Annotated in this window: 46 protein-coding genes, 1 tRNA gene and 1 riboswitch; of the genes, 40 read left to right on the forward strand and 7 right to left on the reverse strand. The window is 52.8% G+C overall.

Annotated elements, in window-relative coordinates; translation table 11 throughout:
• The first annotated feature begins 225 nt into the window (after positions 1-225).
• From GX364_02785 to GX364_02880, 20 genes are all read left to right on the forward strand, one after another.
• On the forward strand, positions 226-2,904 hold the full coding sequence (locus GX364_02785) for a valine--tRNA ligase (GenBank protein NLI69777.1): 2,679 nt from the start codon (positions 226-228) through the stop codon (positions 2,902-2,904).
• Between the two features lie 43 nt (positions 2,905-2,947).
• Positions 2,948-4,321 (forward strand): bifunctional folylpolyglutamate synthase/dihydrofolate synthase, encoded by a 1,374-nt coding sequence (locus GX364_02790; GenBank protein NLI69778.1) that lies wholly within the window; start codon positions 2,948-2,950, stop codon positions 4,319-4,321.
• Between the two features lie 128 nt (positions 4,322-4,449).
• Entirely contained in the window at positions 4,450-4,671 is a 222-nt protein-coding gene (locus tag GX364_02795) for a hypothetical protein (GenBank protein NLI69779.1), read from the forward strand.
• A 374-nt stretch (positions 4,672-5,045) separates the two neighbouring features.
• Complete coding sequence (gene rsxC, locus GX364_02800; protein NLI69780.1) at positions 5,046-6,380, forward strand: electron transport complex subunit RsxC; 1,335 nt, start codon at positions 5,046-5,048, stop codon at positions 6,378-6,380.
• Positions 6,381-6,414: 34 nt separating this feature from the next.
• Entirely contained in the window at positions 6,415-7,377 is a 963-nt protein-coding gene (locus tag GX364_02805; protein NLI69781.1) for an RnfABCDGE type electron transport complex subunit D, read from the forward strand.
• The gene (locus tag GX364_02810; GenBank protein NLI69782.1) at positions 7,370-7,921 is read left to right on the forward strand and encodes an FMN-binding protein; all 552 of its coding nucleotides are present in this window, start codon (positions 7,370-7,372) and stop codon (positions 7,919-7,921) included. Before GX364_02805 ends, GX364_02810 begins: the two co-directional genes overlap by 8 nt.
• A gap of 31 nt (positions 7,922-7,952) precedes the next feature.
• A complete protein-coding gene (locus GX364_02815) occupies positions 7,953-8,555 on the forward strand; it encodes an electron transport complex subunit E (protein ID NLI69783.1) in 603 nt (200 codons plus the stop codon).
• A gap of 50 nt (positions 8,556-8,605) precedes the next feature.
• The gene (locus GX364_02820; protein ID NLI69784.1) at positions 8,606-9,175 is read left to right on the forward strand and encodes an RnfABCDGE type electron transport complex subunit A; all 570 of its coding nucleotides are present in this window, start codon (positions 8,606-8,608) and stop codon (positions 9,173-9,175) included.
• 54 nt (positions 9,176-9,229) lie between these two features.
• Positions 9,230-10,015 carry an RnfABCDGE type electron transport complex subunit B gene (locus tag GX364_02825; protein NLI69785.1) on the forward strand — a complete coding sequence of 262 codons (786 nt, stop codon included), beginning with the start codon at positions 9,230-9,232 and terminating at the stop codon, positions 10,013-10,015.
• Positions 10,016-10,238: 223 nt separating this feature from the next.
• Positions 10,239-11,351, forward strand: coding sequence for an FAD:protein FMN transferase (locus tag GX364_02830; protein NLI69786.1), 1,113 nt, complete (start codon positions 10,239-10,241; stop codon positions 11,349-11,351).
• 136 nt (positions 11,352-11,487) lie between these two features.
• Positions 11,488-12,015 (forward strand): Gx transporter family protein, encoded by a 528-nt coding sequence (locus GX364_02835; GenBank protein NLI69787.1) that lies wholly within the window; start codon positions 11,488-11,490, stop codon positions 12,013-12,015.
• A gap of 18 nt (positions 12,016-12,033) precedes the next feature.
• Entirely contained in the window at positions 12,034-12,609 is a 576-nt protein-coding gene (maf, locus tag GX364_02840) for a septum formation protein Maf (GenBank protein ID NLI69788.1), read from the forward strand.
• A gap of 237 nt (positions 12,610-12,846) precedes the next feature.
• A complete protein-coding gene (radC, locus tag GX364_02845; GenBank protein NLI69789.1) occupies positions 12,847-13,518 on the forward strand; it encodes a DNA repair protein RadC in 672 nt (223 codons plus the stop codon).
• A 182-nt stretch (positions 13,519-13,700) separates the two neighbouring features.
• Complete coding sequence (locus GX364_02850) at positions 13,701-14,729, forward strand: rod shape-determining protein (GenBank protein ID NLI69790.1); 1,029 nt, start codon at positions 13,701-13,703, stop codon at positions 14,727-14,729.
• A gap of 100 nt (positions 14,730-14,829) precedes the next feature.
• Positions 14,830-15,645 carry a rod shape-determining protein MreC gene (gene mreC, locus GX364_02855; GenBank protein ID NLI69791.1) on the forward strand — a complete coding sequence of 272 codons (816 nt, stop codon included), beginning with the start codon at positions 14,830-14,832 and terminating at the stop codon, positions 15,643-15,645.
• Positions 15,646-15,665: 20 nt separating this feature from the next.
• Positions 15,666-16,169, forward strand: a complete 504-nt coding sequence (gene mreD / locus GX364_02860) for a rod shape-determining protein MreD (protein NLI69792.1) — start codon at positions 15,666-15,668, stop codon at positions 16,167-16,169.
• A gap of 9 nt (positions 16,170-16,178) precedes the next feature.
• Positions 16,179-17,999, forward strand: a complete 1,821-nt coding sequence (mrdA, locus tag GX364_02865) for a penicillin-binding protein 2 (protein NLI69793.1) — start codon at positions 16,179-16,181, stop codon at positions 17,997-17,999.
• Entirely contained in the window at positions 17,992-19,095 is a 1,104-nt protein-coding gene (gene rodA / locus GX364_02870) for a rod shape-determining protein RodA (protein ID NLI69794.1), read from the forward strand. Before mrdA ends, rodA begins: the two co-directional genes overlap by 8 nt.
• Positions 19,096-19,180: 85 nt before the next feature.
• The gene (locus tag GX364_02875; GenBank protein ID NLI69795.1) at positions 19,181-19,987 is read left to right on the forward strand and encodes a M23 family metallopeptidase; all 807 of its coding nucleotides are present in this window, start codon (positions 19,181-19,183) and stop codon (positions 19,985-19,987) included.
• A gap of 31 nt (positions 19,988-20,018) precedes the next feature.
• A complete protein-coding gene (locus tag GX364_02880; protein ID NLI69796.1) occupies positions 20,019-20,906 on the forward strand; it encodes a hypothetical protein in 888 nt (295 codons plus the stop codon).
• Positions 20,907-20,937: 31 nt separating this feature from the next.
• Here the strand turns inward: GX364_02880 and GX364_02885 are convergent, their stop codons facing one another.
• Entirely contained in the window at positions 20,938-21,621 is a 684-nt protein-coding gene (locus tag GX364_02885) for a sortase (GenBank protein ID NLI69797.1), read from the reverse strand.
• Positions 21,622-23,608: 1,987 nt separating this feature from the next.
• Here GX364_02885 and GX364_02890 point away from each other — a divergent pair.
• From GX364_02890 to GX364_02970, 17 genes are all read left to right on the forward strand, one after another.
• Complete coding sequence (locus GX364_02890) at positions 23,609-25,378, forward strand: TIGR03960 family B12-binding radical SAM protein (protein NLI69798.1); 1,770 nt, start codon at positions 23,609-23,611, stop codon at positions 25,376-25,378.
• A 183-nt stretch (positions 25,379-25,561) separates the two neighbouring features.
• A complete protein-coding gene (locus GX364_02895; GenBank protein ID NLI69799.1) occupies positions 25,562-26,260 on the forward strand; it encodes a DUF2344 domain-containing protein in 699 nt (232 codons plus the stop codon).
• Positions 26,261-26,359: 99 nt separating this feature from the next.
• Positions 26,360-28,051, forward strand: a complete 1,692-nt coding sequence (locus GX364_02900) for an Rne/Rng family ribonuclease (GenBank protein ID NLI69800.1) — start codon at positions 26,360-26,362, stop codon at positions 28,049-28,051.
• Positions 28,052-28,159: 108 nt separating this feature from the next.
• A complete protein-coding gene (locus GX364_02905) occupies positions 28,160-29,308 on the forward strand; it encodes a hypothetical protein (protein NLI69801.1) in 1,149 nt (382 codons plus the stop codon).
• Positions 29,309-29,558: 250 nt separating this feature from the next.
• Complete coding sequence (locus GX364_02910; protein ID NLI69802.1) at positions 29,559-30,281, forward strand: hypothetical protein; 723 nt, start codon at positions 29,559-29,561, stop codon at positions 30,279-30,281.
• 371 nt (positions 30,282-30,652) lie between these two features.
• Positions 30,653-30,982 (forward strand): 50S ribosomal protein L21, encoded by a 330-nt coding sequence (rplU, locus tag GX364_02915; GenBank protein NLI69803.1) that lies wholly within the window; start codon positions 30,653-30,655, stop codon positions 30,980-30,982.
• Entirely contained in the window at positions 30,979-31,308 is a 330-nt protein-coding gene (locus GX364_02920; protein ID NLI69804.1) for a ribosomal-processing cysteine protease Prp, read from the forward strand. Before rplU ends, GX364_02920 begins: the two co-directional genes overlap by 4 nt.
• Positions 31,309-31,339: 31 nt before the next feature.
• A complete protein-coding gene (gene rpmA / locus GX364_02925) occupies positions 31,340-31,633 on the forward strand; it encodes a 50S ribosomal protein L27 (GenBank protein ID NLI69805.1) in 294 nt (97 codons plus the stop codon).
• An 83-nt stretch (positions 31,634-31,716) separates the two neighbouring features.
• Positions 31,717-33,069 (forward strand): GTPase ObgE, encoded by a 1,353-nt coding sequence (gene obgE, locus GX364_02930; GenBank protein ID NLI69806.1) that lies wholly within the window; start codon positions 31,717-31,719, stop codon positions 33,067-33,069.
• Positions 33,070-33,108: 39 nt separating this feature from the next.
• The gene (locus tag GX364_02935) at positions 33,109-33,768 is read left to right on the forward strand and encodes a nicotinate-nucleotide adenylyltransferase (GenBank protein NLI69807.1); all 660 of its coding nucleotides are present in this window, start codon (positions 33,109-33,111) and stop codon (positions 33,766-33,768) included.
• Between the two features lie 112 nt (positions 33,769-33,880).
• On the forward strand, positions 33,881-34,135 hold the full coding sequence (locus GX364_02940) for an RNA-binding protein (GenBank protein ID NLI69808.1): 255 nt from the start codon (positions 33,881-33,883) through the stop codon (positions 34,133-34,135).
• 130 nt (positions 34,136-34,265) lie between these two features.
• Positions 34,266-34,838, forward strand: coding sequence for an HD domain-containing protein (locus GX364_02945; GenBank protein NLI69809.1), 573 nt, complete (start codon positions 34,266-34,268; stop codon positions 34,836-34,838).
• Positions 34,831-35,226 (forward strand): ribosome silencing factor, encoded by a 396-nt coding sequence (rsfS, locus tag GX364_02950; protein ID NLI69810.1) that lies wholly within the window; start codon positions 34,831-34,833, stop codon positions 35,224-35,226. The genes GX364_02945 and rsfS overlap by 8 nt, the downstream gene beginning before the upstream one ends.
• Before the next feature lie 20 nt (positions 35,227-35,246).
• Positions 35,247-36,125, forward strand: coding sequence for a HesA/MoeB/ThiF family protein (locus GX364_02955; protein ID NLI69811.1), 879 nt, complete (start codon positions 35,247-35,249; stop codon positions 36,123-36,125).
• 431 nt (positions 36,126-36,556) lie between these two features.
• A tRNA-Ala gene (locus tag GX364_02960) sits at positions 36,557-36,631 on the forward strand.
• Positions 36,632-36,724: 93 nt separating this feature from the next.
• Positions 36,725-39,211, forward strand: a complete 2,487-nt coding sequence (locus tag GX364_02965) for a leucine--tRNA ligase (protein NLI69812.1) — start codon at positions 36,725-36,727, stop codon at positions 39,209-39,211.
• Between the two features lie 232 nt (positions 39,212-39,443).
• Entirely contained in the window at positions 39,444-40,097 is a 654-nt protein-coding gene (locus tag GX364_02970) for a transporter (protein ID NLI69813.1), read from the forward strand.
• Here GX364_02970 and GX364_02975 read toward each other — a convergent pair.
• A complete protein-coding gene (locus GX364_02975; GenBank protein ID NLI69814.1) occupies positions 40,091-41,347 on the reverse strand; it encodes an adenosylhomocysteinase in 1,257 nt (418 codons plus the stop codon). The two genes, GX364_02970 and GX364_02975, sit on opposite strands and share 7 nt — an antisense overlap.
• A gap of 301 nt (positions 41,348-41,648) precedes the next feature.
• Here GX364_02975 and GX364_02980 point away from each other — a divergent pair, with 301 nt between their 5' ends.
• The 3 genes from GX364_02980 to GX364_02990 are packed head-to-tail and all read left to right on the forward strand — an operon-like array spanning position 41,649 to position 45,538.
• Complete coding sequence (locus GX364_02980; GenBank protein ID NLI69815.1) at positions 41,649-44,369, forward strand: UPF0182 family protein; 2,721 nt, start codon at positions 41,649-41,651, stop codon at positions 44,367-44,369.
• 60 nt (positions 44,370-44,429) lie between these two features.
• A complete protein-coding gene (rnhA, locus tag GX364_02985; GenBank protein ID NLI69816.1) occupies positions 44,430-44,906 on the forward strand; it encodes a ribonuclease HI in 477 nt (158 codons plus the stop codon).
• 56 nt (positions 44,907-44,962) lie between these two features.
• A complete protein-coding gene (locus GX364_02990) occupies positions 44,963-45,538 on the forward strand; it encodes a TetR/AcrR family transcriptional regulator (protein NLI69817.1) in 576 nt (191 codons plus the stop codon).
• 308 nt (positions 45,539-45,846) lie between these two features.
• Here GX364_02990 and GX364_02995 read toward each other — a convergent pair whose 3' ends face one another.
• From GX364_02995 to GX364_03015, 5 genes are all read right to left on the reverse strand, one after another.
• Complete coding sequence (locus tag GX364_02995) at positions 45,847-46,761, reverse strand: molybdenum cofactor biosynthesis protein (protein ID NLI69818.1); 915 nt, start codon at positions 46,759-46,761, stop codon at positions 45,847-45,849.
• On the reverse strand, positions 46,762-47,406 hold the full coding sequence (gene moaC / locus GX364_03000; GenBank protein NLI69819.1) for a cyclic pyranopterin monophosphate synthase MoaC: 645 nt from the start codon (positions 47,404-47,406) through the stop codon (positions 46,762-46,764).
• Positions 47,407-47,826: 420 nt separating this feature from the next.
• Complete coding sequence (gene moaA, locus GX364_03005; GenBank protein NLI69820.1) at positions 47,827-48,858, reverse strand: GTP 3',8-cyclase MoaA; 1,032 nt, start codon at positions 48,856-48,858, stop codon at positions 47,827-47,829.
• Complete coding sequence (locus GX364_03010; GenBank protein NLI69821.1) at positions 48,839-50,794, reverse strand: molybdopterin biosynthesis protein; 1,956 nt, start codon at positions 50,792-50,794, stop codon at positions 48,839-48,841. Before GX364_03010 ends, moaA begins: the two co-directional genes overlap by 20 nt.
• 206 nt (positions 50,795-51,000) lie before the next feature.
• Entirely contained in the window at positions 51,001-52,230 is a 1,230-nt protein-coding gene (locus GX364_03015; protein ID NLI69822.1) for a molybdopterin molybdotransferase MoeA, read from the reverse strand.
• Positions 52,231-52,287: 57 nt separating this feature from the next.
• A riboswitch (molybdenum cofactor riboswitch) is annotated at positions 52,288-52,407 on the reverse strand.
• Positions 52,408-52,972 lie beyond the last annotated feature (565 nt).

Raw genomic sequence — 52,972 nt, forward strand, 5'->3', positions numbered from 1 at the left:
AAACATGCCGTTACTGCAGGGAGGCTTCAGTTTCACCAGGGAAGCTATTAAAAGTTTGATAGATAAAAAAGTGTGTTAAAAATTACGGGGTTCTCTCTTTTTTCCTAAAGTAGGTTGACACCGTCCCGGAACGGTCTGCAAGTTGACTTTTAATTGCGGAAATAATATATTGAGAAGTTGAAAACCGATGTTAAAATGTTCCTGTCAGGGTGAGGTGACTGTAAGATGGAAAACAATCTGAAATCGGTGTACGATCCGCATGAGGTGGAAGATGAAATATACCGTTTCTGGCTGGACAGGGATTGTTTCCGCGCCGGGAAAAATCAGGATGAAAAACCGTTCACAATCGTCATCCCTCCTCCCAATGTCACCGGATCGCTGCACATGGGGCATGCGCTGGACAATACCATCCAGGATGTGCTTGTCAGATGGAGAAGAATGCAAGGTTTCGATGCTCTCTGGTTGCCAGGGACCGATCATGCGGGGATCGCCACGCAGATAAGAGTCGAGGAACACCTGCAGGCAGAAGGGATTACAAGGCACGATCTCGGTCGGGAAGCTTTCCTGGAGAGAGTATGGGAATGGAAGGACAGGTATCATTCCCGCATACTGAAACAGCTACAGAAACTCGGCGTTTCCTGTGACTGGTCCCGGGAACGTTTTACCCTTGATGAAGGATGTTCACGGGCAGTGCGGGAAGTATTCGTGAGCCTCTATCGCCGGGGGCTGATATACCGCGGGGATTATATGACCAACTGGTGCCCCCGGTGCCACACCGCTCTCTCCGATATAGAGGTTGAGCACGAGGAGGAAGAATCCACCCTTACCTATATTCGCTATCCATTTTCTGGCACGGAAAATTTTTTGATCATTGCCACTACCCGCCCGGAGACGATGCTCGGGGACACCGCCGTTGCCGTCCATCCGGAAGATGAACGCTACCGAAAATTTGTGGGTAAAAAGGTCCTTCTGCCCCTGGTGGAGCGGGAAATACCGATTATCGCCGATGAATATGTTGACCCATCCTTTGGCAGCGGGGCGGTAAAAATAACCCCCGGTCATGACCCCAATGACTGGGAGATTGGCCGGCGCCATGGATTGGAGATCGTCAATGTGATCGGCAGTGATGCGCGGATGACATCTGCGGCGGGCAAGTACCGTGGCCAGGATCGCCTGGAGTGCCGTCGGCAGGTGGTTGAAGATTTGAAACAGCTGGGATTGATCGAGAAAATAGATGATTACCAACATGCCCCCGGCCGTTGCCAACGTTGCAATACTATCGTCGAGCCACTGGTTTCCCGGCAGTGGTTTGTCCGGATGAAGCCGCTGGCCGTGGAGGCGGCCAGGGTCGTGCGTGACGGAAAAGTGGCGTTTGTTCCCGGGCGGTTTGCCGGGGTCTATCTTCACTGGATGGAAAATGTGCGCGACTGGTGTATTTCGAGACAGATCTGGTGGGGGCACCGCATCCCTGCCTGGTACTGTTCGTGCGGGGAAACGATTGTAGCCCATGAGGACCCTGTTGTCTGCCCGCGATGTGGCGGAGAAGATCTGACCCGGGATCCCGACGTTCTGGACACATGGTTCAGCTCGGCCCTGTGGCCATTTTCCACGATGGGATGGCCGGATGAAACCGAGGATTTGCAGAGGTATTTTCCCACCGATGTGCTGGTTACCGGTTACGATATCATTTATTTCTGGGTTGCGCGCATGATCGTCATGTCACTGGCCTTCATGGAAAACATTCCATTTCATACGGTTTATATCCATGGTCTGGTCCGTGATGCCCTGGGACGGAAGATGAGCAAATCTCTGGGGAACGGTATCGATCCCATCGAGATGATCGAGCAGTACGGTGCCGATACCCTGCGCTTCACACTCATTACCGGTCAGGCACCGGGGGGTGACCAGCGCTTCCGCCAGGAAAATGTTGAAGCGGGCCGCAATTTTGCAAACAAGATATGGAATGTCTCCCGCTTTGTACTGATGAATCTGGGTGCGGGTGAACCCCGCACGCCGATAAACCCTGCTGCGTTACCCCGGGGATTGAACCGCAATGATCGTTGGATACTGGATCGTTACAATGATGCTGTCAAGGAGGTTACGGACCTTCTGGAAGAATATGAACTTGGCGAGGCGGCCCGGGCACTTTATGATTTCATCTGGAATGATTTCTGTGACTGGTATGTGGAATTCAGCAAGGCTGACCTGTACGCGAAGGGCGATGACTCCCGGAAGATAGAAACAAGGGCGGCGCTGACACGTGGAGTTCTGTTTCACATTCTGAAGGGAATGCTATGTCTGCTTCATCCCTTCATGCCTTTCATCAGCGAACAGATATGGCATTCATTGCCCGGGGAGGAGAAAGAGCCCCTCATCGTTTCAGCCTGGCCCCGCTATTGCCGTGAACTGGAGTTTGGCCAGGAGGTGGAAGAGGTGGAGCTCGTTCAGGAAATAATACGTCACATCCGCAATCTGCGCAGCCAGGTCAATTTCCCGCCGGCACGCAAGACCCCGGTTGTACTGCGTGTGCCTTCTTCCAGGAAAGAACTTCTGGCGGAGGAGGCCGACAACATCAAGGCCCTCGGGTCTGTTTCTGAACTAACCATCGGTGTGGAGGTCGGCAAGCCCCGCCAGGCCCTGACAGCTATCATCGGTGACGAGGTGGAGATCTACCTGCCCCTGGCGGGGTTGGTGAATTTGCAAGATGAGATTGGCAGGCTGGAGAAAGAATTGTCCGTTACCTTGAAAGATATGAATCAAAATAAAAGCAAGCTGGAGAATCGCGGGTTCATGCGGAAAGCCCCCCCGGATGTGGTCGCCAGGGTGGAAAACCGTTACCATGATCTTGCTGCCATCTACGAAAAACTGCAAGGCCGCCTGGAAGAATTGAAAGATATGATCTAGGTTTGATACAGCAATCATTGTAGAAAAGGGCCTTCCTCTGAAATTGATGAAGGCATGGAAGAAGGGTGCCGGGTTGACTTACGAAGAAGTGTTGCAGTGGATTCACAGTATCGGGCGGTTTGGAATCCGGCCGGGCCTGGAGCGGATGAACGCTCTCATGGAACGCCTGGGAAATCCGCATCATCAATTCAGATGCATACATATTGCCGGAACGAATGGTAAAGGATCCACCGCTGTTTTTATCACATCCGTCCTTCAGTCTGCGGGGTACCGTGTGGGTCTCTACACCTCCCCGTACCTGGAAACCTTCAGTAACCGCATAAGCATGGACGATCGGGATATCCCCCCGGAAACACTCGTTGCCAATGTCAATAAAGTTCGCCCCCTTGTCGAGGAATTTTCCCGGACTCCGGGGCTTGGTCCGCTGACCCAGTTCGAGGTGGTCACCTCGATAGCTTTCAATTACTATGCCGGAGCTGCCCCCGATCTGGTGGTCATCGAGGCCGGACTGGGGGGGCGGCTGGATGCAACCAATATCGTCTCCCCCTTGCTCACGGTCATCACCAATGTAAGCCGTGACCATGTCAATATCCTTGGTTCCACCCTGGAGGAAGTTGCTTGCGAGAAGGCCGGGGTAATCAAGGAAAGGGTCCCTCTGTTTACCGCTGCTCACGATCCCATCGCACTGCGGATCCTGCGGGAAAGGGCCGCGGAGAAAAAAGCACCGTTGTATTGCGTTGTCCCGGCGGGGGAAACATCCTCGCCCGATGCTTGCCGGGGGGTAGTTGAATACGGTCGGCGGCAAATAATCCCCGAGGGGCAGATGTTTGACTGCCACGGCCTGAAAAATGATTACCGCGAAGTTTTTATTCCCCTTCGGGGGGAATACCAGGTCGAGAACGCCACCCTCGCCATCGGCGTTGTTGAATATTTGAGGGACCATGGTTTTGCCACGGATGAGAAGGCAATAAAGGCAGGATTGAAGATAGCCAGATGGCCCGGGCGCCTGGAAGTGTTGCAGGAAAAACCACGGGTGGTCATCGATGCAGCACATAACACTGCCGCTGTCAAAGCGATGATCAAGGCCATTCACGAACATTTTTCTTGCAGGCGTCTCATCGTGGTTGTTGGCATCATGGAGGACAAGGATGCACGGGAAATGTTATCTCTCCTGATGGAGGCGGCGGATGACATCGTTCTGACCCGGCCGGCGATAGAACGAGCTGCCACCCCGCAGAGATTGAAGGCCATCGTGGAGGATCTGGGTGTGGAAGGAGTTTCCCCCCTCATTGAGCCGGATCTGAACGGGGCCATACGCCGGGTGCTGAGCCTGGCCGGCCCCGATGACATGGTGCTGGTAACCGGTTCAATTTATACGATCAGCGAGGCGCGGGCCCTATTTATTAAGAAGAATTAACCGGGCAAGTGAGGTATAAAAAGGAGGAAATTTCTATATAATGTTGTAATATAGTATGGAAGGGGTTTACAAAGAGATAAAAGTAAAGCCCTTTATTATACCTGAGGAAAGGAGGGGAGAGTTCAACAATGAAGAAATATACAAAGTGGGGGGTTCTGTTGCTGGTTCTGGCTCTGGTGTTGAGTTTTGCACTGGGTTGCGAACAGGAAGCACAGGATGGCGATGATGACGTCGAAGGCGATGAGCTGGTAGAGGATAACGACCTCGATGATGATGATGCCGAAGACGAAGAGCTGGAAGAAGACGACGATGATGTCGAGGAAGAAGAGCTCGAAGACGAAGAGGAGTAATTTGGATAGATAAACAACGCAAATGAAGGATGGGGTTTTTGGAAGCCCCATCCTTTTTTTATGGATGGCGTAACCAACCAAAAACCTTCAAATACAGTCATTTTTGATTGTTATCGGAGCATGTTCCTCTTTATCTTTTCTTTATTTATAAAACCTCTTGATTTTTCCCTGATTGTAGCAAACGCCATCTCTTTATTCAATTATGCAGAAGATTCCCAAATATTAATAAATTTAAAGAATGCTATTCGTGAGAAGGTATTTCTATTTTTGATCAAGAACATATAAACGTCGAATTTGTGGAGATTATTTCGCTTTTGTATTTCAACTGGCCCTGGTAATAAAAATTGATCATGTTTTCAGCTTGAAGGAGTAGAATGCGGATGAGTGGAAAGTCGTTCAAGGGAGGTATCCACCCCGGGTACAACAAGGGAAAGACGGAATCCTTCCCCATCACCTCCATCCCGTTTCCCGGGAAGGTGGTAATTCCCCTTCTGCAGCATATCGGTGCGCCTTGCGAACCCCTGGTCGAGGTGGGGGATGAGGTCAAAAAGGGGCAGAAGATCGCGGAGAGTGAAGGGTTTGTTTCGGCTCCAGTTCACGCCAGTATTGGCGGGAAAGTGGTTTCCGTGGGTCCAGATTACACGCCCGTTGGCAGCAGGGTCAAATCGATTGTTATTGAAGGCAACGGTTCCGATGAGCAGGCAGAACGGCTCAATCCTGCCCGGAAAACGCTGGAGGAACTCTCCGGGGAAGAAATCGTGGCTATCATACGTGAGGCGGGTATCGTAGGTATGGGAGGGGCTGCATTTCCCACGCATGTCAAGCTCTCCCCACCGGAAGGGAAGAAAATTGACACCGTCATCCTCAATGGGGCGGAGTGCGAACCATATCTGACTGCCGATCACCGTATCATGCTTGAAGATCCCGAAAGTGTTGTTCTCGGCTTGAAAGCGGTGCTGAAGGTTCTGAATGCGCACACCGGGGTGATTGGCATCGAGGATAACAAGCCGGATGCGGTCAAAACCTTGCAGGAAACGGTCAAAGGAGAAAAGAACATCACTGTTTTTCCGCTTCCGACCAAGTATCCCCAGGGAGCGGAAAAAATGCTCATAGAGGTGATTACCGGTAGGCAGGTCCCGTCAGGTGGATTGCCGCTGGATGTCAATGTGGTCAATCTGAATGTGGGGACCAGTGCAGCCATAGCCCATGCCATTGTGGATGGTACCCCCCTGATAGAACGGGTCGTCACCGTGAGTGGATCCGGTATCAAAAAGCCATCCAATCTCATGGTCAAGATAGGGACAACCTTTGCCGATGTTATAGAACAGTGCGGAGGAACGGTTGGAAAGATCAGCAAGGTGATCTCCGGAGGCCCGATGATGGGGATTTCCTTGCCCACCACCGCGGTGCCGGTGATCAAGGGCACTTCCGGAATTCTTGTTTTAACAGACCAGGAGGTGCAGTTGGGGGAGATTGGCCCCTGCATCAGATGTTCACGTTGCATAGCCGCCTGTCCGATGAATCTTCTACCCAATTTTCTGGGGACGGTCAGCGAGAAAAGGCTTTTTGAAGAGGCAGAGGCCTTCCATGCTCTGGACTGTATCGAATGCGGTTGCTGCGCTTACGTATGCCCGGCTTCCCGCCCATTGACACAATGGATCAGAGTATCAAAAGCGGAAATAACCGCCAGGAGAAGGAAATCGCAATAGTACTTGCCGCTATACAGAATAGGAGTGAAAATAGATGGGTAACAAATTGATTGTTACCTCCTCGCCGCACATTCGCACGGTGGATTCCATCAAAAGTGTCATGGTCGATGTACTGACTGCTCTTCTGCCGGTGGCCGCAGCAGCCGTGTTGTTGTTCGGTTACCGGGCACTGGTAACCATGTTGGTGGGGATGGCCGCGGCAATGATAACCGAAGCACTGATTCTCAGAAAGTGGGATATCTTCGGTGACGGCAGTGCAGCTGTAACGGGGTTGCTTCTGGCGATGACCCTTCCGGCCAATGCTCCGTGGTGGATGGTTCTCGTCGGATCTGCCGTGGCTATCATCATTGGCAAACAGGTTTATGGAGGTATCGGGCAGAACATTTTCAACCCCGCCCTGGTGGGAAGGGCCGTGCTCGTTGTTTCCTGGAGCTCCCACATGGCCGGAGGTATCTGGCCTGTCCCCAAAGCATTTGATTTTTTGGCCGATGTGATCACTTCGGCCACCCCGCTGGCCATGGAACAGGCGGAAGTTGCCAGGATATCCCTGGGGGATCTGTTCTATGGAAATGTAGCCGGTGCTCTGGGGGAAACCTCGGCGGTCGCCTTGATTCTGGGTGGAATCTGGCTGCTTTACAAGGGGCATATCGACTGGCGCGTTCCCTTCTTTTATCTGGGAACCGTATTTGTGATGGGGGCGGCACTGGGGGGGGGTTTTTACGGGAATGCTTATCTGACCGGTGCGTTCCATCTTCTTGCCGGTGGCGTGATGTTCGGGGCTATCTTCATGGCTACCGATATGGTTACCTCTCCGGTAACGCGCCTGGGCAAGGTAATCTTCGGCGTCGGATGCGGGGCCATCACCATGCTCGTGCGTCTTTTCGGGGTTTTCCCCGAAGGCGTCACCTTTGCTATCCTGATCATGAACGCCTTGACACCGATTATAGACAAATATACCGTTCCCAAGAAATTCGGGGAGGTGGAACGTCATGAATAACATCGTCAAGATGACTCTCATCCTGGCCCTGGTAGGTGCTCTGTCCGGATTGTTGCTGACAGGAGCGAATCTGTTGACTGCCCCTGTGCTGGAATACAATACCCTGCAACAGAAGATGGAGCTGTTGCAAGAGTTCTTTCCCGAAGCCGAGGAGACCCTGACGGAAGAGATCGGGGGAATATTGTTTGATGTGGTCAGCGACCAGGAAGGTGAATTCCTGGGAATCATGGCTCTTGCAGATGCTGCCGGCTATGGCGGAACGATCAAGTATTATCTGGCTGTCGGGAAAGACAGTTGCATCAGGGGTATCCACGTGATTGAACACGCCGAGTCACCCGGGATCGGGGATGTGATCGAAGACCCGGTATTTTTGGAAAAGCTGGCGGGAAAAAACATCTCGGAATCGTTTGTTATCGGGGAGGACATCGATACGGTGACCGGAGCAACCATTTCTACCACTGCATTTTTACAATCCGTGGGCGATGCCGCAGGCCATGCTGCCGATCTGTACAAAGGCCTTGATCCGGGCAGCAGCCCCGAGTAACGGTGGTATTTGAAGTTTTGGGGGTGAAAAGATGAACATATATCTTCAGGATCTAACACGAGGCATCATCAAGGAGAACCCGACTTTCCGCCTGGTTCTTGGGATGTGCCCTGTTCTTGGTGTCACGGTTACGGCCAAGGGAGGTGTGGGCATGGGCCTGGCCACGATGGCAGTGTTGATCTGTTCGAATGTGGTCATATCGGCCCTGCGCAATTATATCCCGAAGAGCATCAGGATTCCCATCTATATAGTAATTATTGCCACCTTTGTCACCGTGGTCGACATGTTGCTGGCTGCCTATCAGCCTGAATTGCACAAGCAACTTGGTATATTCATTCCTCTTATAGTGGTCAACTGTATCATCCTGGGTCGCGCCGAGGCCTTCGCGGGCAAAAGGCCGGTTCTGCGTTCTTTATTTGATGGGGTGGGCATCGGCATCGGTTTTACATTGGCCCTGTTTATACTGGCAGCTGTACGAGAAATACTCGGTCAGGGTACGCTTTTCGACATTGCCGTAACCGGGCCGATATTTCAACCCATGGGTATTCTGGCCCTGCCGCCGGGAGCTTTTCTGGTTCTTGGGTTGATGCTTGCGGGGGTAAATGCTCTTTTTGAAAGGTTCGGGCTGGAATAGACACAAATTGCTCTTGAATGGAGGGGTTGAACGTGGACATCGGAAAGATAATGGCCATCATCTTTATCTATATTTTTGTGGAAAACTTTGTTTTCAATAAATTTCTGGGAACCTGTCCTTTCCTGGGTGTCTCCAAGAAGATGGAGACCGCGGTGGGTATGAGCATGGCCGTGGTTTTCGTCATGATCATCGCCACTCTCTTTACCTGGTTGGTTCATTATTATATTCTGGTTCCCTTCGATCTGCTTTACATGCAGATCGTCACCTTTATCCTGATCATCGCTGCACTGGTGCAACTGGTGGAGACGGCGATGAAGAAGTTAAGCCCGGTGCTTTATCAGGGATTGGGAATATTCCTGCCCCTGATAACCACCAACTGTGCGGTGTTGGGGGCCGCCATTCTGGCTATCAACCAGGAGTTTTCTTTTGTAGAATCTCTTTTTTATGCACTGGCCGCTTCGGTGGGGTTTGGCCTGGCGCTGATCATCATGGCTGGCATCCGCGAACGGATGGAACTGGTGGAATTGCCCAAAGCTTTGAGCGGGACGGTTGTTACCCTCGTTACCGCCGGCATCCTTTCCCTGGCTTTCATGGGCTTTCAGGGGATGCTGAAGCTGTAGCATGATTTCTGGATCAAGGAGTTGAAACAGGTGGAACTCGTATATGCGACTGTTATGCTGGGAGGAATGGGTGCCGTTTTCGGGCTGCTGCTGGCCTGGGCTGCACAGGTATTTGCCATCGAAGTGGATGAGAGGATCGAATCCATCGAGGAAATATTGCCCGGCGCCAATTGCGGTGCCTGCGGATGTGCCGGATGTAGCAATTTTGCGGAAAAGGTGGCCGCCGGGGAATGCGAACTCACTTCATGCATCCCGGGTGGCAAGGAAGTGGCAGATCAGATTGCCGAGATACTCTGCCTGGAATGCCAGGAAACGGTTCCGCTCGTGGCGGTCGTCAGGTGTGCGGGGAGTCATGAGCATGCCGGGGATAAATTTATATATGGCGGTGCTGTTGATTGCCGTCTGGCCGAAAAAATGTGGGACGGTTTCAAAAATTGCCCCTACGGATGTCTCGGTCTGGGTACCTGCGTGCAGGTTTGCCCGTTTGGGGCCATAACCATGGGTGAGGACGGCCTGCCCCTGGTTGATGAAGAAAAATGTCTCGGGTGCGGCTTGTGCCAGGATGTCTGTCCACGGGGTATCATCGACATGATACCCAGGGACTACAGCGGAGGCCTGGTTCTGTGCAGTTCGACTGATCGCGGAAAAAAAGTCAAAGAAGCGTGTGCGGTGGGTTGTATCGCCTGCCGTGCCTGCATCAAGGCATGCCCCGAGGAAGCAATAAGCTTTGTGGACAACCTGCCGGTCATCGATGTGGAAAAATGCACTGATTGCGGTGAATGCATTCAGGTTTGCAAACCCGGAACCATCCGGATCAGAAAAGCAAAAGTCCATCAATAAAGATCCCCGTTCCAGATGACCTCTCCAATTTATCTTACTCCCGGTTGCATCCTGATTGTAATATTTTGTCTGCCTTGCACCTTGCTGTTTCACAAAAAATGGGGATGGCAAGTCGGTGGTGGCTGAATGCGGCCCGGTATTGAATTTTTGCACAGGTATGCTAAAATCCGGAGAGATCCTGTTTTCCGATGGACGCAATCTGTTTTGTAGTGGGAGTGTAAACTTGAAATCAACTGCAAGATCAAAGGATCATGTTTCCGGAAAATCATTGTTACCCTCCATCATTGTTACGGTAGTGGTGATCATCATTGTCCTTGCCACCCTCCTGGGTATCGCCGGCGTTGATCCCCGTTCCTGGTTTGGCAATCAGCCCCGGAAGTATTCATATGACCGTTTACTCATGGATACCGATGTCAATCTAACGTTCTACACCGGGGAAGGGGCCGGAAGGGCCGATGCCGTGGCCCGTGAAGTTTTTGCGGAGATGGAGAGGCTGGAAAACCTGTTCAGTCGGAATCTTGATGGAAGCGATATCTGCAGAATAAACGAAAATGCCGGTAAAAGGCCGGTACGTGTGGATCCGCAAACGCTGGAACTGATAGAGGAGGCACTTCATTATGCTGCCCTGAGTGAAGGATGTTTTGATATCACCATCGGCCCCCTGATGGATAGCTGGGGTTTTCTTGATGGGCGTACTTCTGTGCCACCGGATGGCCTGCTCAGGAAGAACCTCTCCCTGGTGGATTACAGGTTGTTGGATATAGACCATGACGTTGGCGAGGTATTTCTTCCCCTGGAAGGGATGGTTCTTGACCTGGGTGCCATCGCCAAGGGATATATCGTGGACCGGGGAATCGATGTGCTGAAGAGCGAGGGGATTGCCCATGCTTTTCTGAATGCCGGCGGAGATATAAAAGTTACAGGCGGCAAACCTGGCGGCGAACCGTGGAATGTTGGTCTGCTTCATCCCCGCGCCTCGGAAATGGAAGGGAACGGTATCATGGCCGGGATCATGCTCGACAGTTCAGCGATCGTCACCTCCGGCGATTATGAACGCTACTTCGAAGAGGGCGGAAAACGTTATCATCATCTACTTGATCCATCCACCGGCTTTCCGGCTGGTGAGTTGCTCAGCGTGACGGTTGTCGCCCCCGAGGCCGTGACCGCGGATGCCCTATCAACTGCCATTTTTGTACTCGGTCCGGCCAGGGGTATGGAACTTGCGGAGCGGCTACCCGGGGTGGAAGTCTTCCTCGTTCTGCCGGAAATGAAAGTCAGCTATACTTCCGGGCTCGAGGGGAGGCTGAAAATTGATCCGGAATTTTCCGGTCAGTGACCGTAATAAGGAAATTGTAGATAAAATTTACAGATAAATTGTATTTTTGAAGGGAAAACAGCCTTGACGACAAATATATAGTTTCGAGGGACCATTTTGTTGACCACTTACATTTTTTGACCGGATGTGACAGGATTTGAAGAATACAGTCAAAATAACGAACCTGGCGATGCTGTTAACTTTTGCGGTGGCCATTCATTTTGTGGAAAATCTTGTTCCGTTGCCCATCCCCGTGCCGGGGGCCAAGATCGGCCTGGCCAACATCATCACTCTGCTGGCCCTGCTCCTGTATGGCCTGCGCAGTGGTCTGATCATTGCCGCGGGAAGGAGCATACTGGGAAGTTTGTTGATCGGCAGTTTCATGGGTTTCGGGTTCTGGTTGAGTTTTCTGGCGTCCCTTGTCAGTTGTGTGGCCATGGCCCTGTTCATCCCGTTGTTGCGCCGTGGCAGTATTTCGGCAGTTTCGATCAGCATCATCGGGGCCGTCTTTCACAATCTCACCCAGCTGACCGTCGCTGCTGCAATCATGAAGAACGCTGTCCTTTTCCGGGGATATTTTCCCCTCCTGGTGCTGGTGGCCATTCCGACCGGCCTGTTGACCGGAATTGCCACTACCTATCTGGAAAATATCACCAGGGACAGGCTTGGCCTGCTCAAGGCCTGAAAGGGGAGTTGTTCCAGGTTGCGACCATTGATACTGGCTTCGGCTTCTCCAAGAAGGGCAGAACTGCTGGAACAGGTTGGCTATACCTTCGAGGTATGCCCGGGCAATGCGAGGGAAGAGGTGGGGGAGGGTCTTCCCTCGGCGGGGGTGGAATCGCTGGCATTGAAAAAATCGCTTTCGGTGGCCCCGTCATTCGACCGGGGGGCTATCCTTGGAGCCGACACGGTCGTCTGTTGCGACGGAAAGACTCTGGGCAAACCTGTCGACGAAGACGAGGCGATTGCCAGTTTGAAGTTGCTCAGTGGACGCCGGCATGAAGTTATCACCGGAATTGCCCTGGTCGACGCCGCGGGTGAATGGAGTAGCGTTACCGATCACCTCTGTACTGAAGTGTGGTGGCGCGACCTTGACGAGGAAGAGATATTGCATTATGTTCGCAGCGGGGAGCCCATGGACAAAGCCGGGGCCTACGGTATCCAGGGTTTTGCATCCGTGTTTGTTGAGCGTCTGGAAGGTTGCTATTTCAACGTGATGGGACTTCCACTGGGTCTGGTCTACCGTCATCTGGCCCGATGGGGCATCAAACCTTTCTGACCTTGCAGACAGTTTCAGTGACGCCTGACGTGCGGATGCGTGCGGGTAATGGTTATTTTCAAGGAGTGCTACGGATCCTGATTGGCAGTAGATATCAAAGCGGTGCCGGAATGGCACCGTATCCCTTGCTTTCTATACCATCAGCCTCCTTCAGTCAATTGTAAAAAATGCTATCCTTTTCTGTTCCGCGGAGAAGGATGGGAGGAGGCATGTAAAATGACGGATGGCACCAGATTGATGATCAGGGATCTGCCTGATGAGGAGAAGCCCCGCGAGAAAATGCTCCGGTCGGGGGCGGGCGCGCTTTCAAACGCCGAACTGATCGCCGTGATCTTGAGGACAGGCAACATGCAGGAGTCGGCTGTTCACCTGGCCGAACGCCTCATTTCCCGGGCAGGAGGGTTGCGCCATCTGCCCGATCTGTCTCTCGAGGAATTGCAGACTTTCAAGGGGATCGGCCCGGCCAAGGCCGTTCAGATCAAGGCTGCCCTGGAGCTGGGACGGAGGGTATCGACCTCATCATATGATCAGGAAACTGTCATCACTTCACCTCGCCATGTGGCCGACCTGTTCATGGAGGAATTGCGTTATCGCAAGAAAGAGTATTTTAAACTACTCCTGTTGAACACAAAGAACAGGGTTATTTCCAAGGAAGAGATCTCCGTGGGAAGTTTGAATGCGTCGATTGTCCACCCCAGGGAGGCGTTCATTGCCCCGCTCAAGAAAAGCGCAGCCTCGGTGATACTCGTACATAACCATCCCAGCGGTGACCCGACACCTAGCCAGGAGGATCTGGCCGTGACGCAGAGGTTGGTCGAGAGCGGCAAATTGCTGGGTATAGAAGTCAGGGACCATGTCATCATCGGGGACGGTTGCTTCCTTAGCTTCAAGGAAAAAGGATTGATATAATCGTTTTGGGGCGAAAAAGGAAGGAAAATTTTATTGCAGGAAGAAATTCTATTATTACAAAGGGCCGAAAAGTTTGCTATAATTGATTGAGTTGCAAGGGTAATAGTATTTGATGCCATTTAGGTAAATATTATTAGCAGTTATCAAAATGCGGTTGCTGACGAAAGGAGAAGCGTAACACGATGATATTTGGCAGTTTTTCTCGTGATATGGGGATAGATCTGGGCACGGCTAATACACTTGTATATGTAAAGGGGAAAGGTATCGTATTACGCGAACCGTCAGTTGTGGCCATACGAAAAGACAACAACAGCATTCTGGCTGTTGGCGAGGAAGCCCGGCTGATGATCGGTCGAACACCTGGAAATATCGTCGCCATCCGGCCGATGCGCGACGGTGTGATCGCCGATTTTGACATCACCCAGGCGATGCTCCGCCACTTCATCGGCAAAGCATATCGCCGCAGGAGTATCCTGAAACCCCAGGTTGTTGTCTGTGTACCCTCGGGGGTGACGGAGGTTGAGAAAAGGGCGGTGCTCGATGCCACCCATCAGGCCGGTGCCCGCGAAGCTTTCCTTATCGAGGAACCGATGGCTGCAGCTATCGGGGCGGGCCTTCCCGTGGACGAACCCACCGGTAGCATGATCGTGGATATAGGCGGGGGCACTTCCGAAGTTGCGGTCATATCTCTTGGCGGCATTGTCACCAGCATGTCCGTTCGTGTAGGTGGTGACGAGATGGATGAGGCGGTCATTCAATTCGTGCGCAAGCAATATAATTTGATGATCGGTGAGCGTACGGCGGAAGAGGTGAAGATCAGGGTGGGGACCGCATATGACCGGGAAGAAGATCTGAAAATGGATGTACGTGGACGGGACATGGTCTCCGGTCTCCCGCGCACTTTGTCGATCAGTTCCGCTGAGGTGAAGGAAGCACTGGCGGAACCTGTGGAAGCAATTCTTGATGCTATACGCATCACCCTGGAAAAAACACCTCCGGAGCTGGCAGCCGATATCATGGACAAGGGGGTTGTCATGGCGGGTGGCGGCGCTTTCTTGCATGGTTTTGATCAACTTGTTTCCGAGGAAACGGGGATGCCCATATTCGTGGCCGAGGATCCGGGTGACTGCGCCGTTCTGGGTGCCGGTAAAGCTTTGTCGGAGCTGGATCTGTTGAGACGTATATCGATGATCAGCCGCAGGAATATCTGAAATACATGCAAGTGCCCGATTCTCATATCTATATTTGCAATCTGTAAACGGTTTTGCAGATGCAGGTATCAAAGGTATAGAAGGATGTGTCATATCAGTTTTGAACAGAAGAAAATACTGGGTGCTTCTGATAACGATGTTGTTGCTGCTCGCCCTTATCAACTATACCGGTGATGATTCAAATCGCCTGGGCACCGTTAAAGACACGCTGTCTGCCCTGATGATACCGGTCCAGAGTTTTTTCGCTTCCCTGGGTCAAAATGTTCAGTCACTTTTTGATGCGGTATTTTTCCACCACGAGATAAAAGCCGAGAATGAGAAGTTAAAAGAAGAATTTGCTGTTTACCAGGAACAGTCTTCCCTGATCACGGAACTGCAGAAAGAAAATTATCGTCTGAAAGAGATGTTGGATTTTCGGGAAAAGAGCCCCATGGAGATGGTGGCTGCAAGGGTGGTCAGCCGTGATCCGAGCCAGTGGTTCAACACCATTACCTTGAATCGTGGCTCTGTTGATGGGGTTGAGCAGGAGATGGCGGTGGTCTCCCCCCAGGGGCTGGTAGGGATGGTATCTTCCGTATCCCGCCATTCCTGTCAGGCCATTCTTCTGACTGACTCGCGCTTGCCTGCCAGCGCCATGGTTCAGCGCTCCCGGGACCCCGGGGTGATGGGGATTATCGAGGGCTATTCCAGGGATAATGCCCGTCTCAAGTTCACCAATATTCCCCTGGAGGCCAATATACTGCCCGGGGATCAGATCATTACCTCGGGCCTGGGCGGTGTCTTTCCCAAAAATATCATCATCGGCACCGTGGAAGAGGTCGATGTGGATCAATCAGGTCTGGTCAAGATGGCCGTTGTTATTCCTGCCGTGAACTTCAACCGTATCGAAGAGGTTCTGATCATAATCTCGAAATAAAACGAAACCCGGGGGATTTGATGTTATTCTATATTTTACTGGCGGTGGTATCCCTTTTCGTTATTCTGGCGCAGGGGTCATTTTTTTCTTTTTTTCTTGTTGGCCAGTATCAACCCGACGTTCTGCTGATCATCGTCGTTATTGTCGGTTTTCTGCTCAGGGAAAAAAAGGGGGCGGCCATCGGCCTCTGCCTTGGCCTCATGCAAGATCTGGTTTTTGTGCATACCCTGGGGATTTTCGCCCTCCCCAAGATGCTGCTTGGTTTTGCAGCCGGGCTTGTCGGCCGGGAAATTTATCGCAGCCGGGTTTCCAATGCGCTGATGTTGGTTTTCACCGGAACCATTATCCATGAGTTTCTTGTTTTTGCCCTTGTTTATCTCTTCGGTGGTGCGTTAAACTTTGAGTGGATCATGTTCAAGCAATTTGCGATAAGGGCGGCATACAATTCATTGTTAGCGTTGGTTCTGTATCCATTCCTGTTCTGGTTGTTACGTGAAAAAAATATTCTCAGTGCCGAGGATTAGGAGAATTTCATGAGCATCAACAAGGTCATCTATCTCCGCCTAAGAGGACTCCTTGTAATTGTCATCTGTATCTTTATTGCCCTGGTGGCCAGGCTTGCCTATTTGCAGGTTTATCAGCACGACTATTACATGTTCCGCGCGGAGAAAAATCGCTATGCCAAGTTGCCCATCCCGGCTCCGCGGGGGAAGATTGTCGACCGGAATGGCAACCTTGTCGTTACCAACAAGCCTGGCTACGGGGTTTACCTGGTGGATATGGACAAGGGGTACGACGAACAGACCATAGGTCTTCTTGCCGAACTGCTGGAGATGGACGAAGAACAGATAGAGGAAGAAATCTACAAGAACCGTTATACCCGTTATCTGCCCATCCATCTGAAAAGTGACATCAGCTACGAAGCTGTGGCCAAAATTGCAGAAAATAGCTGGAAACTGCAGGGGGTCAACATCGAAGTTCAGCCCATAAGGTTCTATCCCTACCGGGATTTGGGGGCGCATTTCCTTGGTTATCTCAGCAAGGCTTCCATCGATGAGCACCTGGCGGAGAAGTGGAAGGACGAGGGTTATGATTACCGCGAGGGCGACCTGGTCGGTCAGGATGCGCTGGAAAAAGCATGGGAACCCTATCTTCGCGGGCAGGATGGCGAACAGCTGGTGGAGACCAATTCGCTGGGGCAGCCCATAGAGTTTCTGGATCGCCGTGACCCGGTTCCCGGCTATGATCTGCATCTGACCCTGGACATGGGGTTGCAGCAGGCGGCGATGGATGCCCTGGAAACAAGAATCAATGCCCTGCGCCAGAAAGGGAACAGATATACGCAGCGCGGTTCCGTGGTGGCCATCGATCCTCGTGATGGAGCCATTCTGGCCATGGTCAGTTATCCTTCGTACGATCCCAATACGGTCAGGGAAGAATACGGCGAGCTGGTTGATGACCCCCGCAGGCCCCTGATCAACTACGCGATCAAAGGCACCTATCCCGTGGGTTCCACTTACAAGATGGTAACCGCGGCGGCGGCCATGGAGACCGGCAAGATAAACGACCGGACGGTATATCACTGCGGTGGAAAACTATCGGCGGTGGGGGACACAAAGGCCTGCCACAGTGTTCATGGCAACATCAGTTTTTACCGGGCACTGGCGGCTTCCTGCAATATTTATTTCTATCGTGCGGGATTGGCAGCGGGCATAGACTCGCTTGCCTATTACAGCCGCGAACTGGGGTTGGGTAAATATACGGGGCTGACCGACATATCGGGTGAAGTGGAAGGAGTTGTAGCTAGCCGGGAATACAAATTGGCCAACTTCGGGGAGCGGTGGTACGAGGCGGAGACGATGAGTGCGGCCATCGGGCAGACGTACCACAGTTTTACTCCATTGCAGCTGGCTGTTTACACTTCTATCCTTGCCAACGGGGGCACCCATTACCGTCCATACATGGTTGACAGGGTGGTTGACGGCGATGGAGAGGTGATCCTGCAGAGCCGGCCGGAGATTGTACACAAAGCGGACATATCGGCGGAAACCTTCAAGATCATCCAGAAGGGGATGTACCAGGTTACCCAGCCCGGTGGGACAGCGTACTATCCTTTACGTGGCTTGCCTGTCACCGTGGCGGCCAAGACTGGTTCCGCGCAGGTGTCGTCGGACAGAAATATCCCTGCCCATAGTATTTTCGTATGCTACGCTCCTTGCGAGAATCCAGTTATTGCCCTTGCCGTGGTCGTGGAGTACGGGGAGTACGGTGCGCTGAGCGGGACTCCGGTTGCCCAGGAGATATTTGAGTATTATTTCCGCGACCTTCGAGAGGGGGTGGAAGACCCTGCCTAACAGGAGATTGTACAAGAACTTTGATATTTATCTTTTTCTTGTCACACTGGCCCTTTCGATTTATGGCTTGCTGGTCATTTACAGTGCTACCCGGGTCATGGGACTGGAAGATCCCCTTCTCTTTGTAAAACGGCAGGCTATCTGGCTGGGTGCGGGTCTGGCAGGGATCATCTTGATTTCCCTGATCGATTATGCCAACTTCTCGTCGTGGGCACGCTATATCTATTTCATCAATATCGCCTTGCTCGTGGCCGTGCTGGCACTGGGGCGGGGAGACAACGTGAAGCGCTGGATCGACCTTGGCTTTGTTGACATCCAACCATCCGAATATGCCAAATTTGCCCTCATTCTTCTCCTGGCCCGCCTGTTGTCGGAAAAAGAGGGGCAGCTGGGCAAGCGTTTTTCCGCCTCGATTCCTGCGTTGATTTACACCGCTGTCCTGATGGTGCTGATATTCCTGCAGCCCGATCTGGGCACGGCGATGGTTATTGTAGCCATCCTTCTGGGCCTGCTGTTCGTGGCCGGAATCAACTTGAAATACCTGTTTTACATGCTCGTCAGCGGGGTAGCCGTCTTTCCTGTACTGTGGAAATTCCTTGCCGATTATCAGAAAAACCGGTTGATGATCTTCCTCAATCCGGAGATGGACCCGCTCGGCGACGGTTACCAGTTGATGCAGTCCATAATCGCGGTTGGTTCGGGGTCGATATGGGGCAAGGGCCTCTTCGAGGGAACCCAGGTACGTCTCAATTACCTGCCCGCGCAGCATACCGACTTTATCTTTGCCGTTCTGGGGGAAGAGCTGGGGTTTGTCGGCGCCATGGGGCTTCTTCTCCTTTTTTTCCTGCTGATCTACCGTATCCTGTGGATCGGTTCGCAGTCCAAGGATATCTTTGGTTCCCTCTTCTGCAGCGGTGTGGCGATCATGTTTTCCTTTCACGTGCTGGTGAATATCGGCATGACCATCGGGATCATGCCCGTCACCGGACTGCCCCTCCCCTTTATCAGCTACGGGGGTAACTCCCTTCTGATCAACTTTCTGGCCATAGGCCTGGTCCTCAATATCGGTATGCGCCGCCAGAAGATCCAATTCTAGAATCCTTCGTATATGTCCAATGCATAAAAAAGGTTTGTCCACCATATATATTAAAGAAAAATGGACAAACAGGGGGTCATGGATCGTGGCCAGAAGACGTCGGAGTGCACCGGTTTCGGTGTTGCGGGCACGATTGAACAAACGCCTTTCTGAACAGGGAAAGGCCGGTCCGTCATCGGGTGGATCTGTTCCAGAAAAGGAAAAAAAATTTTTCTTTCTCAGTTTTTCCCTGGGTTTTCTGAAGAGCATGAACCGACATTTTTATTTGAAGATGGCCGTGGCGCTGGTGCTTCTGCTTCTGCTGGGGATATCCGGAAAGATGGGGTGGAGCTGGAGTGCCAGGGTACTCGATGGAGCCCGTTATATCGTCAACTGGGATATGGACCTTGGCTACATGCAGGAAAATGTGATTCCGGCAATAAGGCAGGTCCGTATCGACGAGGTATTGAAACGGGTACCATTTCTGCACAACGACGGGAATGATATCCTGCTGCCGATAAACGGGACGCTGCAAAGCGGATTTGGCCTGAGGGAGAACCCTGCCAGTGGCAAGGAGGAGATGCATTACGGTCTGGACCTGCTGGCAGAGAGCGGTACCCTGGTGAGAGCCGTTCTGCCGGGGGAAGTAACTATGGTTGAAGAAGAGGGGGGAGAAACCTGCATTGCCCTGCAGCATGATGAGGGATGGGCAACGCTTTACGAGGGGGTTGTTGAAACGAAGGTAAAGGTGGGGGACAGGGTGGAGGCGGCTCAGGTCCTCGGCATGCTCGGGTCCGCCCGGTTGTGGGAAAGCCCGCACCTGCATTTCGAGTTGCATCTTGATGGGCGTCCACAGGACCCCCTGCTTCTGCTTCGCCATCTTGCACCCGATGAGGAGGAGCCCGGGGCTTGACAGCGCGTCTTGAAGAAAAAGGAGCGGATCATTGTCGCTGCATGGCATCAAACTGAAGATCAACCCTTATTTTTTTCTATTTCTGATCTATTTTGCGATCAGCGGGCGCCTCAAGGAAGTGCTTGTTTTTTTTATCTGCATCTCCGTACATGAATTTGCCCATGTTATCGTTGCTCGCGGCTTTGGTATCGCCGCCCAGGAAATAGAGATATATCCTTTCGGTAGCGTGGCGCGCATGGAAGGATTGCTGGAGATAGAACCGGAAACGGAAAGGCGCATTGCCTGGGCCGGCCCGCTGGCCAATTTTCTGTTTACCGGAATTGCCATGATCTTCTATGCCAACAGTTATTATCTGGGCCCCCTCAATGAAGAGATGGTTCTGTTTTTTATCCGGGCCAATCTGGTCCTTGCTTTCTTCAATCTCATCCCCGCCCTGCCGCTTGACGGCGGTAAAATACTGCGTTCGTCCCTGGTGCCCCACTTCAATTACCGGAGGGCAACGGAGATAGCGGCCCGTCTGGGGAAAGTTCTGGCCGTCTTCATCTTTGCCGGGGGCCTGGCGGCCTGGTTCTACGGTCATTTCAACATCACCATCCTGCTGGTGGCCGTTTTTATTTTTCTGGCCGCATCCGCGGAACAGAATCTGGCCGTGTATGTGTTTCTCCGTTCCCTGGGGGCCAAGGAACGGGAGATGCAGCGACGGGGCGGCCTCAAGGGGGAGCAGATCATCGTCAGCGAGAATACCAGATTGCTGGATGTGTTCAAGCTTTTTTCCCCCCATCGCTATCACCTGGTCCGGGTCATGGAACAGGATTCGAAAAAGTTGAAGGGGGAGATTGCCGAGGGCTATCTGGTCGAGATGGCGATGGAGAAAGGGGTCGATCTGCCCGTGAAGAAGGTCCTCGGGCATGGGGAATGATCATCCCGCTTGCAGTTCGCGGGGCGTTGGGTTATTCCAGCTTGTATTCCACTTCCTCCAGGTTGGCGGCCACTATCAGGCGGTAGGGCGTGTCCCAATGGGGATTCTTGCCCATGTGTTCACAGGTGGTCAGCAGTAACCGATGATTTTCCGGTTCCACTTCAAAGATCTCTCCCATCTTGTCGTCATCATTTATGTCGACGATTACCGATTCGGTAAACGAATAGATATAATTGCGTTGCGGTGTATCCAGATATATCCTGTCGCCTTCAGCAATGTGATGGATATTCTTGAAATGGCCGCCGTAAACATTGCGGTGGGCAATGATGGCCACGGTTTCCCTTGCTCCGGGCACGGCCGAACTTCTGAAAAAAACAGGCCCCTTGCGGTTCAATCTGTCCAATTCCTCGATAGTGGTGGGCGGAGCGATGACCGCTGCTTCCAGTTCGATCGAGGGAACCTTCAGGATCACATGGTCAAAACCGGTCGGTGCACCCTCGGCGGGGAGGAGATCTATACCGGGCAGTTCGTCGAAGGCCCCCTCGTATTCCTGCAGCAATCTGCCTTGTAGCCAATTGGTATAAAGATCGGTCAGCCAGGGACTTGCCAGCAGGAGGATCCCCACGATCAAGAGTGCAATTCCCGCGCTCGTTCTGGTTTTTTTCTGGAATCTGATCCCTCTTTTTCCCTTTTTCCCGGGTGTATCCAGGGGCATGATATCTCTTGTTTCTCCTTGGCTATTATGATTGTTTGGACAATTCTTCTAAAATATTATATAAGCAGTGGACTGTTAGTCAAGTTAAATAAACTTTACAGTGGTGCATTGTGTCATTCCGGGTGAGCCCCATTTGTTCCCTGGTATTGTGTCATTCCGCACGACTGTTTTTCCAGTACTGTCATTCTGAGGGAGCGGCTGTAGTTTGCCGCGACCGAAGAATCCACTCCTCGAACACACTTTACTACTGGCATAAACTGGTTCCTGGCTTTTATCTTTTCCTGTACCGGATATGTTGGCGACAGCGACATGGAGTGAATGGTTGCCATCGTCAAGCACAGCGCCTGCCTCTGCCCGAGATTCCTCGCGGCGCTATTCTTTCACTCCGGTGTTACCGTTTCTACATCATTTTTCTCCATGGCTTCATGTTGATGTTCTTGTTAAACACCGCTTGCTCGGAATGACAGGGAGGGGGAGATGTCGCCGCAGGCGGCCGTAGAATCCCCTTCTCATGTACCCCTTACCCTACTGCCAGAGAAAGAAAACGCCATACCTGTCAGATTCCTCGCGGCGCTATTTTTTCACTCCGGTGTTATCGTTTCTACATCATTTTTCTCTATAGCTTTTATGTTGGTGTTCTTGTTAAACACCGCTTGCTCGGAATGACAGGGAGGGGGAGATGTCGCCGCACTCCTTCCCCGGTATTGCGCCATTCCGGCGACTGTCTTTCTAGTACTGTCATTCTGAGGGAGCCCTGCTTTTTGGGGCGACCGAAGAATCCCCTCCTCGTACACACTTTACTACTGGCATAAACTGGTTCCTGGCTTTTGTCTTTTCCCCGTACCGATATGTTGGCGACAGCGACATAGAGTGAATGGTTGCCATAGCCGGTGAAGGCGAGGAAGCGAAACGGGACTGCCGACGTGATGTGGACAGTGTATTACCTGTCCATTCAGAGGGAGCCGCAGGCGACCGAAGAATCCCCTTGTTGACCACACTCATTTCCTGAACCGTTCTTTTGCTATGGCCCATGAACGGCCAAGTCGCCCAGCCAACATATAAAAAAAAGAGTAAGAAAAAGTGGGCGGCCAAGAAAATCCTCATCGATACCACTTACTCACGGAGGGAAACTGATTCCTGGCTTTTATCTTTTCGCTTACTCACAAAAAGATAGCTGCAGCCGCTTGAAGAATCCCCTCCTCGTTCACCACTTACCACCGCCAGAAGAAAAAGTACTACCTGTCATTCTGAGAGAGCAGCTGTAATTTGCCGCGACCGAAGAATCCCCTCCTAAAATACGACTTGCTACCGGCATAAACTGGTTCCTGCTTTTCCCCGTACCGATATGTTGGCGTCAGCGACATGGACTGAATGGTTGCCATCGTCAAGCACAGCGTTTCACTCTGCCCGAGATTCCTCGCGGCGCTATTTTTTCACTCCGGTGTTACCGTTTCTACATCATTTTTCTCTGTAGCTTCATGTTGGTGTTCTTGTTAAACACCGCTTGCTCGGAATGACAGGGGGGGGGAGGTCGCCGCACTCCTTCCCCGGTATTGCGCCATTCCGCACGACTGTTTTTCCAGTACTGTCATTCTGAGGGAGCCCTGCTTTTCAGGGCGACCGAAGAATCCCCTTCTCATATACTCCTTACCCTACTGCCAGAGAAAGAAAACGCCCTACCTGTCATTCTGAGAGAGCGGCTGTAGTTTGCCGCGACCGAAGAATCCCCTCCTCGTACACATTTTACTACCGACACAAACTGGTTTTTGGTTTTATCTTACTCGGGGAAGCTATTCCCAAGTTTCGGTCTTCCCCGTACCCCCTGAACCGGCATATGCAAAATTGAATACATGTTTAACATGCAGTTACCCGGTCCAACCAACTTTCGGTATTGTTTTAACTGCAGGGGAAAACTATAATGTTAACAAGGCGGTACAAAATCTGAAGATGAAAAAGGCACATCCATCCATGTCAAGGTGAAAATTGATTGAATGAACATAGGCCCCCTCCAAAAATACAACGCTTGCTCCACAGGGTTACTGCCCCCGCTCGTTATGTGGGCAATGAACTGAATTCAGTGGTCAAGGATTTTCACAATACGGCCCTGAAATTGGCCCTTGCTTTCCCCGATCTTTACGAGGTGGGTATGTCCAACCTGGGGTTGCGGATCCTTTATGACATCGTCAACAGTCGGGAGGAGATGTTGGCGGAGAGAGTCTTTGCCCCCGCTGCTGACATGGAAAAATTGTTGCGCGAAGAGAAAATTCCGCTCTTCTCCCTCGAGAATTACATGCCTCTACGCAGTTTTGATATCATCGGTTTCTCCTTGCAGTACGAGCTGACCTACACCAACGTGTTGAATATGCTCGACCTGGCCGATATTCCCCTTCGCAGTGCAGACCGCGATGAACGTGAGCCGCTGATCATCGGTGGAGGTGTCTGTGCTTTCAATCCAGAGCCCGTGGCCCCGTTCTTCGATCTTTTTGTCGTCGGTGATGGCGAGGAGGTTCTGCCCGAACTGTTGGAAGTTTACAGAAGTGGCAGGGACGGGGGCCTGACCAGGAAAAAGATGCTCCTTGAACTGGCGCAACTCGAAGGTGTTTATGTCCCATCATTTTACCGGCCATGCTATGAAGCCGGTAATTTTACGGGCATTGAACCGGCGCACAGCCAGGTGCCTTCCGTGATCGAAAAACGTCTGCTTCATGACCTGAATGAAGCCCCCCATCCAACTGCCCCGATAGTACCTTTCCGGGAGATAGTTCATGATCGAGCCATCGTGGAGATATCCCGGGGTTGTATGCGGGGGTGCCGCTTCTGCCAGGCGGGCACTACCTACCGTCCGCGGCGCACCCGTTCCGTGGAGAAGATCCGTGAATTGGCCCTCTCCTTGATCGAGAACACCGGTTATGATGAACTTTCCCTGGCTTCCCTGAGCAGCAGCGATTATCCGCACATCGAGCAGCTGGTCAAGGAATTGGGGGAAGCCCTGCCACCCCGGGTGAATCTTTCCCTCCCTTCGCTCAGGATGGATTCGTTCTCGGTCAGATTGGCTGCCGCCGTGCAGGGCAAAACCAGGGGCAGTCTTACTTTTGCCCCCGAGGCGGGAAATTTCAGGCTTCGTCGGGCTATCAACAAGAACATCAGCGATGAATCGCTTTTCCAGGCGCTTGAACATGCTTTCCGGGCCGGGTGGCGTACCTTCAAACTGTATTATATGATCGGCCTTCCCACGGAAACGGATGATGATGTGCTGGCCATAGCCAGGCAGGTGGAGGAAATGTTTGCTCTTTACCGCCGGCTGGGGTGCCGGGGGCGGCTCAGGCTGACGGTGAGCACCTCCACTTTCACGCCCAAAGCTCATACCCCTTTTCAGTGGGAGCCCCAGATAACCCCGGCGGAGACTCATCGCAGACAACAGTTGCTTGCCCGCTCCCTGAAGCAGGGCAGGTCGGTTCAATACAAGTGGCATGACAGAGACATGAGCTTCATGGAGGCGGTTTTCTCCCGCGGCGACCGGCGCCTGGCCGACGTGCTGGAGAGGGCATGGGCCGGGGGCTGCAAATTCGACCACTGGTCCGATCATTTCAATATGGACAGATGGCTGAAGGCTTTCGATGAGGCCGGGATAGCGCCCGCTGATTATGCCTTGCGTCGCTATGAACTCGAGGACCCCCTGCCCTGGGAACATTTGCGTACCGGGTTGAAGAAAGAGTTTCTGATCAAGGAATACCGGAAATCTTTGAATGGGATTTGAACAGCGATGATTGGCGGCATTCTGCCCGTGATCGATTCATAAATGTTTCACGGGTTTGCTGCATATGGATAGGTAAATCGGTAATGTGATCCGCAACAAGAAATATGCAAGGGACAGCGGTGTTGAAGGCTGCTCGATTCACTCCGGGGCAGTCCCCCACTTGCATGAAAGGACTGGTTTGAAATGGAACAGCGGCTGAAGTTCAGTTACAGGCGCGAGGAGGACATAAAATACATTTCACATCTGGATATGATACGGCTGCTACAGCGGGCGGCAAGAAGGGCAAATATACCCGTCGCCTGCAGTGGCGGCTTCAATCCCCAACCCCGGTTGAGCATCGCCCTGCCCCTGCCGCTGGGTGTTACGGCGGCGCATGAGTTGGCGGAGATATACCTGAAGGAGAGCCTTCCCCCATCTTTGTTCGTGGCCGGGATGAGGGAGAAACTGCCCCGGGGTCTCTCACTCATTGATGCTGAAGAAGTTTCCGACCGGGAGCCCCCCCTGATGCAGGTGATCGATGCCGCTCTCTACATTGCTTTCCCCTTGCCGGGCGGAGATCCCTTGCCTGAAGGTATTTTGCATGAGGGAGTCGAAGATATCAAGGAGCGTACGGAACTGATCGTGCAGAGGGTAAGAAAAAAGGGCACCCGCCGGGTGGACATACGCCCATATATCATGGAGCTGAAGGTTACCGGGAAAGATGATGGAACGGAAGCCATCGAAATGTTTCTGCAGGCCGGGTCCCGTGGTGGTGCACACCCGGTGGAGCTGCTTCAGATGATAGGGGCGGCCTGCGGATGGGAAAGACTTCCTCACCACATGCAGATTCATCGGAGCGCTTTGTTTCACGATTGCCGGGGGCACTGGGAACAGCTCGTATAATCATTGCAAAACGCATCCCCGCATACATTTTGGAAACTTCACGGGGATGATCATGAAAATACAGGTTTCAAAAGTATGGAAAGAGAGTTGATGACACCGTTGGGTAAAGAAATAATCGTCAATTACGATTATCGTGTGAGCCGCGTGGCGGTTCTGGAAAATGGCCGTCTCGTGGAGATCTATATTGAACGCCCCTTGCAGCATCGTGTGGTTGGGAACATCTACAAGGGGACGGTAGCCAATATCCTCCCCGGAATGGAGGCCGCCTTTGTAGATATCGGCCTGGAACGCAATGCGTTCCTTTACGTGGATGATATACGCCCTTACCAGGATTACGAGGAGAGAAGAACGGAACCCCACCCCCCGATAGAGAACATCCTGTCCGTTGGGGAAGAGATCATGGTTCAGGTGACCAAGGAACCTTTCAGCCAGAAGGGAGCCCGCCTGACCGGTCAGATTACCATTCCCGGGCGTTATGCGGTGCTGGTTCCCGGCGCAGGTTACGTGGGCGTATCGCGGCGCATCGAGGATTCCGATGAAAAAGAAAGACTGCGAAAACTGGCCGAAAAAATGCGGCCCGAGGGTATGGGGATCATCGTCAGGACCGTGGCCGAGTCAGCGGACGAGGATCTTCTCGGGCATGATATAAAATATCTCTGCAATCTGTGGCGCCGCATCCAGAAACGTTTTCGTGAACAGGGCGCCCCCGCGAACCTGTACCAGGACCTGGCACTTACCTGCCGGGTGGCCAGGGACATGCTCGGTGAGGATGTGAACACCTTCATGGTTGACAATATACACGAACATGAAAAGGTTCTGGAGATCCTCGACTACACCTCTCCGCATCTGAAGAGCAGGGTCAAACTCTACAAGGGGCCCGACCCCATCTTTGACCATTACAACATCGAGAAAGATATCAACAAGGCCCTTGAAAGGCAGGTTTGGCTGAAATGCGGCGGCTATCTGGTAATAGATGAAATCGAGGCTCTGACCGTGATAGACGTGAACACGGGGAGGTACACCGGGCGGAAAAACCTGGCCGAGACCGTGTTGAGGACCAACCTCGAGGCGGCGGAAGAGATCGCCTACCAGATCCGCCTGCGGGATATCGGCGGGATCATCATCGTGGACTTTATCGATATGGAGACCGAGGAACACCGCCAGAAGGTACTGGACAGGTTGAGTGCCTCTTTCAAGAATGACCGTATGCGCACCTATATCCTCGGGCTTACCAATCTGGGGTTGGTGGAGATGACTCGCAAGAAGGTGAGGCAGGATCTTGCTGCCTTCCTCCAGCAGCCCTGCCCCTACTGTGATGGGGCCGGCAGGGTGTTGACCCCCATCGTGGTGGGGATCAGGATCGAGAAGGAGCTGAAAAAACAGCTGCCCGCCCTGGACAATGAGGCAGTTCTGATCGAGGCACATCCGGAAGCGGCCGCCCTGTTGATCGGTACGGGAGGCAGCAACCTGCGGAAATTGGAAAATGAAATCGGGAAATATGTTTTCGTGCGCGGCAACGAGGATATCCATATGGAAAAATATCGCATCGTTTCCACCGGTTCGCTGGATGAAATAAGCAAGATTGCCCTGCCGGTTAAACCGGGGGATATCCTTGAGGTGCAGATCGAGGAACCGCATATCGGCAATCCCGGAAACGGCATTGCCAGGTTCCATGGATTTGTCATCGATGTCAGCGGTGCGGCGGACTGCCTGGGACAGAAAATAAATGTCGAGATCAAGGAAGTAAACCGGACTTTTGCCCGGGCGGAAAAGTATGATGTGCCCTGCTAGAATCAGGGTTTATATTATATTTTTTTAATTGTTTTAACATTTGACAATCATCGGTGCAGTTGTTAATATTGAATCCTGAAAATAAAAACAAACGGGAGAAGGGAAAACATGGTTGGATCGACCAGGAAAAATCATTCGGTATCCGGGGTAATGGCGGCGCTTGTCTTTGCCCTGATCTTTCTTCTGATTCCATTCAATTTTGTCCCCCCTGTGGCAGCCCAGGCCTCGCCGACCCTGGAGTTGGGGAAGGCCGAAGGTTCCGTGGGTGAGGAAATTGTCGTTTCCGTGCAATTGAAGAACAGCAAGGAGGTCGCCGGCGGCGAATTTGTCCTCTCCTATGACCCCGGAATGGTTGAGCCGAAGGGCGTCAGTGGAACCGGATTGCTTGAAGGGGCTTTGTTGATGCCCAATCTTGACTATACGGCAGACAGCCTCAAGGTTGTCTGGGCAGATACGAAGGCTCTCAAAAAAACCGGGGAGATCATCCGGATCAAATTTTTGCTGAAAAAAGAAGGGGAGGCCATCCTCGAATTGAAAGAGATGGTTCTGGCAACCGAGGTTCCCGAGAAAATCCCCGACGTGGCGGGAGTAAACGGCAGTATCATGATCGGGCCTTCCCGGGGTACGGATCCGGGTTCCAAAACTGCTCCTTCCGACAAGGATTCTTCATCTCCCGATGGGGCTCCGGCAGAAAAAAAGGGTGATGACAGAACCACGGCCCGTGAAGGCCCGGCGTTGCTGAAAGTGGGCAAGGCCAGGGGGGGCGCCGGTGATACGGTAAAGGTAACCATCATGGTGGAGAACCCGCAGGGGATGGCCGGTGGGAACATGGTTCTGGCGTACAATCCCGGGGTTGTCGAGCCGCTCAAGGTCAAGCCCGGAAATCTCCTCGACGGCCTGATCCCCATCGCCAACCTGGAGTCGTCGGAAGACACCATCTCCATCGCCTGGTTCGGCCTGAAGGGTAAAACCTCCGATGGAGCCCTTCTGGATATCTCGTTCCGCCTGAAAGAGAAGGGCAGGTCCCCACTGGAGATAAAAGAACTGAGCCTGGTCAACATTGAAGGGAACGAGATCCCCGTGGAATATGATGACGGCCAGATCACCATCTTTGCCGCGGGGAGCCTCCTGTCAGCGGTACCGGACATCGTGGTCGAGCACTATTATTACTTTATAGGCGCGGCGGTGATCATTGTGGCGGGAGTTGTAATTATCATCGTTCTGCTCCGCCGTCGAAAAAAGAGGGCTATTGTCTAGAAAGCGCCAAAAATATTATGGATTGTTAACATTTATTTACTATTATAGCAAGATATTTTCAGGCATGAAAAGAAGGATTATCAAAAATCATGGTGAATATTATATGGTGAAGTTCGATTCCATGGGGAATCTGGAATCATTTCATATCGAAAGAATACTATGGACCGATTCTGTCAAAGGAGGTGTGTGGATTACAGTAAGTGTCTGATTTTCACATATCGAAGCCTGAATAGAAGGAGGAAGGTACTTAATGAAAAAGATTTCGATGATTCTGGTTTTCTGTATGGTGTTGGGCCTGCTGTTCTCAAGCGTGGCGGCGCAAGAACCGGTGAAACTGGTTATCAGTAGCGTGGAAGGAAAGGCCGGGGAAGAGGTTGAAGTTGATTTTTCCCTGAGCGCGGATGTCAAAATTGCTGGTCTTAAATTGATGGTTAATTACAATGCCGATTTTATGGAACTTGTATATACCAACGAAGATGACGAAGAGTATGTGGAACAGAAAGCCCTTAAAGGTACTTTGGCAGCAAATGCAGACACGCCCGGTATCCTGGACATTGCTTCTGCCAACGCTACAGATTTCACTGTCAAGGCAAACAATGTGCTGTTTACGTTGAAATTTAAAATAATTGAAGGGTCCGAACTTACAGATTCAAATGTCTGGGTTGATATCGATGACGATAGCAATGAGTTCTTCGTGGCCGATGGTGCGTTAGAAGCACCGACGATTACCGAGGTTGTACAGGGTTCTGTAAGCTTGGAAGGTGACGAAGACGAAAACGGTGAAGATGAAAACGGTGAAGACGAAAACGGTGAAGATGAAAACGGTGAAGATGAAAACGGTGAAGACGACGCCAAAGAAGACGCCAAGTCAAAGAAAGGTAGCCAGATGATGCCTTTCATGCTGCTCGGTGGTCTTCTGACCCTGATCGGTGCTGTCATGATCATGCCCTTCAGGAAGTTGAGAAGGCAGTAGGAGTTGCGATAGAAACGGATCATTTCGTTTAGCTGCAGAGAGGGTTTTCCGGCCCGGCAGCGGGCCGGGAAGCCCTTTTTCTTTGTCAAAAACCACTCCTGTGGGCGGGCCTTCGGTATCTGTTCTTCCGTTGACTTCGCAAATTGGCCCCGCATCATTGCCGTGGCCGAAGCAGTAAGTATGAGTCGTCACCACACGAATGCTCCCACCCGGGTTGGGTTGGGTTGGATTGGGTTGGTGTAAAATTTGACAACAAAGCAGCGTGCATGTTAAAATATGCGTTGTTACTTGCCGCTTGACAAAGGCTTCAAAGCTCATCATGGCTGCCTTTTGTCAGCGAGCCCTTCTCCAAAGGAGGAATCATTTTCAGTATGTTTGCCATCATCGAGTCCGGCGGAAAACAATATCGTGTCTCCGAGGGGGATACCGTGGAAGTGGAAAAACTTCCCCTGGCCGAGGGAGAAGAGGTGGTCTTCGAGAATGTGCTGATGCTCAAGGATGCCGATACCCTCAAGGTGGGGAGCCCCTTTCTGGAGGGATGCCGTGTGAAGGGGCGCGTGGAGCGCCAGGGCAGGGCCCGTAAAATTATCGTTTTCAAGTACAAGCCCAAAAAGAATTATCGGCGGAAACGGGGGCACCGGCAGCCCTATACGCGTGTTCTTGTGGAAAAGATCGATTTCGACGAGCAATCAAGTTCATGATCAAGGTAACTTTTCGGAGGGATTCCCGGGGCCATATCAAAGAGTTTACCGTTGAAGGGCATGCCGTTTTTGCCCCTGCGGGGGAAGATATCGTCTGCGCGGCGGTATCCGCCCTGGCCCAGGCGGCGATCCTCGGTATCGAGGAAGTCGTGGGGGTAAAACCTTCGGTCAAAAAGGCAGACGGTTATCTCGAATGCCGGTTGCCCGGAGGGCTGGCTACTGCGCAGCTCCATGATGTCGGCCTGCTCCTGGAAACGATGGCCCTAGGGTTGAGAGAGACGGCGGAGGCTTATCCCCGCCATGTGAAGATTTCTGACCGGAAATAGATATTCGGTTTGATGGAGGTGATAGAAGATGATGCGCAAGATGGATTTGCAATTATTTGCTCATAAAAAAGGTGTCGGCAGCTCCCGAAATGGACGGGATAGCAACGCCAAACGGTTGGGAGTCAAAAGGTACGGCGACCAGATTGTAAGCGCCGGCAGTATTCTCATCCGTCAGCGGGGTACACGTTTTCATCCCGGCCGGAATGTGGGCCGTGGCAGGGATGACACCCTCTTTGCTCTGGTTGACGGGCGTGTTGTCTATGAAGTCAACAACCGGGCCCGCAAGCAGGTGAGCGTTTATCCCGAAGAACAACTGGAAGCATAACATGAAATCATCTCGGTTTTTCCAAGGGCTGGCAGAGGGCCAGCCTTCTTTGTTACTGCTGTCCTTTCAGGCTGGAGGCGGGTATGTTCCTGGATGAGGTGTCCATAGAGGTAAGCGGTGGCCGGGGAGGAGACGGGGCGCTCTCCTTCCGGCGGGAAAAGCATGTGCCGCACGGTGGTCCCGATGGAGGCAATGGCGGCAGGGGCGGGGCGGTGATTCTCGAAGCGACCGATGCCCTGCATACCCTGCTTGATTTCCGTTACCGCCGCCACTGGAAGGCACCTTCCGGCGGCAAGGGCGGCCGACGGAACCGCCAGGGGCACAGGGGGGAAGACCTGGTTATTCCTGTACCTGCCGGCACGGTGGTACGTGACGAAGGTGGTACAGTTCTTGCCGACCTCGTTTCTCCCGGTGCGAAGATAACGGTGGCGGAAGGGGGCCGCGGGGGATACGGGAACCGCCATTTTGCAAGCTCCAGAAGAAGAACGCCGCGCCTGTATGAAAAAGGGGAACCCGGCGTTAGCCGGACGGTGTTGCTGGAACTGAAGCTCATCGCCGATGTGGCGTTGGTCGGTTTCCCCAACGTCGGTAAATCAACCCTGCTGACCAGAATTTCCGCTGCCCGTCCCCGGATAGCGGATTACCCCTTTACCACCTTGACCCCCCATCTGGGAGTGGTCAGAGTGGGGGAAGGCAGCAGTTTCGTGGCCGTTGACCTTCCGGGTTTGATCGAAGGGGCACACGAGGGGGCAGGCCGGGGTGACCTTTTTTTGCGCCATGCCGAAAGAAGCCTGATTCTTCTTCATCTGATCGATGTGTCGGAGATGGCGGGCAGTGACCCGCTGAAACGTTACGATCTGCTCAACAGGGAGATAGCGTTGTACAGCCCGGAACTGTCTCGCAAACCGCAGGTAGTTGTGGGCAACAAGGTTGACCTGCCGGGGGGCCGGGAACGGCTGGAAAAGTTGCGACATGAATTGCATCGGCGCAGCAGAAATGAGAGGAACGCGGAAGGTGACGGGGCGCCGGAAATGGAAATCCGGGGGATTTCCGCGGCTACCGGCGAGGGAGTGGATGCATTGATAAAACACCTCGCCCTGAAAGTAAACGCCCGGCGGAAAGAAAGAAGCAAGGCCGCGGAAGGCCCCGTGAAAACAGTGGTCCTGAAGCCGGGGGCACCACCGGACGGGGGCGGGTTGCAGGTTTTCAAGAAGGGGGATATTTATCGTGTGCGGGGTGAAGGGATAGAAAGGCTCGCCCTCCGCACCGATTTCGAGAATGAAGAAGCCACACGCAGATTCCGGCGCTACTGTAAACGCATCGGCCTCGATCATCTGCTGCGCAGCAGGGGCGTATGCCGGGGGGACACGGTTATCATCGCCGAACATGAATTTATTTTCGATGATGAGGGAGAAGGGACTGAATTTCCTTTTTGATTTGATGGATGGTAGATGTCGGGGATCCATGATGAAAATATGGTTGGGGAGGTAAATGAATTGAACATCGGCTTGATGGGCGGCACTTTCGACCCAATTCATATCGGCCACCTCGTGGCGGCGGAGGAAGCACGCCAGCAGTATGATTTGAGCAAGGTCATTTTTATTCCTGCCGGCTGGCCCCCGCACAAGGAAGATGAACTGACAAGCGATCCCGAACACAGATACATGATGACCGTTCTGGCTGTAACTGACAACCCCTCTTTCGAGGTTTCCCGCTTCGAGATTGACAAAAATAAACCTTCATATACAATTGAAACTGTCCGTTATTATCGGGAGATCTTTGGCAAGAACGTTGATCTGTTTTTTATTACCGGAGCAGACGCTATCCTGGAAATTCCGGCCTGGGCAGAATTCGAGGAATTGCTCGATACCTGCACGTTCATTGCCGCCTCCCGCCCGGGTTATTCCCTGGAGAAGTTGTATGAAAGGCTGGCGTCTCATTACCCCCATGTGCGTAAAAGAGTGCATCTGCTGGAGAACCCGGCCATGGCGGTATCTTCCACTTTTATCAGGGAAAGGGTCAGATCCGGCAAAACGGTCAAATATCTTACCACCGGCTCGGTGGAGAACTATATATACAAGTATGGTCTTTATCGAGGGAAAAATATTGATAGAAAAGTATATTTTTCCTCTTGATTTTTCATAATAAGTTAAGGTAAGAGGTAATATGTTACCGTCGGCGTGTCCATTGTCGTCAACAATATGCTGATGTGACCGTCGAAAGTTCCTAAGGAGGTGAGCTTCTCAAGTGGTAAAAACATTTTACGTGGGGAATATTCCTTGGTCGACAACCGAAGACGAACTCCAGCAGGCTTTTTCACAATTCGGCGAAGTACTTGCTTGCCGCATTATAACAGAGAGAGCAACAGGAAGATCGAAGGGCTACGGTTTCGTTGAAGTGAATGAGGAAGATGCCGAACGTATTCTTGAGCAGGCGAACGGGCTTGAGATGGAAGGCCGCCAGCTGGTGGTCAATGAGGCCAAACCAAGAGAAGATCAGTAGCAAGAGCGAAAAAAAAGGCAACATCTGTTGCCTTTTTTTTTAGGCAGGAAAGACATTGTTCCCTGGCGAAAAAGATAGTTGGTTGTCGAGGCGATTCATTCCGGGTGAAATAGCGCATGAGAAGATACAAATGAGAAGATGCAGAAATATCGGTTTTTTAAGAAAAAAGCTGGGGAACGAGCTTTTTCGACACAGTGTGGGCGTTGCCCGCATGGCGGCCTTGCTGGCCCGGGCTCATGGCGAGGACGAAAATCTGGCCTATCTGGCCGGTTTGTGGCATGATTGCGCCAAACCTCTCTCCGCGGAACGTCTTCGGAAGAAGGCGGTTGAATTTTCCTTGCGTACGGACGGGGTTACCCGGCATTCGCCACATCTTCTGCACGCCCCCGTCGGCGCCGTTATGGCCGCTCAAAAAGCAGGTATCGAGGATGAGCGGGTTTTGAGGGCGATCGAATTTCACACCACGGGCAAGCCGGGGCTGGGCAGGTTCGAACAGATCATCTACCTTGCCGATGCCGTGGAAATAAACCGTGTTTACCCCGGCGTTCGCCGTCTGCGGAAGATGGCTTTTCACGATCTGGACGGGGCCCTTCTGGAAGCAGTGGACAACGCCATAAAAAAAGTGATAGAAAGGGGCTACCTGCTGCACCCGTTTTCGGCGGCATTCAGAAATGAATTGTTGTTGAAGAGAAAAAATGATTGACAAAGGGGGATACTTGTTGCAAAAGGAGCAAGAATTGGCTCAACTTGCGGCCAGGCTGGCAGCTGAAAAAAAAGCACAGGATACCGTGCTCCTGGAAGTGGGGAAGATAACATACCTGGCAGATTATTTTTTGATCTGCACCGCTACCTCGGGGCAGCATGTCAAGACCCTGAGTGATTTTTTACGGGAGAAGCTCAAGGAAGCCGGTGCGGAACTGCGGCATATCGAAGGTTACAGGGAGGCCCGGTGGGTACTGATGGATTATGCATCCCTGATCATCCACATCTTTCAGCCAGCAGAGAGGGAGTTTTACAACCTGGAACGTTTATGGAGCGATGCTTTACCGAAGAAGGAACAACAGGTAACGGAGAAGACCGTTGTTGACTAGGGGAAGGTTGGTCTGAATTCATGGATGGCAAGGATGAGCTGAAACAGGCCCTTCACCGTCTGGCCGGCGGGAAGAAAGCATCCGCAGGGGAAAAATTCTGCATTCTGGGCCTGGCCGAAACCGGAAAACTGGCCCGCCGTTTTGAAAAGACTGTCAAACAGATTGAAATAGCTGCTCTGCAGCATGGGTTGGTGCCGGAACGTTATTTGCGAAACATGGGGACTGTCGGCCCGGAGGGCCAGTTGAAACTGCTCCTCTCGGAAGTAGCGGTGGTCGGTCTCGGTGGGTTGGGGGGCCTGGCCTCTGAATTGCTGGCGCGGATGGGCGTGGGGTCTCTGATTCTTGTCGATGGCGATAAATTTACTGAATCCAACCTGAACCGCCAGATCGGGGCTGCCGAGTCCAGCCTGGGGATGAACAAGGCCCTGGTTGCACAGCGTCGCATCGGGCAGATAAACAGTGCCGTGGAAGTGCGGGCTGTCCCCGATTATGTTGGAAAAGCCGAGCTTGTGGATCTGCTTGAACACGTGCACCTGGCCATGGATTGCCTTGACAATTTGCCGGCTCGGTTTGATCTGGAGAGTGCCTGCCAGGAAAGAAACATCCCCATGGTTCATGCGGCTATCGGGGGTTGTATGGGGCAGCTGGCCGTGATCCGTCCCGGGACTCCCCTCCTGTCCTCGATTTACGGAAACACCCGTCTGGAGGACGTCCGGTCCGGGAAAGGGCCTGGACCGGAGGCTCATCCGGGGAATCCCGCGGCAACGCCCGCTTTGATCGCTTCCTGGGAGGTGAGCGAGGCCGTAAAAATATTGCTGGGCGGGAAGGGTGTTCTCTGCAACGAACTTCTGTACCTGGATCTTCAGAACAACGAAGTGGACCGTATTGCCCTGAAATGATCATTCCCTTTTTGATCATTCGGTTGGTAAAAGACTGCCGTTTTCCCATCGACTGCCTCCGCCAGATTTCTGCCAACCATTATCATCCTTTTTTTCCGGTGGAAAGGTAAAGCCTTCATCGGTTCTGCCCGTGGCAGGGTTTTCTACATGCCCGGAAGAACGATCTACTGCCGATGATTTCTTGACAAAACGGCTTATTATTTCTATAATGTTTAAGGATTCACCAACAATTTGACGGTTTATGCAGAAAGCTTCCATGAAGGGGATCAGTACGCAGGCCAGCCTTTGCAGAGAGCCGGTGGTCGGTGCAAATCGGCAGGCGAACTTGCTGAACTCGCCCCGGAGAACCGGTTGTGAAAACTTGTTACAGGCGGTAATGACCGGCGTAGGACGGCGTTAACGGCATGAAGAGAGGGCAAAGAAAATGTTGTGGGGCTGTGGCGCAGAGGGAGCGCGCTTCCTTGGCATGGAAGAGGCCGCGGGTTCAAGTCCCGCCAGCTCCACCATTGCTTTACCAATGAGGGTGGTAACACGGGCCGAGCTCGTCCCTGGAGGGACGGGCGTTTTATTATAAATATTTTCGCAGGGGGATTGAACAGATGGCGGATTACAAACCCGGAATTATTGAACCAAAATGGCAAAAATATTGGGCAGCGCATGACCTTGACCGGTCGGAAAAAGATCCGTCCAGGCCAAAATATTACGTTCTGGAGATGTTTCCCTATCCTTCGGGGAAATTGCATATGGGTCATATGCGTGTGTATTCCATCGGTGATGTGCTGGCCCGTTATTTGAGGATGAAGGGATACAATGTTCTTCATCCGATGGGCTGGGATGCATTCGGCTTGCCGGCCGAGAACGCTGCTATAACCAACAAGGTCAATCCCGCCGAATGGGTGGCGCACAATATCGAACAGATGAAAGAACAGCAGAACAGTCTGGGCATAAGCTACGACTGGAGCAGGGAGATAACGACCAGTCTTCCCGATTATTATCGCTGGACCCAGTGGTTATTCCTCCTCTTTTACAAACGCGGGCTGGCTTACCGCAAGAAGTCTTCCATCAACTGGTGCCCGGAATGCCTGACCGTGCTTGCCAACGAACAGGTTGAAGGGGGGCTATGCTGGCGGTGTGCTTGTGAAGTGGAGACCCGTGAACTGGAACAGTGGTTTTTGCGTATCACCGATTATGCCGACCGTCTTCTGGAGGATCTGGATCTGCTTGAAGACTGGCCCGAGCGTGTCAAGGTAATGCAGCAAAACTGGATCGGGCGCAGTGAAGGTACGGAGATAGTGTTCCCGCTGAAGGAATTCCCCGGGGAATCTGTAAAAGTCTTCACGACTCGTCCTGACACTCTCTACGGGGTTACTTACATGGTACTGGCACCCGAGCACCCCCTTGTGAACCACCTCGTGGAAGGCACTTCCCGTGAAACTGAAATCAAATCTTTCGTGAAAAAAATGAAACAGAAAACGGAAATCGAGAGGACATCTGCCGAAACGGAAAAAATAGGCCTTTTCACGGGTAGAAGTGCGTTGAATCCCGTGAATGGAGAGGAAGTTCCCATCCTGGTGGGGAACTATGTACTGATGGGTTATGGAACGGGCGCTGTCATGGGTGTACCTGCCCATGACCAACGGGACTTTCTCTTCGCCAGGAAATACGGTCTGCCAGTCAAGGTAGTCATCACCCCGCGGGAAACCGTTCTCGGCCCGGACATGGAAGAAGCATTCGAGGATCCCGGTTACCTGATCAACTCCGGTCCTTTTGACGGCCTGTTTTATGAAGACGCCCAGGAGAAGATCACGCTGTTCCTGGCCGAGAAAGGGATGGGAGGGTTCAAGACTTCTTACCGTCTGCGCGACTGGCTCATATCGCGTCAGCGTTACTGGGGTGCCCCCATTCCCGTCATTTACTGCGAAAAATGCGGTGTTCTGCCACTGCGGGAAGAAGATCTTCCCGTATTGCTTCCCGAAGATGTGGAACTGTCCGGGGACCGGGTGCCTTCACTTTCACATTATCCCTCTTTCGTCGATACAGAATGTTACCGTTGCGGCGGCAAGGCCCGTCGCGAGACGGACACGCTGGATACCTTCATGTGTTCATCCTGGTATTTTTTGAGGTACGCCGATCCACGGAATGGCGAGGCTGCTTTTTCACCCGGGGAAGCCAACTACTGGATGCCTGTTGACCAGTATATCGGTGGCATAGAACATGCGGTGATGCATTTGCTCTACGCCCGGTTTTTCACCAAGGTTTTACATGATGCCGGCCTGTGCGAGGCCGTGGAACCCTTCAAGAGGCTCCTGGCCCAGGGGATGGTCTACAAGGACGGTTTCAAGATGTCCAAGTCAAAGGGCAACGTGGTCACCCCGGACGAGATCATTGAAAAATACGGGGCGGACACGGGTCGGATGTTCATCCTCTTTGCCTCCCCTCCGGAAAGAGATCTGGAGTGGAGTGACCGCGGGGCGGAGGGTTGCTATCGTTTCTTGCGCCGCGTCTGGCGTCTGATCGATCAGTACGGTACCCCTGCCCATCCGGACACCGGATCTGTACTACCCGGAAAAGAAGAAAGTGATCTGCACCATGCTGTTCATTCAACCATAAAGAAAGTGACAGATGATATCGGTGCACGGTTCAGTTTCAACACCGCCATCAGTGCCATCATGGAACTGGTGAATTCGACTTACGATTACCTGCGGAAGAAAGAGAGTCTTTCGCCGATCGAAAATATTTACCGGGAAGGATTGACCGAGGCCCTGGAAACAATCGTCATCCTTCTCTCTCCCTTTGCTCCCCATCTGGCCGAGGAATGCTGGGGCAAACTCGGTTATACGGACAGCGTTCACCTTCAAAGTTGGCCCGTACATGATCGCGACAGTCTTCGCGTTGATGAAGTGGAGATCGTCGTGCAGGTCAACGGTAAACTGAGAGCCAAACTGATGGTTTCGGCGGAGCACTCCAAGGAGGAATTGGTGGAGGCGGCCTGCGCCGAGGAGAAAATCCGTCCCTACATCGATGGGAAGGAAATTGTCAGAACAATAGCCGTCCCCGGCAAACTGGTCAACCTGGTTGTCAAATGAAATCGGGTTTATTTCGATTCTTCAGGAATCCCTTCCAGAAACACCACGGGCAGGTAACAATTGTACCTGCACAGAAATAAGCCGGTTTCCTGTTCCGGGTGAAGCAGATTATTTTTGTTTTGAAAAGGAAAATATAAACATTTGTAGAAATATACGGGAAGAATGCGGCTTTTGATTTCCATTTCGCAGGTTTGTATCATTTGCCAGGCGGGCCGGAGAGGAGTCTTCCGTTATGCATGCGGACCGGAATGAAGACGATGGCAGCGGTGGTAAACGCGATCTGAAAAACGGTGGCGGGGTCAGGATGCCCCGGCGTGACAGGATCATTATTGCGGTGTTGGTCGTTCTGCTGATCGTGGGGATTGCTGTACGCTTTTCCGGTTATTTTTCCGGTATGGAGAGGTTGCCAACGGTCAATGATAGCCAATCGTCACCCGAAGAACCATCTTCCGTTCCGGAAGAGGAGGCGATGTGCACGATCCATATCATCGGTGCGGTGGTAAATCCCGGTATCTACGAGTTGCCCATCGGAGCTCGTGTACACGATGTCGTCAATAAAGCGGGCGGGCCCGCGGCGGATGCCGATCTGGAAAAAGTCAACCTGGCCCGGCCGCTCGTCGATGGCGAACAGGTCCATATTCCTCTTGCAGGCGAGGAAGGCCCGGAATCGAATGTATCCGGCATCGCTGACGGCAAAGTGAATATCAACCGTGCCACGCTTGAAGAATTGACCACACTGACGGGTATCGGGGAAAAAAGGGCCCGGAACATAATTGAATATCGCGATGCCCACGGCCCTTTTTCCAAAATAGAAGAGATCATGAACGTACCCAATATCGGTGCGGGATTGTTTGAAGGCATCAAAGAAAATATCACTGTTTACTGACCCGGATCGGGGTTCCATGAGCATAGATATTTTTGCTGTTCTTCGTCCAGGGTGTCGGGTGTCAGGCCCAGGGATTCGAGTTTCAGAATGGCCACCTGCCGATTCAGTTCGGCGGGAAGTGGCAGTACACCCCGTGAAAGTGTCCCCCTGTTCCTGCATAGATAGTCCATTGCCAGATACTGCAATGCAAATGACAGATCCATTATTTCAGCCGGATGGCCGTCACCGGCGGCAAGATTGACCAACCTTCCCTCCGCAAGCAGGTATAGATTGTTGCCGTTGGGCATGCAATATTTCTTGATGTTGGTTTTCACATCAGATATGGATGTGGCCATTTTTTCCAATGAAGAGGTGTCGATTTCCACATTGAAATGCCCCGCATTGCACATCATGGCACCGTTTTTCATCAAGGTGAAATGCTTTTTCCCGATAACTGCATTGCATCCGGTGGCAGTAACAAAGATATTGCCAAGAGGGGCTGCTTCCATCAGGGGTTTCAACTCGTACCCCTCCATGGCAGCTTCCAGCGCCCTTACGGGATCAACCTCGCAGATGATCACCCTTGCCCCAAGCCCCCGGGCACGGGCAGCGATACCCTTTCCGCACCATCCGAAACCGCAGATCACCACTGTTTTGCCGGCGATGAGAAGGTTTGTGGCGCGCATGATTCCATCCCAGACGGACTGCCCTGTACCCAGGCGGTTGTCAAAAAGATGTTTGCATGGTGCATCATTCACGGCGATGACGGGGAAAGCCAGTATGCCCTCCCGTTCCATGGCTCTCAGGCGGATCAATCCGGTCGTCGTCTCCTCGGCAGCCCCGATCACTTTATCTTTCAGGGCGGGGTATTCCCGGTGCAGCATGGTGATCAGATCCCCGCCGTCATCGATAATGAGGTCCGGTTCAGCATCCAGGGTATGTCGAAGATGGCTGTTGTACTCTTCAGGGGTAGCATTGTACCAGGCATACACTTCAGGGCCACTTTCGGCCAGGGCCGCGGCAACATCGTCCTGGGTGGAGAGGGGGTTGCTGCCGGTAATGGCAACCCGTGCTCCGCTTCGGGCAAAAACCTCCGCCATGCAGGCTGTCTTCGCTTCCAGGTGCAAGCAGATCGAGAGGTTCAGGCCCTTGAAGGGCTGCCCGGGTGCGTACGTATGTTCCAGATGGCTCAGAACAGGCATATGCTCTTTTACCCAATCAATTTTCTTCCTGCCCGCCGGGGCCAGAGTTTTGTCACGGATAATGCTCATCTTTTTCTCCTTTCATCCAACACCGCAAGAATCGAATACAAAAAGAAACAGAACAGATTCTACTTCTGTAACAGCACCGGGATATCCTTCCCCACCCGCTTGACAAAATTTGTTCACCCTTTCCCGTGGGCTGGCCGGGAAAATTTATTATGTCCTCCTCGAAACAAGAAAATCCCGTCAAGATCGATTTGTTCTTTATTTTGACAAATCGATTCTTCATCATATAGAATAAGTTTATCGTTGTGTTTTGTACATGATCCGGTTGTTTCAAAAATCGGCCTTGACTGTTTCGGGGGAAAAAATGAAAAAAACCACGATCCTGGCTATCATTCTGGTATTGGTGGCTATCTTCACCATCGGTATCAATTTCTATGTTGACCTGCTCTGGTACAACGAACTGGAGATGGAGGGAGTATTCTGGACCCGGTTTCTCTCGGTATGGGGACTGAGGGTTGCTTCATGGTTGTTCTTCCTGTTTTTTTTGTGGATCAACCTGTTGTTTACCCGGCGTCAGGTGGCCAGGGTTCCCGATCTGAACCTTGAAGCCAGGGAATTTCTCTTTCAGCGAGGCTACCTGAAGTATCTTGCCCCGGGGCGGTTGTCATACTACTATTTTATGGCCGCGGCGGTTCTCTCCCTGATATTTGCTTCATATACCGGTCATTACTGGATGGAGATGCAATACTTTTTCAACCCGGTTGCTTTCGGGATGACGGATCCGCTTCTTGGCCAGGATCTCTCCTTTTATGTTTTCAAGCTGCCTTTTCTACGCTTCCTGTATGGTTTTTTGATGTTGACACTGGTCATAACCCTGCTTGCCCTCATTTTGATCTATTTTGTAACACAACCCCCGACCATGGCGGGAAAGCGTTGGTTTTTATTTTCCTTTCCGGGGCTGGGGCATATCTCCCTCATCGCCGCCCTGATTGTCTTGCTCAAGGCTGTTGATTATCGCCTGAAGATGTCGGAACTGCTCCTGGATCCGGGAGGTTACATGTTCGGCGCCGGCTATACTGAAGCCCATATCAAACTGAATATGCTCTGGATCCTCATGTTCCTGGCTTTTATCGTCTCCCTGATCTTTTTCATCAATGCATCGGTCAAGCGGCCGCGCCTGTTGCCGGGGGGAGTTCTTCTCCTGGTGATAGTTTCCCTTGTAGGTGGTTCTGTTCTACCCGCAATTGTGCAGCACTTTGTAGTGCAACCTTCGGAATTCACCTACGAGAAACCGTATCTGGCCCACCACATCGATTTTACCCGCTTTGCTTACGGTGTAGATAAATTCAGGACGAACCAGTATCCGGCCCGCGGGACGATCAACTGGAAGGACATCGAGGAGAACCCCGGTACTTTCAACAACATCAGGCTGTGGGACTACCGCCCCATCAAAAACACCCTGAATGAACTTCAGGCCATCCGGCCCTATTACCTTTTTCATGATGTCGATATTGACCGCTACATGATCGACGGTCAATACCGTCAGGTCATGGTGTCGGCGCGGGAAATGGACAACGACCGCCTGGATGAACGGGCCCAGACCTGGGTTAACAGGAGATTGCAGTACACGCATGGTTACGGGGTGACCATGTCCCCGGTGAATGAAGTTTCACGGGAAGGACTCCCTCGTTATTTTGTCCAGGATATACCGCCGGTGGTCACGGGTGGTATCGAACTGCAGCGTCCCGGTATCTATTACGGGGAGTTGACCGGGGATTATATTGTTACCAATAGCAAGATGCCCGAATTCGATTATCCCATGGGTGATGAAAATGTGCAGACTGTATATGAAGGTGATGGTGGTGTGCCCCTCGGTGGTCTGGGGAGAAGATCGATTCTGGCAATCCGCTTCGGGGACTACCGTATTCTCTTTTCCGGGGAACTGCATGCGGACAGTCGTATAAAATACTATCGATCCATCAAGGAACGTGTGAACAAGGTTGCTCCTTTCCTGCGCTATGATTCCGACCCTTACATCGTGGTAAACGATGGCCGGCTTTTCTGGATCCAGGATGCCTACACGGTCAGTGACCGTTTCCCCTATTCCCAGCCGCAGGGAGATTTCAACTATATCCGGAACTCCGTCAAAGCGGTCATCGATGCTTACAACGGCACCGTGGACATGTATGTCATCGACGAGGATGATCCCCTGGTGCAGAGTTACAGCCGGATTTTCCCCGGATTGTTCCGTCCCCTCGAGGAGATGCCTGCGGGTCTTCGCGATCATCTGCGCTACCCCGAAGATCTTTTTATAACGCAGGCAAATGTGTACAACATCTATCACACCGTGGACCCGAATGTATTTTACAATCGGGAAGACCTCTGGTCGTTCCCCGAGGAACGTTATGAAGGGCAGAACCGGATCGTGGAACCCTATTATGTCATTCTGCAACTTCCCGGCAGGGAAGAACCGGAATTCGTCCTGATCCAGCCTTTCACACCTTTGAAACGCAACAACATGATTGCCTGGCTGGCAGCGGGATGTGACGGGGAAAATTACGGCCGGGTGGATGCCTATCTTTTTCCCAAGGACAAACTGGCCTACGGCCCATTGCAGATAGAAAATCGCATCGACCAGAACACCGAGATTTCGGAACAGCTGGCCCTCTGGGACCAGAAAGGTTCAAGGGTTATCCGTGGCAACCTTGTCGTTCTTCCGGTAAATGATTCCCTGATCTATGTTGAACCCATCTATCTCGAGGCGGAGGCCGGCGGGCTGCCCGAACTTGCACGTGTAATCGTTGCCTTTGATGAATTTGTTGTTATGGCACGGACTCTCGAGGAAGGACTGCAGCGGGTACTCGGGGAAAAACAGGTTCTCCCGGTTCCGGCTGATCCCGATTCTGAACTTCCATCCGAGGAACCTGCACCGCCTGATATATACGACCTGATCGGGGAAGCGAACGCTATTTTTGAAGAGGCGCAGGAGAACCTGAAAGAAGGGAACTGGGCCCGCTACGGGGAACTGGTCGATGAACTGGGAAGGATATTGCAAGAGCTGACCATGGAAATTTCTGCACTGTAGTGACGGAAATGTGAATCATCTCTTGATTTGAATATATATTCATGAAGGATGGATCGTCTTATGGAAAGGGTTGTAATCTATACCGATGGGGCTTGCTCCGGAAACCCGGGTCCCGGGGGGTGGGCCGCCCTGATCATGAAAGAAGGGGAGAAAACCAGGGAAATCAGTGGTGGGGTACCCCGCACCACCAATCAGCGTATGGAGATGTTGGCTCCCATCATGGCATTGAAGGAACTGGATCTTCCGGCAACCGTCATGGTGTATTCCGACAGTGCATATCTTGTCAACGCTTTCAATCAGGGTTGGCTGGAACGTTGGCTGAAAAACGGTTGGTGCACGAGTAGCGGTCATGCGGTCAAAAACCGCGATCTGTGGGAAGAATTGGATCGGTTGACCGGGTTTCATCACCAGGTGGCCTGGAGAAAGGTCAAGGGGCACGGCACCGACAGTTACAATATCAGATGCGACCGGCTGGCTCGCCAGGCAATTCCGGCCCAAAAAGATGGCTGTTCTGAAGGGGATGGCCGTTTATTTTGAGTCATTTATACGTATGGCATGAATAAATATTCATAACTTTAAAAAGAGGCGATGGTATGGATTCCAGAAATGAGAAGAAAGATCTGATTCGTCGGGCAGCGGTGAAGGTGATAGCCGGGGGAGGGTACCCGCAAGCCACTGCTGAAAAGATTGCTGCGGAAGCCGGTATAGCTGTAGGTACAATCTATAACTATTTCCGTAACAAGGAAGAAATCATTACCAGTATTTTCAGGGGAGAGTATCAAAAAAGGAATGACTTCTACGGGATAATTGAACAGATGGAGCTTGAACCGTTGGAGAAGATAAGAGCGGCGATAGAGATGCATTTTACGGGATTGAACCATCATTCTGATCTGTACAGAGTGGTCGCCCTGGAAAAGAACTATTATCTGAGGTCCATTTCGGGAGACGATGCCCCTGACGATGGGTTGCGCGATTTCATACTGGACGTCCTGAGGAAGGGTATCAACGACAAGAGGATAAGGGAGTGCGATGTCGATATCGTGGCTTCCATGATCTGTGGGGCCATGGAGGTTGTCATTGCCGATTATCTGCAGAACAAGATCGTCAACATCGAAGGTGCTGTAGGGGAGATCATGGAGACTTTACGCACCGGCATAGCATTTTCTTGAAGTGCCTCGATATTGCCCGGGAAATAATAAATCATATTTTGGGAAAAAGATAAAAATAATGTCATCTTGGACTCTGCATAGAGGTTGGCGAGGGCAATTTTTATCGGTACATATTGTAGTTCAGGTCAATGAATATTGCCTCATATTATATCCCATGCGAATATGGATTTTGTATTGGATGAAAGACCTTTCCATGCACGGGTGTGCAAGAATTGATGTGTAGCATGATGGACTGATGTGCACCTCTTTCTGTCAGCTGAAAAAGTGCAAGGTGTTCCAGGAGTGTAAAGAGGAATATGATTTTGATTTCAACGGGCACATTCCCCGCCGCGTCCGGTCAATGTTTCCAGAGCATGGCCGAGAGCGGGAAAGATTGCCTCCAGCGATTCATGAACTGCTTTGGGGCTGCCGGGGAGATTGAGGATGAGGGTCTGCCCACGGATGCCGGCGACACCCCGGGTCAACATGGCATGTGGTGTGATGCGGGCACTCTCGCGGCGTATCGTTTCTGCCATTCCGGGGACCTGGCGGTCGATGACGGCAAGGGTCGCCTCGGGGGTATTGTCACGCGGGGAAAGGCCCGTTCCCCCGCTGGTAAAGATGGCATCGACACCCCTGTCTGTCATCTGTATCAAGGCCGATACAATCTGGCCATGATCATCGGGAACCACGACATGCTGTATCACCTCGCCCCAGGGAAGCAGAAGTTCCGCGATGATAGGGCCGCTTTTATCCTCCCTTTCTTTGGCGAAACCCTTGTCGCTGGAAACAACCACACCAAACCTGTAGGCAGGAACCTGGCGGATGATGTCTTCTGTTTTGATCTCCCCTCCCCTGAGGACCTCGGCAAAGATAGCTTCGTGGGGCATGATGCAATCATCGGCCTGTTCATGGATGGCGCATCGGCCATGGCATTCCTTGCCGATCCGGGTTACCTTCAGAATTGCTCTCCCCCCGACCTGCAGTCTTGTTCCTGCCGGCAAGGTTGAAAGATCGATCTCCACCGTGGTCAGATTCTCGGCGAAATCCCCGGGATGCACATCCAGCCCCCTGTTCTGCATTTTACGTATACTTTCCATTCCCAGGAGGCTGATCTGTCGATGGGCAGAACCGGCATGGCAGTCGTCTTTCAATCCCCGGCCTCTGACCAGTGTACCCTGCCCCACATTCACCTTGCGTTCACCTTTATTCTTGCCGATACATACGGCCATGATCTTGCCCATCTATTTTTTCCTCCGGTAGAGACCGGAGCGCCCTCCCCTCTTCTCCTCGAGCCTGATATTCTGGATGTTCATTTCCTTGTCGATGGCCTTGCACATATCATATATCGTGAGGGCGGCCACGCTGACACCGGTAAGGGCTTCCATCTCCACCCCTGTCTGGCCACTGAGTTTGACCCGTACCCCGATTTCGATCCTGTTCTGTTTTTCCGGAAAATCAAAGTCCACATCAACTCCCGAAACGGCGAGTTGGTGGGCCATGGGGATGAGGCGCCCCGTTTCTTTTACGGCCATGACCGCCGCAACCTGTGCCACACCCAGTACATCGCCCTTTTCCACCGTTCCGGCTTTTACCCTTTCCAGTGTTGCCGGGGCCATGGTGATCTCTCCCTTGGCGTATGCTTCGCGCAGGGTGCTGGCCTTGCCGCTCACATCGACCATGCGCGGCCGGCCGCTGAGGTCAAAATGTGTAAGACCGGATTTTTCCGCATCAACTGTTTCTACCCCGTCGCTCCTGACAAAGAAGCGGTTGAAAATAAAAGCGGACAGCTCCGCCGGACTGTTGAGATCAAAAACGGGGACATCGGTTTCCAATTCTTCATGATCGGTGGCGATGGCAATCACGTTGTCCGCCCCGGAAGGATCCATTCCCAGTGCCTTGCGGACAACCTCGATCTTGGGGTTGTCGCTTCGTTTATTGCCCTCGATCAGTAAAAGGTCAATATTCTTCAGCATTGAAGAAGCATATTCCATGGCTCGATTTCGGTCAGCGGCGTTTCCCATCAGGACAAAATTGTCAGGTGTTATTATGCCTGAAATCCTGGCCCCGGCGTCCAGAAAACGCCAGGTATCCTTTCCGGGGATATCGAAATCACATCGATTGCTATTTCCTTTCAGGGCGGCAACGCGCAGCCCTTTTGCAATAAGTTCGGGCAGAAGTGTCTCTATGAGGGTGGTCTTGCCCATGCCCGACCTTGCTGCAATTATGTTCAGCTTTGTTACATTGTCAATCATCAGGATCCTCCTCACCTGAATGAAATAAAAATAGGTTCCTGCAAGTGTCCGCCATTATCCGCCCGTTTGTGACATCGTGCGCATCGTCGCCGTATCCGGGGGGGCTGGAAGTTCGGCATTTTCATTACCCATCAGGTGTTCTTTATGCTTCTGCAGCACCACTTTTTTCAACAGGGCCTCCAATTTCCGTGGGTGGTCAAGAATGGGCCGTACCTGTTCTTCCTCTTGCCAGTAAAGGCATGATTTCAATCGGCCATCGGCAGTAAGCCGCAGACGGTTGCATGACGAGCAGAAATGCTTGCTTATGGAATGAATAAGTCCAATGGATCCCCTGCGGCCGGGAAGGGAAAAATATTCGGCCGGCCCTGCACTCAGCGGATGATCCAGCGGCTGCAGTTCGTACCCGGCCAGCAGCGCCGTCTCCTTGATGATACTCAGGGGCAGATAATGTCCGTCAAAACCGATGCTCCGTTCGCCGATGGGCATGTATTCGATGAAGCGCACAGCGATGTTTCTGTCGTGGGCCAGTGCAAAAAAATCAAGGATCTCGTGGTCATTGTAACCTTTCAGAAGAACCGTATTGATTTTTACCGGTTCCAGCCCGTGATGGATGGCGGCCTCCACTCCCTCCAGTGCCTGTTCGATATTCCCCCCGCGCGTTATCTTGCGGTAAAGACCGGGATCGAGAGAATCAAGGCTGACATTGACCCTGTTCAACCCCGCTTCTTTCAGTTCTCGAGCAAACTGCGGCAGGAAGATCCCGTTGGTGGTCAGAGCCAGATCCTCGACACCGGTGATGCTGTTGATCCCTTCGATCAGATGAGGCAGGTTTATGCGTACAAGCGGTTCCCCGCCGGTTATCCTTATCTTGCTTATTCCCAGTCCGGCAGCAACCCTGACCACCTTGAGTATCTCCTCGTATGAAAGAATATCCCGGTGGGAAAGAGGTTCTACTCCATCCGGCCCCATGCAATAGACACAACGCAGGTTGCAGCGGTCGGTTACCGAGATACGCAGATAGTCATGTTTGCGCCCGTAACGATCGACAAGTGTTCCCATCGACCCCTCACCGTCCTTTCTTTCCATCTTCCGGGGATTCCGCCGTATCCCTGTCGGCCCGTTCCATGCACCGCAACATGCCCGTTTCGCGCATGCTGTATCCCCCCATGGCCGTAACCCTGTCCTTGAAGGCAGGGTCCGTGATTATCGTTTTGATCGTCTGCCCGGCATCGGATTCATAAAAATCGGCCGTCATCAGCAGGTCGTAACGTTCCTCCCGGACGGGGACAAAATCCAGCCCGAAGGCCCTGGCTGCCGGAAGGATTCCCAGCCCGACGGCGGCAGTTTCGGAGGCAACGGCAGCCGCCACGTTGAGGTGGGTATGTTCCTCACGTTCATAACCGCTGATCTCCTGTGGCCCGATCCCGGCTTTCTCGAGCAGGTAATCGAAGAGCAGTCTGGTTCCGGCTCCCTTCTGCCGGTTGACAAAGCTTGTCCCGTTTGAGGCGATATCCGTCACGTCACTGATTTTGCCGGGGTTGCCCCGGGGAACGATCCATCCCTGCATTCTGTGCGCCAGGGTCAGGAGCAGGACATCCCTTCCGGGGAGAAGTTTCTCGATGTAGGGGATGTTGTAATCACCGCTGGCGGGATCGAAAAGATGGACGCCCGCCAGGTGGGCCTGTCCCCTGTCAATGGCCAGAATGCCGCCCATGCTTCCCAGATGTGCCGAAGAGAGAGTGAAGTCGGTTTCCTTCTCCCTCAGGGCCGTGATCAGCAGGTCAAGGACCAGGTCATGGCTTCCCCCCGCCAGCAGGTTGCGATCCAGTTCCCCGGCGGGACGGTAGAGTTCGATCTTGACCCGTTCATTCTGTTCGTACCCCATCTTCTCCGGGGGGACGACGAGCAGGCCGTCCGCTCTGACCAGGGACATCGTTACCCCTGCCCCCCGGGTGAGGGGATTGGCCACAAATTCCCCGTTCACCTTGCCCACGGCCATCCGTACATACTCCTCCGTGCCCATCCTGGACACCAGACGCCGCCCCAGAGTGACCTCCAGGGTCTCCCTTGTCGGTTCGCGCATGGAATAGTAGTGATGGAGCAGCGGGCGGACAAACCATTCCAGGCTGAAATAGGCCGAGACCGGATATCCGGGCAACCCCACCGCAGGTTTACCATCAACGCTGCCCAGGACAGTGGGCTTCCCGGGCCTGGTGGAGACCCCATGAACATACACCTCGCCCAGTTCCGCCAGTGCCGCGTAGGTGAAATCTTTGCTGCCGGCCGAAGAACCGGCAATGATGATTATCATGTCAGCCCCGTCCGCGGCCCGGACAACTGCCGCCTTGATCTGTGCGAGCACGTCGGGAACGACCGGGTGTATTTCCGGCCGTGCCCCCCATTCCCGCAGGTAGGCGCTGACCACGCTGCTGTTGAAATCCGGAACATCCCCCCTGCCCCGATCCGCCCCGGGCGGAACGATCTCCGAACCGCTCGGTATGATCACCACCCTGGGCCTGGTCAGAACCTCGATCTCCGTTCTACCCCCCGCCAGGATGGCCCCTATATCCGGGGGGCGGAGACGATGAAAGGCAGGAACAACCAGCTCGCCGGCCACGATATCCTCGCCGACCGCCCGTACATATTGCCAGGGAGGAGCCGGGGCCATGATCTCGGCACTTTTATCGGGTTGCAACATGACATCCTCTATCTTGATCACGGCATCGCAGCCCGGGGGAAGGGGATCCCCGGTATCCACGAACTCGTAGGAGACACCTTCAACCAGGGCAAGAGGGGTCTGATCGGATGCACCGAAAGTGTTTTCGGCCCTTACGGCGATGCCATCCATGGCTGCTGCATGGTACCCGGGCATTGAAAGGCGTGCAAAAACCGCGGAGGCGGTGACGCGCCCCGAGGCATCGGCGACTGCAATTGTTTCTTTCTTTCTTGGCAAATTGACCCCGGACAGGAATTTTTTCAGTGCTTCCTGTTTCGGAATATTGTGAAGATACACCTTGCGCATCGAAACCCCTCCCGGTTTCAAAATGGAGGCGCGGGCCCGACGTATTCCGGGCCGTTTACCCGAAGGCCTGTCCATGAATTGTTCAGCCGATGTCGGCCTTCAATCATATTTGGCAGGGAAAATCGATCCCTCTGCCCTTTCTCTCCCGTGCGAACCTTCCTATATATATATTGCCGGGATGACAGCCGCAACTTTGCCTTCCCCGCTCACTCCCACAAAAAAACCTGAACCTCCGTGCCTGCTTCCAACCCTTCCATCTCGGGCTTGACAATGATGAAGCCGTCCGCCTCGGCCATGGTGCGCAGCATTCCTGAACGCCCGAAAACAGGAACGGCCAGAACCTGCCCGTTTTCCCGTTCAATCCTGACCCGTGCAAAATCGGTCTGCCCGGAACGTGAGGGCAGGTTACGTGTCAGAATGGCGTTGACCGTCGGAAAAAACCTGCGGTGCCGTTGCCGGCCCGAGAGGCGGTCCAGGATCGCCATCCCGAAGATCAGGAACACGTTGAGGGCGGAGATCGGATGCCCGGGAAGCCCCAGCACCGGTTTCCCGCCGCAATTTGCCAGCAACGTGGGCTTGCCGGGTTTGATCGATATCCCTTCCACCAGCAGGCCGGGCCTGCCCAACTCCTGCAGGGTGCGGGCCGTGAAATCGCGGCTTCCCACCGAACTGCCCCCGGAGAGCACCAGAAAATCAACACGGGCCAGCAGATTTCGACTTTTTTCAAGGAACTGATCGAAAATATCGGGAAGGATACCTTCACTTGCAATTTCGGCCCCGCCCTTCTGCCCCAGGTAGGCCAGCGCCGGCGTGTTGCAATCCCTCACCCTGCCGGGTTCAAGGTTCCGTGAGTCATGAGGGACCAGCTCGTCCCCCGTGGAGAGCAGCCCCATCACCGGGCGGCGGTGAACTTTCACCCGGGTTGCCCCCATCGAGGCCAGCAGGCCTATTTCAGCAGAACGCAGACGGCTTCCCGCTGCCAGCGCCCGTTCGCCCCTGCCCAGATCCTCTCCCCGATGAATGACATTTTCACCCGGGGCAACCTGGCGATAAACATGAACGGTATCCGAGGCCGTTTCTGTATCTTCAACCATCACCACCGCATCGGCACCCGCGGGCAGCATCCCTCCCGTGTGAATGAGGCAACACTGGCCCGCGTTTATTTTCCGGGCCGCTGCACCCATGAGGACCTCGCCTTCCAGATCGAGGACGGAGGGAAGTCCTTCCCGGGAGCCAAACGTGTCACGGGCTTGCAAAGCGTATCCGTCCACCGTGGAACGGTCAAAACCCGGCAGATCTTCCCCTGAAAAATAATCTTCTGCCAGGCAACGGCCCCCGGCCTTCTCGATGTCGACTTCTTCCGCCTCCAGGGCGGAAAAATTCTCCGCTATCAGCCCGAATACAGCTTCCGGTTCCGTCACGTTTATCAATTTCATCTTCTCTCTCCTGTTACAAAAAAACTGTGCCTCCGGATTGAAAAAGGCACAGCCCTCGATTTCAGCTGACGTTCTCCTTTCCAATAGCGGGAGGCGGGGGGATTTCTCCCCCGGCCCAGACCTTTAACCGTAACTTCAAGAAGCTGTAGGTTTGCAGGTTCGGAGCAGCCGTATTGTTCATTTGCTGTCGCCATCATTATAACATCTCCCCTTGAAATCTCAAGAGCCAAACATGCAAAACCATCTTTCCCTGACCTGGATGTCATTCATATGGAGTGAGTGGCTGCCATCGTCAAGCACAGCGCCTGCCTCTGCCCGAGATTCCTCGCGGCGCTACTCTTTCACTCCGGTGTTACCGTTTCTACATCATTATTCACCATGGCTTCATGTTGGTGTTCTTGTTAAACACCGCTTGCTCGGAATGACAGGGGGGGAGGTCGCCGTACTCCTTCCCCGGTATTGTGCCACTCCGCACGACTGTTTTTCCAGTACTGTCATTCTGAGAGAGCGGCTGCAGTTTGCCGCGACCGAAGAATCCCCTCCTCATACACACCTCACCATTGCCATAAACTGTTTCCTGTTTTCCCTTGGCCAAGTCGCCCAGCCAACATATAAAAAAAAGAATAAGAAAAAGTGGGCGGCCAAGAAAATCCTCATCGATACCACTTACTCACGGAGGGAAACTGATTCCTGGGTTTTATATTTTCGCATACCCACAAAAGAGAGCCTCAGTCACCTGAAG

It is taken from the genome of Bacillota bacterium (assembly GCA_012518215.1).
Taxonomy (GTDB): Bacteria; Bacillota; Dethiobacteria; order DTU022; family PWGO01; genus JAAYSV01.

Coding starts and splice junctions, on each gene's coding strand:
- GX364_02905 (NLI69801.1), top strand. CDS start 28,160: ATGGTTGGATCGACCAGGAAAAATCATTCGGTATCCGGGGTAATGGCG.
- GX364_02970 (NLI69813.1), top strand. CDS start 39,444: ATGCATGCGGACCGGAATGAAGACGATGGCAGCGGTGGTAAACGCGAT.
- mreD (NLI69792.1), top strand. CDS start 15,666: ATGTTATTCTATATTTTACTGGCGGTGGTATCCCTTTTCGTTATTCTG.
- GX364_02815 (NLI69783.1), top strand. CDS start 7,953: ATGAACATATATCTTCAGGATCTAACACGAGGCATCATCAAGGAGAAC.
- GX364_02885 (NLI69797.1), bottom strand. CDS start 21,621: ATGCCCCTGGATACACCCGGGAAAAAGGGAAAAAGAGGGATCAGATTC.
- GX364_03015 (NLI69822.1), bottom strand. CDS start 52,230: ATGAAATTGATAAACGTGACGGAACCGGAAGCTGTATTCGGGCTGATA.
- rplU (NLI69803.1), top strand. CDS start 30,653: ATGTTTGCCATCATCGAGTCCGGCGGAAAACAATATCGTGTCTCCGAG.
- rpmA (NLI69805.1), top strand. CDS start 31,340: ATGCGCAAGATGGATTTGCAATTATTTGCTCATAAAAAAGGTGTCGGC.
- GX364_02955 (NLI69811.1), top strand. CDS start 35,247: ATGGATGGCAAGGATGAGCTGAAACAGGCCCTTCACCGTCTGGCCGGC.
- GX364_02895 (NLI69799.1), top strand. CDS start 25,562: ATGGAACAGCGGCTGAAGTTCAGTTACAGGCGCGAGGAGGACATAAAA.
- GX364_02810 (NLI69782.1), top strand. CDS start 7,370: ATGAATAACATCGTCAAGATGACTCTCATCCTGGCCCTGGTAGGTGCT.
- moaA (NLI69820.1), bottom strand. CDS start 48,858: ATGGAAAGAAAGGACGGTGAGGGGTCGATGGGAACACTTGTCGATCGT.
- moaC (NLI69819.1), bottom strand. CDS start 47,406: ATGGATCCTTCCGGGGCGGACAACGTGATTGCCATCGCCACCGATCAT.
- GX364_02965 (NLI69812.1), top strand. CDS start 36,725: ATGGCGGATTACAAACCCGGAATTATTGAACCAAAATGGCAAAAATAT.
- GX364_02975 (NLI69814.1), bottom strand. CDS start 41,347: ATGAGCATTATCCGTGACAAAACTCTGGCCCCGGCGGGCAGGAAGAAA.
- rsxC (NLI69780.1), top strand. CDS start 5,046: ATGCGGATGAGTGGAAAGTCGTTCAAGGGAGGTATCCACCCCGGGTAC.
- rsfS (NLI69810.1), top strand. CDS start 34,831: ATGATTGACAAAGGGGGATACTTGTTGCAAAAGGAGCAAGAATTGGCT.
- GX364_02980 (NLI69815.1), top strand. CDS start 41,649: ATGAAAAAAACCACGATCCTGGCTATCATTCTGGTATTGGTGGCTATC.
- GX364_02945 (NLI69809.1), top strand. CDS start 34,266: ATGAGAAGATGCAGAAATATCGGTTTTTTAAGAAAAAAGCTGGGGAAC.
- GX364_02820 (NLI69784.1), top strand. CDS start 8,606: ATGGCCATCATCTTTATCTATATTTTTGTGGAAAACTTTGTTTTCAAT.
- rnhA (NLI69816.1), top strand. CDS start 44,430: ATGGAAAGGGTTGTAATCTATACCGATGGGGCTTGCTCCGGAAACCCG.
- GX364_02995 (NLI69818.1), bottom strand. CDS start 46,761: ATGGGCAAGATCATGGCCGTATGTATCGGCAAGAATAAAGGTGAACGC.
- mrdA (NLI69793.1), top strand. CDS start 16,179: ATGAGCATCAACAAGGTCATCTATCTCCGCCTAAGAGGACTCCTTGTA.
- GX364_02850 (NLI69790.1), top strand. CDS start 13,701: ATGATATTTGGCAGTTTTTCTCGTGATATGGGGATAGATCTGGGCACG.
- GX364_02805 (NLI69781.1), top strand. CDS start 6,415: ATGGGTAACAAATTGATTGTTACCTCCTCGCCGCACATTCGCACGGTG.
- GX364_02795 (NLI69779.1), top strand. CDS start 4,450: ATGAAGAAATATACAAAGTGGGGGGTTCTGTTGCTGGTTCTGGCTCTG.
- GX364_02990 (NLI69817.1), top strand. CDS start 44,963: ATGGATTCCAGAAATGAGAAGAAAGATCTGATTCGTCGGGCAGCGGTG.
- GX364_02920 (NLI69804.1), top strand. CDS start 30,979: ATGATCAAGGTAACTTTTCGGAGGGATTCCCGGGGCCATATCAAAGAG.
- obgE (NLI69806.1), top strand. CDS start 31,717: ATGTTCCTGGATGAGGTGTCCATAGAGGTAAGCGGTGGCCGGGGAGGA.
- radC (NLI69789.1), top strand. CDS start 12,847: ATGATCAGGGATCTGCCTGATGAGGAGAAGCCCCGCGAGAAAATGCTC.
- GX364_03010 (NLI69821.1), bottom strand. CDS start 50,794: ATGCGCAAGGTGTATCTTCACAATATTCCGAAACAGGAAGCACTGAAA.
- GX364_02935 (NLI69807.1), top strand. CDS start 33,109: ATGGTTGGGGAGGTAAATGAATTGAACATCGGCTTGATGGGCGGCACT.
- GX364_02785 (NLI69777.1), top strand. CDS start 226: ATGGAAAACAATCTGAAATCGGTGTACGATCCGCATGAGGTGGAAGAT.
- GX364_02910 (NLI69802.1), top strand. CDS start 29,559: ATGAAAAAGATTTCGATGATTCTGGTTTTCTGTATGGTGTTGGGCCTG.
- GX364_02825 (NLI69785.1), top strand. CDS start 9,230: ATGCTGGGAGGAATGGGTGCCGTTTTCGGGCTGCTGCTGGCCTGGGCT.